The 49,738-nt window shown below is 62.2% G+C and carries 45 protein-coding genes; 20 read left to right on the top strand and 25 right to left on the bottom strand.

Going from position 1 to position 49,738, the window contains the following annotated elements; genetic code table 11:
* Positions 1–518, top strand: a 518-nt coding sequence (locus RWT78_RS08300; RefSeq protein ID WP_314675236.1) for an iron-containing alcohol dehydrogenase, incomplete at its 5' end; no start/stop codon positions are given.
* A gap of 9 nt (positions 519–527) precedes the next feature.
* Here the strand turns inward: RWT78_RS08300 and RWT78_RS08295 are convergent.
* Positions 528–1,256, bottom strand: a complete 729-nt coding sequence (locus RWT78_RS08295; RefSeq protein ID WP_314675234.1) for an SDR family oxidoreductase — start codon at positions 1,254–1,256, stop codon at positions 528–530.
* Between the two features lie 166 nt (positions 1,257–1,422).
* On the opposite strand from RWT78_RS08295, the gene RWT78_RS08290 reads away from it, so the two are divergent.
* From RWT78_RS08290 to RWT78_RS08280, 3 genes are all read left to right on the top strand, one after another.
* Entirely contained in the window at positions 1,423–1,821 is a 399-nt protein-coding gene (locus RWT78_RS08290; protein WP_314675232.1) for a cupin domain-containing protein, read from the top strand.
* A complete protein-coding gene (locus RWT78_RS08285; protein WP_314675230.1) occupies positions 1,818–2,630 on the top strand; it encodes an acyl-CoA thioesterase domain-containing protein in 813 nt (270 codons plus the stop codon). The genes RWT78_RS08290 and RWT78_RS08285 overlap by 4 nt, the downstream gene beginning before the upstream one ends.
* Positions 2,631–2,725: 95 nt before the next feature.
* Positions 2,726–3,439 (top strand): flavodoxin, encoded by a 714-nt coding sequence (locus tag RWT78_RS08280; RefSeq protein ID WP_314675228.1) that lies wholly within the window; start codon positions 2,726–2,728, stop codon positions 3,437–3,439.
* Positions 3,440–3,638: 199 nt separating this feature from the next.
* Here RWT78_RS08280 and RWT78_RS08275 read toward each other — a convergent pair whose 3' ends face one another.
* The 4 genes from RWT78_RS08275 to RWT78_RS08260 form a co-directional block, all read right to left on the bottom strand.
* Positions 3,639–4,721: an ABC transporter substrate-binding protein gene (locus RWT78_RS08275; protein ID WP_031332841.1), complete on the bottom strand. Its 1,083-nt coding sequence runs from the start codon at positions 4,719–4,721 to the stop codon at positions 3,639–3,641.
* Positions 4,722–4,799: 78 nt separating this feature from the next.
* Positions 4,800–5,597, bottom strand: coding sequence for an ABC transporter permease (locus RWT78_RS08270; protein ID WP_003945590.1), 798 nt, complete (start codon positions 5,595–5,597; stop codon positions 4,800–4,802).
* The gene (locus tag RWT78_RS08265; protein WP_314675225.1) at positions 5,594–6,424 is read right to left on the bottom strand and encodes an ABC transporter permease subunit; all 831 of its coding nucleotides are present in this window, start codon (positions 6,422–6,424) and stop codon (positions 5,594–5,596) included. The genes RWT78_RS08270 and RWT78_RS08265 overlap by 4 nt, the downstream gene beginning before the upstream one ends.
* Positions 6,421–7,254: an ABC transporter ATP-binding protein gene (locus RWT78_RS08260; protein WP_003945415.1), complete on the bottom strand. Its 834-nt coding sequence runs from the start codon at positions 7,252–7,254 to the stop codon at positions 6,421–6,423. Before RWT78_RS08260 ends, RWT78_RS08265 begins: the two co-directional genes overlap by 4 nt.
* A 97-nt stretch (positions 7,255–7,351) precedes the next feature.
* On the opposite strand from RWT78_RS08260, the gene recC reads away from it, so the two are divergent.
* From recC to recD, 3 genes are read left to right on the top strand one after another with little or no spacing between them, the layout of a single operon-like run.
* Positions 7,352–10,633 carry an exodeoxyribonuclease V subunit gamma gene (gene recC, locus RWT78_RS08255; protein ID WP_314675223.1) on the top strand — a complete coding sequence of 1,094 codons (3,282 nt, stop codon included), beginning with the start codon at positions 7,352–7,354 and terminating at the stop codon, positions 10,631–10,633.
* Between the two features lie 3 nt (positions 10,634–10,636).
* Entirely contained in the window at positions 10,637–13,954 is a 3,318-nt protein-coding gene (locus tag RWT78_RS08250; RefSeq protein WP_314675221.1) for a UvrD-helicase domain-containing protein, read from the top strand.
* Positions 13,951–15,819, top strand: coding sequence for an exodeoxyribonuclease V subunit alpha (gene recD, locus RWT78_RS08245; protein WP_314675219.1), 1,869 nt, complete (start codon positions 13,951–13,953; stop codon positions 15,817–15,819). Before RWT78_RS08250 ends, recD begins: the two co-directional genes overlap by 4 nt.
* Positions 15,820–15,845: 26 nt before the next feature.
* Here recD and RWT78_RS08240 read toward each other — a convergent pair whose 3' ends face one another.
* Positions 15,846–16,214 carry a cupin domain-containing protein gene (locus tag RWT78_RS08240; RefSeq protein ID WP_314675217.1) on the bottom strand — a complete coding sequence of 123 codons (369 nt, stop codon included), beginning with the start codon at positions 16,212–16,214 and terminating at the stop codon, positions 15,846–15,848.
* A 251-nt stretch (positions 16,215–16,465) separates the two neighbouring features.
* On the bottom strand, positions 16,466–17,029 hold the full coding sequence (locus RWT78_RS08235; RefSeq protein ID WP_314675215.1) for a TetR/AcrR family transcriptional regulator: 564 nt from the start codon (positions 17,027–17,029) through the stop codon (positions 16,466–16,468).
* Between the two features lie 98 nt (positions 17,030–17,127).
* Here RWT78_RS08235 and RWT78_RS08230 point away from each other — a divergent pair, with 98 nt between their 5' ends.
* Both RWT78_RS08230 and RWT78_RS08225 read left to right on the top strand, forming a co-directional pair.
* Positions 17,128–18,354: an amidohydrolase family protein gene (locus RWT78_RS08230; protein WP_314675214.1), complete on the top strand. Its 1,227-nt coding sequence runs from the start codon at positions 17,128–17,130 to the stop codon at positions 18,352–18,354.
* Positions 18,351–19,223 carry an alpha/beta hydrolase-fold protein gene (locus RWT78_RS08225; RefSeq protein ID WP_314675212.1) on the top strand — a complete coding sequence of 291 codons (873 nt, stop codon included), beginning with the start codon at positions 18,351–18,353 and terminating at the stop codon, positions 19,221–19,223. The genes RWT78_RS08230 and RWT78_RS08225 overlap by 4 nt, the downstream gene beginning before the upstream one ends.
* Positions 19,224–19,386: 163 nt before the next feature.
* Here RWT78_RS08225 and RWT78_RS08220 read toward each other — a convergent pair whose 3' ends face one another.
* The gene (locus tag RWT78_RS08220) at positions 19,387–20,697 is read right to left on the bottom strand and encodes an FAD-dependent oxidoreductase (RefSeq protein ID WP_314675210.1); all 1,311 of its coding nucleotides are present in this window, start codon (positions 20,695–20,697) and stop codon (positions 19,387–19,389) included.
* Positions 20,698–20,954: 257 nt separating this feature from the next.
* Positions 20,955–22,295: an MFS transporter gene (locus RWT78_RS08215; protein ID WP_314675209.1), complete on the bottom strand. Its 1,341-nt coding sequence runs from the start codon at positions 22,293–22,295 to the stop codon at positions 20,955–20,957.
* Between the two features lie 400 nt (positions 22,296–22,695).
* Between RWT78_RS08215 and RWT78_RS08210 the strand changes: the two genes are divergently transcribed.
* The gene (locus RWT78_RS08210; protein ID WP_314675207.1) at positions 22,696–23,913 is read left to right on the top strand and encodes a helix-turn-helix domain-containing protein; all 1,218 of its coding nucleotides are present in this window, start codon (positions 22,696–22,698) and stop codon (positions 23,911–23,913) included.
* Between the two features lie 642 nt (positions 23,914–24,555).
* Here the strand turns inward: RWT78_RS08210 and RWT78_RS08205 are convergent.
* The 3 genes from RWT78_RS08205 to RWT78_RS08195 all read right to left on the bottom strand — a co-directional run bounded on the left by RWT78_RS08205 (position 24,556) and on the right by RWT78_RS08195 (position 28,200).
* Entirely contained in the window at positions 24,556–25,980 is a 1,425-nt protein-coding gene (locus RWT78_RS08205; RefSeq protein WP_314675205.1) for a PQQ-binding-like beta-propeller repeat protein, read from the bottom strand.
* A gap of 142 nt (positions 25,981–26,122) precedes the next feature.
* Positions 26,123–27,424, bottom strand: a complete 1,302-nt coding sequence (locus RWT78_RS08200) for a TrpB-like pyridoxal phosphate-dependent enzyme (RefSeq protein WP_161120947.1) — start codon at positions 27,422–27,424, stop codon at positions 26,123–26,125.
* A gap of 317 nt (positions 27,425–27,741) precedes the next feature.
* Positions 27,742–28,200, bottom strand: coding sequence for a PaaI family thioesterase (locus tag RWT78_RS08195; protein ID WP_003945940.1), 459 nt, complete (start codon positions 28,198–28,200; stop codon positions 27,742–27,744).
* Positions 28,201–28,285: 85 nt separating this feature from the next.
* Between RWT78_RS08195 and RWT78_RS08190 the strand changes: the two genes are divergently transcribed.
* From RWT78_RS08190 to RWT78_RS08180, 3 genes are all read left to right on the top strand, one after another.
* Positions 28,286–28,861 carry a TetR/AcrR family transcriptional regulator gene (locus tag RWT78_RS08190; RefSeq protein WP_007734151.1) on the top strand — a complete coding sequence of 192 codons (576 nt, stop codon included), beginning with the start codon at positions 28,286–28,288 and terminating at the stop codon, positions 28,859–28,861.
* A 72-nt stretch (positions 28,862–28,933) separates the two neighbouring features.
* Positions 28,934–29,437 (top strand): SRPBCC family protein, encoded by a 504-nt coding sequence (locus RWT78_RS08185; protein WP_314675200.1) that lies wholly within the window; start codon positions 28,934–28,936, stop codon positions 29,435–29,437.
* A gap of 28 nt (positions 29,438–29,465) precedes the next feature.
* The gene (locus tag RWT78_RS08180) at positions 29,466–30,716 is read left to right on the top strand and encodes an NADH:flavin oxidoreductase/NADH oxidase family protein (RefSeq protein ID WP_003945637.1); all 1,251 of its coding nucleotides are present in this window, start codon (positions 29,466–29,468) and stop codon (positions 30,714–30,716) included.
* Here the strand turns inward: RWT78_RS08180 and RWT78_RS08175 are convergent, their stop codons facing one another.
* Both RWT78_RS08175 and ald read right to left on the bottom strand, forming a co-directional pair.
* Positions 30,717–31,592 carry an aldo/keto reductase gene (locus tag RWT78_RS08175; protein ID WP_007734162.1) on the bottom strand — a complete coding sequence of 292 codons (876 nt, stop codon included), beginning with the start codon at positions 31,590–31,592 and terminating at the stop codon, positions 30,717–30,719.
* 53 nt (positions 31,593–31,645) lie between these two features.
* On the bottom strand, positions 31,646–32,746 hold the full coding sequence (ald, locus tag RWT78_RS08170) for an alanine dehydrogenase (RefSeq protein WP_003945541.1): 1,101 nt from the start codon (positions 32,744–32,746) through the stop codon (positions 31,646–31,648).
* A gap of 109 nt (positions 32,747–32,855) precedes the next feature.
* Here ald and RWT78_RS08165 point away from each other — a divergent pair, with 109 nt between their 5' ends.
* Positions 32,856–33,377, top strand: coding sequence for an Lrp/AsnC family transcriptional regulator (locus RWT78_RS08165; protein WP_003945867.1), 522 nt, complete (start codon positions 32,856–32,858; stop codon positions 33,375–33,377).
* A 7-nt stretch (positions 33,378–33,384) separates the two neighbouring features.
* Here the strand turns inward: RWT78_RS08165 and RWT78_RS08160 are convergent, their stop codons facing one another.
* Genes RWT78_RS08160 through RWT78_RS08150 form a run of 3 tightly spaced genes read right to left on the bottom strand, consistent with a single transcriptional unit; the run spans position 33,385 to position 35,774 of the window.
* The gene (locus tag RWT78_RS08160; RefSeq protein WP_314675194.1) at positions 33,385–34,449 is read right to left on the bottom strand and encodes a maleylacetate reductase; all 1,065 of its coding nucleotides are present in this window, start codon (positions 34,447–34,449) and stop codon (positions 33,385–33,387) included.
* Position 34,450: 1 nt separating this feature from the next.
* Positions 34,451–35,239 carry a pirin-like bicupin family protein gene (locus tag RWT78_RS08155; protein WP_003945744.1) on the bottom strand — a complete coding sequence of 263 codons (789 nt, stop codon included), beginning with the start codon at positions 35,237–35,239 and terminating at the stop codon, positions 34,451–34,453.
* Between the two features lie 37 nt (positions 35,240–35,276).
* Complete coding sequence (locus tag RWT78_RS08150; RefSeq protein WP_054781329.1) at positions 35,277–35,774, bottom strand: VOC family protein; 498 nt, start codon at positions 35,772–35,774, stop codon at positions 35,277–35,279.
* Between the two features lie 111 nt (positions 35,775–35,885).
* On the opposite strand from RWT78_RS08150, the gene RWT78_RS08145 reads away from it, so the two are divergent.
* Together RWT78_RS08145 and RWT78_RS08140 are read left to right on the top strand one after the other, a co-directional pair.
* Entirely contained in the window at positions 35,886–36,356 is a 471-nt protein-coding gene (locus RWT78_RS08145) for a MarR family winged helix-turn-helix transcriptional regulator (RefSeq protein WP_007734171.1), read from the top strand.
* A 62-nt stretch (positions 36,357–36,418) separates the two neighbouring features.
* A complete protein-coding gene (locus RWT78_RS08140; RefSeq protein WP_003945542.1) occupies positions 36,419–37,237 on the top strand; it encodes an HAD family hydrolase in 819 nt (272 codons plus the stop codon).
* A gap of 1 nt (position 37,238) precedes the next feature.
* Here the strand turns inward: RWT78_RS08140 and RWT78_RS08135 are convergent, their stop codons facing one another.
* From RWT78_RS08135 to RWT78_RS08100, 8 genes are all read right to left on the bottom strand, one after another.
* The gene (locus RWT78_RS08135) at positions 37,239–38,126 is read right to left on the bottom strand and encodes an alpha/beta fold hydrolase (protein ID WP_003945464.1); all 888 of its coding nucleotides are present in this window, start codon (positions 38,124–38,126) and stop codon (positions 37,239–37,241) included.
* Between the two features lie 225 nt (positions 38,127–38,351).
* Positions 38,352–39,017: a hypothetical protein gene (locus RWT78_RS08130; RefSeq protein WP_314675189.1), complete on the bottom strand. Its 666-nt coding sequence runs from the start codon at positions 39,015–39,017 to the stop codon at positions 38,352–38,354.
* A 122-nt stretch (positions 39,018–39,139) separates the two neighbouring features.
* Complete coding sequence (locus tag RWT78_RS08125; protein ID WP_003945543.1) at positions 39,140–39,904, bottom strand: SDR family NAD(P)-dependent oxidoreductase; 765 nt, start codon at positions 39,902–39,904, stop codon at positions 39,140–39,142.
* 146 nt (positions 39,905–40,050) lie between these two features.
* Positions 40,051–41,103 (bottom strand): acyl-CoA dehydrogenase family protein, encoded by a 1,053-nt coding sequence (locus RWT78_RS08120; protein WP_136471303.1) that lies wholly within the window; start codon positions 41,101–41,103, stop codon positions 40,051–40,053.
* Positions 41,100–42,065: an acyl-CoA dehydrogenase family protein gene (locus RWT78_RS08115; RefSeq protein WP_007734178.1), complete on the bottom strand. Its 966-nt coding sequence runs from the start codon at positions 42,063–42,065 to the stop codon at positions 41,100–41,102. Before RWT78_RS08115 ends, RWT78_RS08120 begins: the two co-directional genes overlap by 4 nt.
* Positions 42,062–43,222, bottom strand: coding sequence for an acyl-CoA dehydrogenase family protein (locus RWT78_RS08110; RefSeq protein WP_007734181.1), 1,161 nt, complete (start codon positions 43,220–43,222; stop codon positions 42,062–42,064). The genes RWT78_RS08115 and RWT78_RS08110 overlap by 4 nt, the downstream gene beginning before the upstream one ends.
* Positions 43,222–44,094: an enoyl-CoA hydratase gene (locus RWT78_RS08105; RefSeq protein ID WP_007734183.1), complete on the bottom strand. Its 873-nt coding sequence runs from the start codon at positions 44,092–44,094 to the stop codon at positions 43,222–43,224. Before RWT78_RS08105 ends, RWT78_RS08110 begins: the two co-directional genes overlap by 1 nt.
* Positions 44,091–45,632, bottom strand: a complete 1,542-nt coding sequence (locus tag RWT78_RS08100) for a FadD3 family acyl-CoA ligase (protein WP_021332413.1) — start codon at positions 45,630–45,632, stop codon at positions 44,091–44,093. Before RWT78_RS08100 ends, RWT78_RS08105 begins: the two co-directional genes overlap by 4 nt.
* A 55-nt stretch (positions 45,633–45,687) precedes the next feature.
* Here RWT78_RS08100 and RWT78_RS08095 point away from each other — a divergent pair, with 55 nt between their 5' ends.
* The 4 genes from RWT78_RS08095 to RWT78_RS08080 all read left to right on the top strand — a co-directional run bounded on the left by RWT78_RS08095 (position 45,688) and on the right by RWT78_RS08080 (position 49,637).
* Positions 45,688–46,917: an acyl-CoA dehydrogenase family protein gene (locus RWT78_RS08095; protein ID WP_007734188.1), complete on the top strand. Its 1,230-nt coding sequence runs from the start codon at positions 45,688–45,690 to the stop codon at positions 46,915–46,917.
* On the top strand, positions 46,917–47,729 hold the full coding sequence (locus RWT78_RS08090; protein WP_003945582.1) for an SDR family oxidoreductase: 813 nt from the start codon (positions 46,917–46,919) through the stop codon (positions 47,727–47,729). Before RWT78_RS08095 ends, RWT78_RS08090 begins: the two co-directional genes overlap by 1 nt.
* A 76-nt stretch (positions 47,730–47,805) precedes the next feature.
* Positions 47,806–48,477, top strand: a complete 672-nt coding sequence (locus RWT78_RS08085; protein ID WP_003945807.1) for a TetR/AcrR family transcriptional regulator — start codon at positions 47,806–47,808, stop codon at positions 48,475–48,477.
* An 11-nt stretch (positions 48,478–48,488) separates the two neighbouring features.
* Complete coding sequence (locus RWT78_RS08080) at positions 48,489–49,637, top strand: acetyl-CoA C-acetyltransferase (RefSeq protein ID WP_007734192.1); 1,149 nt, start codon at positions 48,489–48,491, stop codon at positions 49,635–49,637.
* Positions 49,638–49,738 lie beyond the last annotated feature (101 nt).

Here is a 49,738-nt window from a genome sequence, read left to right as displayed (position 1 = left end):
GTACCGTCGACCCCCTCGCGGACGCCCTGCTGATGGGAGCGCTTCGTGGCGTCAACGAGTGGCTGCCCCGGCTTGCGTCCGACCCCAAGGGTGCGCAGCCGCGGCTGAACCTGATGCTGTCGTCGTTACTGAGCGGTCAAGGTAGTGATTTCACCGGTGGCGGACTGGCACAGGCGCTTTCGCACGCGATCGGACCGCGGTCCTCGGCATCCAACGGCGTCGTCGAAGCGCTGATGCTTCCACATGTCACGCGCTGGAATGTGCCCGTAGCCGCCGAACGTATCGCAGGCATGGGGGCAGGCCTCGGAATCGTCGACCGAAGTGTCGACGGTGTCATCGCTGAAATCGAGCGCCTGCTCGAGGTATTCGAGGTGCCCACCCGTCTGCGTGATATCGGCGTCGAGAACGACGACATCGCCGAGGTCGCGGACCACGCACTGGACGACTGGTCGATCACGACCGGACCCCGCGCCGTGGACCGTCAGCAACTCATCGAATTACTGACGGCCGCTTGGTAACTCGCAGGATCAGACCTGGGTGGACGGACGCAGGAGAATTTCGTTTATGGCCAGGTGACGAGGCCGACCGATGGCGAACGCAATGACCTCGGCGATGTCATCGGCAGTCACCTCGGCCTTGCTGTACATCTCGTTCACCGCAGTGTTGGTCGACTCGTGGGTGATATGGGTCGGAAGTTCGGTAGCGACGACGCCGGGCTCGATCAAGGTGACGCGCACAGTCGGAAGCAGCTCCTGCCGAAGAGCTTCCGACCAACCGTTTATCCCCCACTTGGTCGCCGCATAGACGCCGTTTCCGGACCGCGCGGTGCGGCCGGCCACGGACGAGATGTTGATGATGTCCGCGCGGCCGCTGGCGGTGAGCTGGTCGAGGAAGACTTCGGTGGTGGTTATGGCGCCCAGAAGGTTCACCTCGATCATCTGCCGATAGTCCCCACGCTGGTCCGCCGAGAACGGCCCGAGGAGCATGACGCCGGCGTTGTTGACGAGCACGTCGGCGCCGCCGAGTTCCTTCTTGACCTGCTCCGCCGCAGCAACGAGGGCATCGCGGTCGGTGACGTCAGCCTCGATGGCAAGCGCGCCGTCGCCGAGGTCTGCTGCGAGCGCGTCGATGCGATCGCGCCGACGTGCGAGGAGTGCAACCTTGTAACCGGCGGCGTGGAGATGGCGCGCCGTCGCCTCACCGATTCCGGACGACGCTCCGGTGATAACGGCTACACCTGCAATGGAAGAGGTCACGATGTTCCTTTCGTTCGGGTCTTCGGTGAGACCAGTCAACCTGGCCTCTCGTGCGGGTGGGAGGGCTTGCCGATACAGGTAACAGCAGTGCCTCCCTGGTTGGCACGACGGGTCGTACCGTCGGTGTGATCCGGGGACACACGCACAACGACTCGAAAGGCAGACGATGGAGATCGACCCGCAGAAGCCGACAGTCAAGAATCCCGCAGCACGATTCGCCGGGGACGTCTGGCTCGACCCGATCGCGTTTCCCCGCGAGGCCGGTCAGCGCATGACCGTCGCGAAGGTGCGATTCGCTCCTGGAGCGCGCACGGCGTGGCATTCGCACGCGGTGGGGCAGACGCTGCACATCACCCAGGGCGTGGCCTGGGTCGGCACTCGCGGTGGCACGAAAATGGAAGCACATCAGGGTCAGACGCTCTACTGCCCGCCGAACGAGGAGCATTGGCACGGAGCTTCCGCGGACGCGTTCATGGAACACCTTGCAATGCTCGACAACGCCGAAGACCCTTCGACCACCACCACCTGGTTCGAGCACGTCACCGATGACGAGTATCGCGCATGACAGGCGAACCAGCGTTCTTCTCGGTCGACAGGACGCCGCACGGCGATGTTCTAACTCCACTGCCCACTGCGGCGGGCAACTGGGGCCCGAACAGGATGCGAGGGCTGGCTGTCAGTGGTGCGCTCGCACGCGCCGTCGAGCATGCCGTGCAGGGCTCCGGATTCCGGCCGGTGCGTTGGACGCTGGAACTCTGCCGCGTTGCGACGATGGATAGATGTCACGCGGACGTCAGGATTATTCGCACCGGTAGACGGATCAGTCTTGTCGAGGCAGACCTGTTGCAAGGGGATACCAAGGTCGCCACCGCCAGGGCACTGTTCCTCAAACCCGACCCGGATGTAACTACAGCAGATGTGTGGTCACAGACTAGCCAGCTGCAGCCTCCACCGACTGATCTGAGCCCGGGTACTGAAGAGCCGCGGCTGCACTACAGCGACGACACAGGATGGGTGTCTACTCCGGCATCCGACCACAACGGCATGCGAAAAATTATGTGGGTGTTGGGAGTTCGGGTGGTGGAGGACGAAGCGCTCTCAGCCTTTCAATTCGCTGCCAGCGCAGCAGATGTGGCGAGCGTGGTCGGTAACTGGGGAACTGCAGGCATGCAGTTCATCAATGCCGACGTCACCCTCGCGCTCGCCCGACTACCGCAGGGACTCGAGATCGGCCTCGCCGCAACGGATCGCGTCGAAACAGACGGAATAAGTACGAGCACGGTCACCGTTTTCGATCGCAGCGGGACTCTGGGTGCCGCGGTAGTGTGCGCTCTCGCCAACGTGCGCGCTTCCGTCGACCCGCGCATGCGCTGAACGTGGCGGACAGCATCGAACCTCCGGGCAGGCACTGGCAGTACCTGGTACGCCAGTCACTCCCCACGGTCGCCGAATCACTCTTTACTGGACGTATGCAGCAGAGACCCCACAGCGAATCCCATCGTCCACGTCAAGTTTCGCGACGGTCCGCCGTCGGGGGCGCTCTCGCCCTCGGTGTGGCCGGGTTGGCCGGAATCGCAGCCGGATGCGCCCCGGATTCCGACGTGAATGTACCAACGAGTACTGCGCCGAGCGGGTCCACCGACCCGACCCGACGCGCAGCATCCGGGTCGGTGTTACTAGCCTACTTCTCACGATCCGGAGAGAACTATTACTACGGAGATCGGACCGAACTCGAGGTTGGCAACACCGAGGTTCTGGTCGGGATGATCCGTAGTCGCCTCTCATGCGAGGTGCACAAGATCGAACCGGCCGACCCGTACCCGTTCGACTACGAGGAAACGGTCGAGCGGAACAGGAACGAGCAGCGCGACGACGTGCGGCCCATCATTGCCAACCAGCTGTCCTCCATCGGGACACATTCGATCGTTCTACTGGCAAGCCCGGTGTGGAACAGCAGCGCACCGATGATCATGCACACGTTCGTCGAATCCCTGGATTTGGCTGGCGCGACCATCTATCCGATCACCACTCACGCGGTCAGTGGGCTGTCCGGAGTGCCGAGTGTCTACGAAGAACTGTGTCCCGACGCGACCATTGGCGCCGGATTCACAGCTCAGGGGGAGGAAGTGGCCGAGGCAGGGGGTGCACTCGACGACTGGCTGCGCCAGGTCGGACTCGTTTGACGCTGGGTCGAACGGTCTCGCCCCGCGGTGCCCCCCGAACTCCGTGGGCAACCGTCGACGACACCAGCACCGCCGAGGCCTGAGGTCAAAACCGATAGGCCTGAACTGATTATCTGGTGCTTAATGTCAGACGTTAGACGTCCGCGTCGGAGCTACTCGATAACTCGAGAAATCTCGGATCAACATTCGGCCACTGGTGTCAGATCAACTCTGGATTCTCGGCGTACACCTCTTCGAGGATCGACATGTCGAACAGTTGCTCCGCTGTAATCTCCAGCCCAGCTTTCGACAGTGCCGCGATGTTCTGTTCGATCAGTTGGGGTGTCATCGTGAACAACCCGTTTGCTTTGGTATCTGCCGACACCACAAGATCGTTCTGTGCGGTGGCTTCCTTGATCTGCTCTTCGAGTTCGAGGTTCTGGTCCTTGCCGTAGACCTCGACGGCAAGCCGTGCCGACTCTGCCGGATCGGCGACCGCATCCTTCCATCCTTGGATCTCGGCCTTCAGGAATGCCTTGAGTTTGTCCCTCTCGTTGTCGATGGTGGACTGGAGAACCGTGAACGATTCGGCGACCAACGGCAGGTTGTAGTCCGCGAAGAGGAAGTGGGCGTTGGGGAAACCTTTGGCGGCCAGTGTGATCGGCTCGTTGGTCACGTAGGAGACCCAGCCGTCCACCTCGCCGTTCGCCAAGGGGCTCGGATCGAACTGCGCGGGCACGATCGTCATCTGGCTTTCGGTCAGGCCGTTTGCTGCCAGGAGAGCTCCGAAGACGAGCTGATTGGAATCCTGGACGCCGATCTTCTTGCCGATCATGTCCTGTGGTGAGTTGATCGGTGCCGCAGCGGAACTGACAATCGCAAACGGATTCTTCTGGAACGTGGCCCCGACGATCTTCGCCTCCAGTCCGTCGAGCACAGCGGGGGCTGTGAGCTGCGGTGCGGACATTCCGATCCACACCTTGCCGGTGTCCAGGCCGGCTTCGACGCCGGTGCCGGCTGCGCCACCTGCCACCAGGTCTACATTCCCGAACCCTGCATCCTTGTAGTACCCCTTGTCGAGAGCGAAGTACTCACCGGCGAACTCGATGTTCTTGATCCAGGACAACTGCACTGCAACTGTTCCGAATTCGGAACCGTCGTCCGTGGTTCCGCCACTCGAACTGCTGGAGTCACTGCTACACGCGAGCAATGACGCACTACCGGCGACTGCGATGCCGGTCAGCGCGGAGTAGCGGAAGAAGGCCCTGCGGTCCAGCTGGCGGACGGGCTTGAATGGCGTCATGAATCGGAACACTAGGGCCAGTCGGTTTCGTTCAGTTTGCTTGGGAGAGAGAGTTTGTTGAGGTCGTGTTAACAGATGTCACGACTTGCCCGCCGAAGGACCGAAACGAGACAGAGCGATGCTTTCGAAGATCCCGACCACGGCGTAGAGGACGATCGACACCACGGTGATCACCACGATAGATGCCCACAATTCGTTGTACTGGTAGCGCGGAATGGCTTTGATCATGCTCGAACCCAAGCCTTGACCGCTACCGAGCCATTCGCCGATCAGTGCTCCGATCAAAGCGCCGGGCACTGACACCCTAGCGGCGGCGAACACAGCCGGAAGTGCGGACGGCACGGACACCATTCGCAATGCGGTCCAACGACTCCCGCCGTAGGCAGCGATGAGGTCTTGTGCCTGAGCCGGAGCGGCACGTAGACCGACCATGATCATGACGAGGGCTGGGAAGAACACCACTATCGCAACCATGACTGTCACACCCACGATTCCGCGGCCGAATATCAGGACGATGATCGGGGTCATCGCAACGAGAGGAACAGATCGTAGAAGCATTGCAACGGGCATGAAAGTCTGTTCGACAGTGCGGGAAACGACGAAGATCGATGCCACCACGAGCGCGGCAGTCATTCCGACGGCAAAGCCGACACCGGCGTCGCGCAGAGTGATGAACAGGTTGTCGATGATGCCCGAACGAGCGTCGGCGGATTTTGGGCCGGAGAACAGGTACTCCCAGACGTCGGCCGGCGTCTTTCCCACACGCGGGCCGACCTGGGGGAAGGCGTTGAGGAAGACCACCCAGATGACAAGCAACAGCGCCGAGGCGATGGCAATCGGGGCGAGGAATCTCAATGTTCCTCGTACCGCGGTCATTTCTGTGCTCCCGGAGCGCTGGTCCACGGCGTGACGAGCCGGGCGATCGCTGCGACTACGGCGTACCCCAGACCGGCGAGCAAGGCGGCGGCGATAGCCATTCCCCACGTTCGCGGGACGTTGTACGACGTCTGAGCGGCCGTTAGTGCGACGCCGATCCCGCTGTCCACCCCGCCGAGATACTCGCCGAGAATTGCACCCAGTACGGCCGATGGTGCAGCAATCTTGAGGGCAGCAAAGGTGCTCGGAAGTGCGCTCACAAGTTGAACTTTGGTGAACTTCTGCCAACGCCCACCGCCGTAGGCGGCGACGAGATCGAGGCTCGTCTTGTCTGCCGATCTCAGGCCTGCGAGTGTGCCGACCATCGTGGTGAAGAAGCAGTACATTGCGGCGAGAAAGATTGTGGGGGTCCGGCCGCCGAAGAGGACCAGGATGATTGGGCCAAGCGCCAACAGCGGTGTGCAGTAGCTCAGGATCGCCAGTTGTGTGGCCAATCCCTCGATGGGCGGAATGAGAACGACAAGCACGGCAAGCGTGATCGCCAGCAGGTTTCCCCAGAGAAAGCCCTGCAGCGCACCGGAAGCCGTGACGGTGAAATTGGGTCCGTACAGCGACCAACCGTCGTCGAACATCGTCGAGACAACTACCCACGGCGTCGGAATCGTGCCTCCCGCAACACCGGCCGCCGCCAGAATCCACCAGAGAGCGATCAGTCCGCAGATGCCGACTGCACCGCCGAACCACGTTGGACGCTTCAATCGGATCCGGCGCGGCACAGATGGCTGCGCCGCCGCGGTCGCGACGTTCTCGATATCGGTAATTGTCATGCGACGCCTGCTTTTCCGAAGAGCAGTCCGGAGAGGTAGTCGTGGATCTCGTGGAACTCGGGTGTACGCATCATCTCGGGTGTACGCGGGCGCGGCAGGTCGATCGGCACGACTTCGAGGACGCGTCCGGGCCGCGGCGTCATGACGGCGACGACGTCGGAGAGGAACACGGCTTCGGCGATTCCGTGAGTCACCATCAACGTGGTCGCCGGTTTCTCGGTCCAGATCCTGAGCAATTCGATGTTGAGCCGTTGACGGGTCATGTCGTCCAGCGCGCCGAAGGGTTCGTCGAGTAGGAGGACACTCGGCTTGACCACGAGCGATCGTGCGATCGACACACGCTGACGCATACCGCCGGACAATTGGGCGGGCTTGGCCTTCTCGAATCCTTCGAGGCCGACGAGCGCGATCAGGTCGGCTATCAGGTCGGGGTCGGGATCGATGCCGGCAACCTGAAGGGGCAGTTTGATGTTGGAGGCCACTGTTCGCCACGGCAGCAAAGCCGAATCCTGGAAGGCGATTCCGAGTTCGCGGCGCTTGCGTAACTCGGCGGGCGACTGCCCGTTGACAAGGGCCGTTCCCGACGTCGGACTATCGAGGCCCGCAAGGATACGGAGAACGGTGGACTTCCCGCATCCGGACGGCCCGAGCAGAGACAGGAAAGAGCCTTCGCTGGTTTGAAGGGACACGTCGGTCAGCGCGGTCACCGACCGACGACCCATCTCGAAGGTCTTGCCGAGGCCGGAGATGTCGAGACCGGTTCCAGCGGGGCGAGGTGTGGTGACGGGACTGGTCATTCCCGCACAGTACGAACGTCCGGTTGCGGTCATGTTGCCTGCGCGTCACCGCTGCGTGAGGCTGGTTCGGCGTCTCCTGTCACAGCGCCGTGGTGAGATGGACGTCTGGACGGAGTGAGGGGAGCGAAGATTGCTGAAGTTGTACCGGGCCGAGCGTTCGGACACCTTGGTCTCGGCGTTGGCCACGCTCCTCCGTACCCCGCTGTCGGATCCATTCGCCCGGGAAACTGTTGCGGTGCCGGCCAAGGGCGTCGAGCGTTGGCTCAATCAGCGGCTGTCCTCCCAGCTAGGCACGTCCGGACCGTCAGCAGTGGACGGAATTTCTGCGAACATCGCGTTTCCTTCACCCGCGCGCCTGGTCGCGGAGTCCGTGGCCGCGGTCAGTGGAATCACGGCTGACGACGACCCATGGTCGCCGACGCGATTGGTGTGGACGGTTCTCGACGTGATCGACGAGTCCCTCGGCGAGCCCTGGTGCGGAGTCCTGGCGAAACATCTCGAAGGCCATCGTGAAGGTCGACGGTTTGCCTCCGCCACACATGTCACCGAACTCTTCCGCAGTTATGCCGCGCAACGCCCGCAGATGCTGATCGACTGGGCCGCCGGGCGGTTGACCGACGGACACGGATTGGCGCTGTCGGAGGATTTCGAATGGCAGGCACGTCTGTGGTGCATCGTCGCGGACAAGATCGAGGTTCCGGGGCCCGCAGAGCGACTGGGGCAAGTGAGCCGCGCACTGGTCGAGGACCCGGCCTTGGTTGACCTACCGGAACGCTTGTCGGTCTTCGGGCCGACACGGCTGCCGGTCGATCAGCGAATGATCTTGAGCGCACTCAGTGCGAATCGGGACGTGCACATCTGGCTCCCGCATCCCAGCCCCGCGCTGTGGACCAAGATGAGCTCGCGCATGCAGCCTCGAAGCGAGAGCACGATCCGACGTTCGGAAGACGGGTCAGCGCTGATATCCGCCAATCCGTTGCTGTCGAGTCTTGCTCGCGACGTTCGTGAACTTCAGATCAGCCTCGGTGCCGCCGAGTTCGAGTCGGTGCATCTTCCCGAACCGGCCGGCCCGAAATCCCTCCTCGCGACGGTCAAAGCCGACGTCATCGCAGATCGTGCTCCCAGCGTTGCAGCGGAACCGGATGGGACAGTTCAGGTCCACGCTTGCCACGGGCCGGCACGGCAGGTCGAGGTGCTCCGCGAATGTCTGCTCCGATTGTTCGAGGACGACCCGTCATTGCAGCCACGCGACGTACTCGTGATGTGCCCGGACGTCGAAACGTACGCACCCTTGGTTCGTGCTGCATTCGGACAAGGCGTCCATGGCCACCCGGGGCATCTCCTTCGAGTAAGGCTGGCAGACCGCGGATTACGTCAGACCAATCCTGTCCTGGCCGTTCTCGGCTCTCTCCTCGAATTGGCCGACGGCCGGGCCACAGCCAGTGAGGTTCTCGACCTGGCCGCGACCGAGCCTGTCCGCACACGTTTTTCGTGGGGCGACGACGAGTTGGAAAGACTGCGGGAATGGACGACGGAAGCGGGTGCTTGCTGGGGAATCGGTAGTCGGCAGCGTGCCACGTTCGGCCTCGATGCATTTCCGCAGAACACCTTCAACACCGCCATGGACCGAATCTTGTTGGGGGTCAGCGCGGACGAATCGGAAAATGCCTGGTTGGATCTCGCGCTACCACTCGATGACGTGGACGGCACAGACATCGACCTGACTGGACGTTTCGCAGAGTTCGTCGATCGCCTGGCCGTCTCGCTTCGCGATCTTGCCGGCCCACATTCACCGGCCGAATGGCTTCGTGTGCTGATGCGGGCCCTGGATCTGCTGACCGACACAGCGCCCGCAGATTCCTGGCAGAGCGCGGGGGCCCATCGCGAACTGGTAGCTGCTGTCGAATTCGGCGGAGAGACGGTGTTACGTCTGGCCGATGTTCGCGCGATGCTCTCGCGCAGCCTCGCGGGCAGACCGACGCGTGCCAACTTCCGAACCGGCGAACTGACGGTGTGCACGATGGTTCCGATGCGTTCGGTACCGCATCGCGTGGTCGTGCTGATCGGACTCGACGACGAGGTGTTCCCTCGAACCGGTGGAGTCGACGGCGACGACATCTTGTCACGTGATCCCGTTGTGGGGGAGCGCGATCTGCGCAGTGAAGACCGGCAACTGCTTCTCGATGCCGTGATGTCTGCGGGCGAGCATCTGATTCTGTTGTATACCGGTGCCGATCCGGTCACCGGTGTCGTCAGACCACCGGCGATCCCCCTCAGTGGCCTTCTCGACGTACTCAGTGCGACGGTAGGTCCGGACGCTGTGAACGGGGTGCTGACACGGCATCCGTTGCAATCGTTCGACAATCGAAACTTCGCGCCGAACAAGCCGTTCAGCTTCGACACGGCAGCGCTGGCCGGTGCGAGGGCTGCTGCCGGAACACCGATCGAATTGCCGACAGTCTTGTCGGCCGAGCTACCCGAGGTGCATCCGAAGGAAGTCAACCTCGCCGACCTGGTGAACTTCCTCGTACACCCCGCCCGTGGTTTTCTGCGCCAACGCCTCGGCGTCCGGGTTCCGGAACTCGACGACGACATCGCGGATTCGCTGGCAACCGAGCTCGATCCACTGTCCACCTGGGCTCTGGGTGACCGAATGCTTCTCTCGCGCTTGGCTGGACGCAGCTCTGCGGATTTTCGTGCAGCCGAGTGGCGCCGCGGCACTCTGCCGCCCTACAACCTGGGCGCTACGGTTCTGGGCAACGTCGAATGGGTGGTAGATCAGATTGCCGGACTTGCCTTGCCGCACTTCGACGGAGACTCCGAAGCTGTCGACGTCGACATAGACCTCGGTGACGGGCATCGTCTCACCGGAACGGTAACCGGTGTGCACGGCAATTCAGTGGTGCGAGCGTCGTATTCCTCACTGGCGCCTAAACATCGGATGACGGCCTGGATCAACCTCCTCGCCTTGAAAGCACACGGACGACCCGGTCCGCTCGATGCAGTGTCGATCGGACGGGGTCGGGGAAAGACAGCAGCGGCACGATCAGTGCTCGATGCGCCGGGCAATGCGGTCGAGATACTGCAGCAATTGGTGGACCTACGGGAGCGGGGGCTGCAGCGCCCGTTGCCGATGTGGGCCGCGACTTCAGCCGAATATGCGCGCCGACGCTTTGGTGGGGAGTCGGTCGACGATGCGACAAACGGTGCGGACACCCAGTGGACCGGGCAGTACGGCGAGATGATCGATCCAAGCAACGCTTATGTTTTCGGAGAGGCTCGAACACTTGCGGAGTTGGCTGCGGATCCGCCATCGGACGACGAGTTCGTCTGGGCCGAGGAACCGACTCGATTCGGAGTTCTCGCCCGACGACTGTGGGATCCGTTGCTGACCAACGAAAGAGCGGAGTAACCCGTGGACTTCGATCTATTGGGGCCACTGCCTACCGGCACTACGGTGTTGGAAGCGAGCGCCGGAACCGGCAAGACCTACGCGATCGTCGGACTGGCGACCCGTTGTGTAGCCGAAGGTCTCGCCGACATATCGCAAGTTCTGCTGGTGACATTCAGCAGGGCCGCCACTCAGGAACTTCGTGAGCGTGCCAGGGAGAGGTTCGCGGGAGTGTCCGCCGCTCTGGTCGACCCGGAGTCGGCGAGGCGGTCGGACGATGATCTGGTGGCATACCTCGCCACAGTTGACGACGAGGAGATCGGCGTGCGGCGTCGCCGACTCCTGCGCGCTCTCGCGGAGTTCGACGCCGGCACCATCACGACCACCCACAGTTTCTGTCAGAGGATGCTCGACGGGCTGGGCATCGCCGGGGAACGTGAGCCGGACACAACTTTTGTGGAGTCGGTCGACGACCTGATCAGTGAAGTCGTCTCGGATTTGTACCTCAGCCGCTACAGCCGGACGGACTCGTCTCCGCCGTTCTCCACGAAGGACGCGCTGGCCATCGCCCGAAGCGCAGTCGGCGATGGTCAGGCAATTCTCGAACCCGACGGCGAGGAGGAGACCGCACCCGGTCAGCGCGTCCTCTTCGCGGCTGCTGCTCGTGTCGAGGTCGAACGACGTAAGCGGACCAAAGGAATTCGCGACTTCAACGATCTGCTGACGCTGTTGCACGGCGTATTGACCGATCCGGAATACGGTCCCGTCGCGTGTCGTCGGGTGCGCGAGAAGTTCAAGGTCGTGTTGATCGACGAGTTCCAGGACACCGATCCGTTGCAGTGGGACATTCTGCGTTTGGCCTTCCACGGTCACACCACCCTGGTCCTGGTCGGTGATCCCAAACAAGCCATCTATGCGTTCCGCGGGGCAGAAGTCTTGAGTTATCTCGATGCGGTCCATCAGGCGGATGCGCACCAGGAGTTGACCACCAATTGGCGTAGCGACCCAGGGTTGTTGGCGGCACTCGAACACCTCTACGGTGGTGCCGCACTCGGCAACGAAGGCATCGTCGCGCATCCGGTGGAGGCTTCGCACAAGAAGTCTCGGTTGTTCGGCCCGGTGCCGATGCGTGTACGCCATCTGCCCCGTACCGGAGCCGGACCGCTCAATCGTTCGGGATTTCCGGCCGTAGGCAGACTTCGCAGTCGCGTCGCGGACGACGTCGCAGCAGACGTGGTCGCGCTCCTGGGCGGCGATGCCCGCTTGGCAGTCGACGGTGATCCACGCCCGGTCGAACCGGGAGACGTCGCGGTGTTGGTGCGCACCCACAAGCACGTGGCGATGATCCGCGATGCTCTCGATGCCGTCGGTGTACCTTCCGTATTGACCGGAGGGTCCAGTGTTTTCGCGACACCCAGTGCGACCCAGTGGCTGTGGCTGTTGCAGGCGATCGAGCAGCCCCATCGCTCCGAACGTGTCCGGTTGACGGCCCTCTCGCCGATTTTCGGGCGCACCTCCGAAGAACTGGACGAGGACGGCGACAACGTCGTTGCAGAACTTGCAGGTCAACTGCGCTCCTATTCCGGGCTGTTCGCACGCGTCGGGTTTGCGGCTGTGTTCGAAAGAATCTCTGCCGAAACAAATCTGGAGAAGCGTGTACTCGCGGCCCCGTCCGGCGAACGAGATTTCACCGATCTGCGGCACGTCGCACAACTCCTCGGTCGCGTCGCGACCGAGGAAGCGTTCGGGTTGAGCGCACTGGTTCGCTGGCTTTCCGACCGGATCAAGGATCCGACGTCCGGGAGCGCGACCGACAGAAGCCGTCGCCTCGACAGTGACGCTGCCGCAGTGCAAATCGCTACGGTGCATGCCACCAAAGGACTCGAGTTCCCGATCGTCTACGTCCCGTTCAGTTGGGAGAGCGTTGGCGGCTTCAACTCGCCGACGCAGCTGTTGCACGACCCGGAGGGACGCCGCATCCTCGACGTCGGCGGGCAGGAAGGCCCGGGGTACAACGCCAGAAAGACTGTTGCGGAGGCCGAAGAAGCGGGCGAAGAACTGCGGCTGCTGTACGTGGCGCTGACCCGGGCGCAGTGCCAACTCGTGCTCTGGTGGGCACCCAGCTACGGGACCTCCCGCTCGCCGCTGCACCGGTTGATGCTCGGACGTACACCCGGCATCGCCGAACCTGCTCGGGTAGTGAAGGTGCTCGACGACGGTACAACCGCAGCACGGCTCGCAACCTGGCCGGCAGCAGCTTCCGACGTGATCTCGGTGGAACCTGTTGGTCCCCATCCGCCCTCGCCCGTCCACTGGTCCAGAGCGGCTGCGGACGTGACCGAACTGGCCGCGGCGCGTTTCGATCGAGACCTGGACACTCTGTGGCGTCGTACGTCGTACTCGGCACTCACCGCCGGAGCGCACCACGCGGTCACGACCACGGGCAGCGAGGTCGAGGATCCCGAAAAAGATGACGAGCCAGAGGATTCCGTAGACCTCGGGAGCATTACCCCCTCGCCCCTGGAGGCGTTCCCTTCACCCATGAACGGACTTCCCGCGGGCGCCGCATTCGGCACGCTGGTGCATGAGGTGCTCGAGGTGGTGGACACGGCTGTGGCAGATCTGAGAGTGGAACTCGGGATGCGTTGCGCCGAGGCGGTCTCGGTACGGGCGGCCGAGGTCGACTCCGAAGCACTCGCGGATGCGCTGTATCTGGTGATGCAGACTCCCTTGGGATTCGGAACCTTGGCCACGATCGCGCCGAAAGATCGTCTTCCCGAACTCGATTTCGAACTCCCACTGGCCGGTGGCGACGATCCGGTGTCGATGAGTGTCACACTCCGCGGAGTGTCGGAACTGTTGAGGCGCCACCTTTCCTCCGACGACATTCTGGCGTCGTACGCCGACTATCTGGACCGTGTCGAGACGTCACCGATGCGCGGATTCCTGACGGGCAGTATCGACGCAGTCTTGCGGATCCCGGGCCCGTCGTTCGTGATCGTCGATTACAAGACCAACCGGATCGGTCGCGGCGATCTGACGGCTGCCAACTACACGCGTGAACTCATGGCGACGGAGATGATGCGCTCGCACTATCCGCTGCAGGCACTGCTGTATTCGGTTGCACTGCATCGGTATCTGCGGTGGCGCCTGCCCGACTACGATCCGCACCGTCATCTCGGGGGCGCGCAGTATCAATTCGTGCGTGGGATGCTCGGCCCGGACAGCCCGCCGGAATGCGGTGTCTTCGAATGGAAACCGCCTGCTCAGCTGACGGTTGAACTATCGGATCTGCTGGCCGGTCTTGATGCGTCCCACACAGTAGGGGAGAAGATTCGATGACCGAGGCGCAATTGGCGCAGCGCGCCAAAGGGATCGTGCGAATTTTCAACGAAGCCGGGGTTCTGGTTGCCGCCGATGTTCATGTCGCGACGAGAGTGTGCAGCCTGGGCGGTGAAACTTCCGAAGAAGTGATGCTGGCCGCGGCGTTGGCAGTTCGGGCCGTGCGATCAGGTTCGGTGTGCCTCGATCTGCAACGGATGCGTGATGTGAGCGTCGACAATGCGACGGAGGAGGAACTTACGTCGTTGCCGTGGCCCGAACCGTCGGAGATCGTTGCCGCCCTTCGGCTGAGCCCTCTGGTGATCGGCGGAAACGCCGGACCTCTCAGACCGCTCCGGTTGGTCGACACGGACGACGGTGAACTCCTCTACCTCGATCGATATTTTCTGCAGGAGCAGACGATTCGGCGAGTGCTCGACGAGCGGGCGTCCACGTGGCCGCCCGCCGACCTGAAAGCGGTCCGAACGCGGCTGGATTCGCTGTTCGTCGACGAGAACGGGCCGACCATCGCGCCGGATCGTCAACGGATAGCAGCTGCTCTCGCCGCGACACAGTGGACCACCGTCATCGCCGGTGGGCCCGGAACCGGCAAAACCCATACGGTCGCACGTATTCTCGCTCTCCTGTCGGAGGAACTGGGTTCGAATGCTCGCATCGGGCTGGCCGCACCGACGGGCAAAGCCGCAGCACGTCTGCAAGAGTCCGTACGTGAGCAGACCGCGAGCCTTGGCCTTCCCGAAGAACTCGCGGCCATGACCCTGCACCGGCTACTCGGTTGGCAGCGGGGGAGTTCGAGCCGTTTCAAATACAATGCGACCAACAGACTTCCCTACGACGTGGTCGTCGTCGACGAGACGTCGATGGTCTCCCTCACCTTGATGGCGCGCCTGCTCGAGGCCGTTCGCCCCGATGCCCGTCTGCTGCTTGTCGGCGATCCTGATCAGTTGACCTCCGTCGACGCCGGCGCTGTTCTTGCTGACCTTGTCGCCCGCCCGGTAGAAGTCAGTGGAAATCCGGCGCTGACACAGTTGGTGGGTGACGATCTCACGGCCACCGGTTCCGAAGAGGCATTGAGTGCGGATGAGCAGGATCGTCTGCGGGGCGGGATCATTCAACTCTCACGCGGGCGCCGCTTCGACGGAACCATCGCGTCGTTGGCCAGGGCAGTTCGAGCGGGAGATTCCGCTGAGGTTCTGCGTATCCTGCGCAGCGGTGATCCCGCCGTCTCCTTCCATTCGCCCGAGGATGTTGACGCATTGCGCGCCGACATCGTTGCGAGTTCAGAGGTGGTGACTGCGTCGGCCGAGGTGGGTGATGCGATCGGCGCACTGAAAGGCCTGGAATCGCACCGCCTTCTGTGCGCCCACCGTGACGGACCGTACGGTGTCGGGAGGTGGGCGCAACAGGCGATGGAGTGGGTCGGCACGGCATCAGGGCAGTTTCTTGACCCGACGCGGTGGTATCCGGGCCAACCGCTGCTCGTGACGGCCAACGACTACGAGGCGAAGATCTACAACGGGGACGCCGGGGTGATTGTGCAGCGTGAGGATGGCGTGCCTATTGCCGCATTCCAGCGGGGCAGTGATGCGTTTCTGATTCACCCGAGCCAACTCTCGTCGGTGCAGACGGTTTACGCGATGACGATTCACCGGAGCCAGGGCAGCCAGTACGACACCGTATCGGTGATGTTGCCGGCCGAGGCGTCGTCACTGCTGACTCGGGAGTTGTTGTACACGGCGATCACTCGCGCCAGAAATCATGTGAGAGTGATCGGCACGGAGGATTCCGTGAGGGCGGGAGTGCAGCGACAGGTGCTCAGGGCAAGTGGGCTGCGTCGTGAGATCCGTCCGTATGACGGGCCGTGAAAGTCGGATGTTGCGGTTTCTCTCGGTCATACGTTGTATACGACGAACACCTTGCGTACGGTCTCGGTGACCGTCCACGTACCCTTCCATCCGATGGGGAAGATTGCACTCGTACCGGCAACGAGATGTACGGGATCGCCGTCGTCCTCCTCGACGGTCATGGCGCCGGAGACGATGGTGATGATCTCGCCGCGGGTGAGGAACTCCCACCGCGACTTTCCCGGTTCGCTCTCCCAGACTCCGGATTGAATGCGTCCGTCGTCACTGGTGAACTCGACGTATGCACGAGTGATGATGTCTCCGCCGAGTGGCTCTGCACTGGGTTGGCCGAGCAGTGCTTGTTGGAAGATCCCACTTGCGCTGTTCAACTCTGCGGCGCGGAAGGTAACGGTCACAATTCGATCCTGACTTTCGAAACTCGTGTGAATCATCGGACTTGTCGATGATGTCGTGTGTTTGCTGAGCCGGGATACATTCACTTGTCGCATCTTTCGGCGTTTCGCTCGTACAGATGTCGAAAGGGCGATCGACCACCATTCAACCGGGGCTCAGGGAACCGTCTCACGCCGAAACATGCCCGAGCCCAGGGGAAAACGCCCCCGCGCCGGTGATCTCGAACGGGGGTGATCGGTTGTGTATGAGAGGTTTACGTGGTGGACGCTGTCAACGAGGTGATGAAGCGCTCGGCTGCCGCGTCGACCTCGGCGTCGGGGGTGAGCAACCTCTGTAGCAACAGTCCTCGCAGACATGCGGTTGCGATGATGCTCTGCTGCTTTGCGTCCACCATTGTGAATCCTTCGCGGAGGGCCGCCGCTTCGAGGAGGTGTGCCAAATCGTCGAGGTCGGCGGCGAAATCTTGAAATGCTTTGTGCTCGTACACCGCAAGTCCGGCCAGGTGAAAAAAGGTGCGGCTTCGATCTTCGTGCTCGGCGTTCGAGTAGAAGGTCCAGATCGCCGTGCACAGGGCTGCGAACCCGAGATCTTTGCCCATCGCGGCGATGACGAGGTTGTCACGGCGGCGAGCTTCCGACAGTACGGCGCTGAGGAGACCCGGTCGTGATCCGAAGTGATAGGTCAGCAGCGTGTGGTGCACTCCGAGTCGCTCCGCTACTTGGCGCATCGACAGCTTCGGGCTTGGGCCGGTTTCACCGAACTCGTCGAACAGTGCCTGCAACAGTCGCTCTCGACCCTCCCCAACCGGCGATCTCACGCTACCTCCATTGACGGGTTCACCACTGTTGAGTACGGTACCGCATATCGAATTCACCAGTGTTTAGGAGAGTGGTTTCCAATGCTCGGGAGGTCCCTTTGACTGACGTATGGTTTGCCGGCGGCATGGTCGCGGATGGATCGGGTACCGACCCGGTCGAAGTCGACGTGTGCGTGAGCGACGGCATTGTCACCGCGATCGGACAGGCGCCGTCGGGTTCGACCACGGTTGACTTGGACGGCATGCTTCTGACTCCGGGGCTCATCGATGCCCATGTCCACCTGGGCATTTCGAGTCCGATCCGAAGGCAATTCGGGTTTGAGCTCTCGGCAGCCGAACTGGCTGCGGGCATCTTCGCCACCGCGGGCCATGCCCTCGACGCGGGCTTCACCACGGTGAGAGACGTCGGTGGCATCGACGGCGGAGTGGTCGACGTTATCGCGAGCGGCAGGGTGCGTGGTCCGCGTGTCCTCTCGTGTGGTCCTGTGCAGTGCCAGACCGGTGGACACGGCTACTACGGGGCCGCGTGGGAGCCGACCGAGCTGTGGAACATGCACCACATTCCCGGGCTCTGCGCCCTGTCCTTGATGTCGGGCAATGCCGACGAGCTACGACGCAATGTGCGCGAGTCGTTCCGCCGAGGTGCAACATTCTTGAAACTGTGCGTCACCGGCGGTGTCGTCGGAGGCCATGACCACCTCACCGACACACAGTTCACCGTCGAGGAAATCTCCGTGGCAGTGGAAGAAGCAGCGTCGCGCGGCACCTACGTCACGGTCCACGCGCACAACAATGCGGGCATTCGCAACGCGGTGCGGGCCGGCGTCCGGTGCGTGGAACACGGCACCGACATCGATGCGGAGACGGCCCAGCTGATGCGGGAACATGACGTGGCACTTGTCCCCACCTTCGCCGTGGTCGAGCAGTTGGCGGACACCGAAAGCATGGACCTGGACCCGGCAATACGAGAGCGTGCAGCCGGAGTGCGTCAACGCATGGCCAGAGCGCTCGAGGCCTCTCGCGCAGCAGGCCTGAGGATCGGCCTGGGCTCGGACCTCATCGGGCCGCACCAAAAGCGCCGAGGTGAGGAGTTGCACTTGCGCGCGGAGTTGGAGTCGCCGATGCATGCACTCGTTTCGGCCACCAGCGTCAATGCCGACATTCTCGGTATCGGGGAAAGCGTCGGGACGATCCGCGTCGGTATGCAGGCGGACATGGTTGCCTGGCAGCAAGACCCACTCCGAGACGCAAAGGTGTTCGCCGATCCGGACATGGCTGTTCTCGTCGTGAAGTCCGGAAATATCGTCAAGGGAGACGTTCGATGAGCGCAATGCTGCACGGATGCTTTGCAGACACGGAGTACTTCGAAATCACGGCGAAGTCGGGACACAGCTACGGCGTCTGGGTGACCACACCCCCCGGCTACGCGGACTCCATGGATCCCTTACCGCTGATCTACGTGATGGACGGCAACTGGGCTGTAGGTCTTACCGCCCCGCTCATCGTCACGCAGGCAGACCCGTACCTGACGGTCGCCCCGTACATCCAGGTCAGCGTCGGATATGCCGGTGAGGAAGCCGCCAACTGGGCACGGCTCCGCAACCGCGATCTCGTGCCGCCTGGGGAACCGGTAGGCGAAGAAATGATGGCTACTCTTGCCGCTGCTCGCGACTCGGGTGCAATGACCCAGGAGTACGTGGACGCCTACCTCGAGGAGCTGGCAGACACCCACGCGGACGTCTTCCTCGACTTCCTGACCAACGAACTCCACCCTCGCCTGTGCTCGTCGGAGCTACGTGTCAGCGAGTCCGGGCACGGGCTCTTCGGGTACTCGTACGGAGGACTTTTCGCCCTCTACGCATGGCTGCGCGACGCGCCCCCATTCGCGACCTTCGGTGCGGGTAGTCCCGGAGTTGTGAACGCCGACAGCCAGATCCACACACTGGTCGAGGCACTGCCCGAGCGTGGCGTGGGCTCAGTCGTGCCGGAATTGCACGTCACGCTGAACGAAGCCGAACTGACAGGGCCCATTCCGATCTATCGCGGACTGGCACGTAACGTTCTTGCTGTCGTGGAGCAGTTGCACGGCAATGGGTGGTCGCAGGATGTTTCGACCGCGTTGTTGCACGAGACGCACGTCACCGGGCTGCAGGCATCGTTCCTGAGCTACTTGAAAAAATGCCATGCACGGTAGCTGTTCGTCCCGGAGGCGATGTGCCGCTGACACGTTCTAGGGCGATTTTCCGTAGACGCCGTTGAAGGAGAAGTCGGCTGTGGGTGTCCACCACGTGGTGGACACCCACAGCCGTGTCTATTCAGTTGTCGCGGCTATCGATTCTCCAAGCCGGACAACACTTCTAACCCATGACGGTCCCGGTCGACTCGGCATTGGGTGCCCGAAGGCGGGAGAATGCGCCGAGGTCGATTTCGAGCCCGGTGTGCATCCCGACATAGGTCAGGGGATCAGCGTCGTGATCGTGTCCAGCTTCCACCTGGTCGATGATCCTGGACATGAGGCGCCCAGCGATAGGGGCATTCTTGAATTGGTTCCCGCTGGTGCCCATGGCGACGTAGAAACCTTGCCTGTCTGTCTTGTCATAGATCGGGGTCCAGTCGGATGCTGCGTCGTACACGCCGGCAATACCTTTCGGTTGTGACGGGACCTCCAGGGTGGGGAAACGCCTGGCGGCGCGGAAAACCTGCGCTTCGAACCGGGCAACAGTGCGATTCGGGTTGGCGGTATCAGGATCGTCGATCCACTCGAGCGGATCGCAATCCGGTTCGGTTCCGCCGACAAGGAAACCGTTTCCAGGTTCGGCTCGCATGTAGGTTCCGAGATCCAAATCGGCGATCATCGGGCCGAGGATCTCGTCGTCGTTGTACCCAGTGGGTGCGGTGACGTGATGGACCTCCTGACGCAAGGGCCGAACCGAAACCTTGAAGTCGGACCCGACATTCGACAGCTTGTTGAACTCTCCCGACCAGGGGCCGGCAGCGTTGACGACAATCTTGGATTTCACACTTTCCCCGTCGTGGAGCCCTAACTGCCAGATGCCGTCAGGCAACTGCTCGACTGCCACCACACGCGTGTTGTACGCGAAACCCGCACCGTGCGAACGTGCTGCCGCAGCAAGATTCGCGGCGGCCAGTTGCGGGTCGTCGACGAACCCCGCCTGAGGTGTGTACAGCGCTCCGAGCGTGGTTTCCGCATCTGCGAAGAAGGACTCCGAGTCGACTGGCTTGGGTGGATAGTATTTACCTGCGTCGATACCGGGAATCTTCTCGACGAGTGTCGTTGCGTCCCAAAGCTGGTAATCGATTCCGATCTTCTCGAATAATCCAATCGTGCGCGCGTGGGGTGCGACGTCGACGTCGAGCAGTGCCATTCCGCATTGCCGAAACTTCGCAAGCGCGCCGTCGACTGTCGCGTTGAGATGCTCGTTCCAGTTTTGCCAGCAATGCAGCGACTCCCAAGCCGCAGCCATACCGTCGAATGTGGAGTAGTTGAACCGGATAACCGCACTGGATGCACTGGTCGAGCCGTAGCCCGGACCACCAGACTTGTCGATGACCAGGACTTCGTAACCTCGAGCGGCCAGTTCGTAGGCGATGGAGCTGCCGATCACTCCAGCTCCGACCACAACTGCATCGGTCTTGTCGGTAGGCACTTTCGGCCTCTCTTTCTACTGATGGCTTCGCCGGATCGAAAGCACAGCTGTTCGATCCGGCAAGCTTGGGTTCTGGTAATTCCGACGCCGTCGACTTCCTCTGGAGAGCTTCATCCCGACTTCTCGGATTCGGCTCTGTCTTAATGAATTTGGCACCTGAAAGTCCAGAGGTGTTCGTCGTCCTCAACTCTCTCGTGGCGGCCATCGGAACGCTATCGACAGCTGCGCAAAAAATCACAGCCGTGGCGCGTCCGTTGTCAGAAATGTTTCGTCGGGCTGCCCTGCGTGGCAGACCAGTTTTTCGTTTCCGGAATCCCTCGCCACAGAATGGGAAGCGCGATCAAAGCGATGGCGGTCGCATAGAAGGCAGGCGACAGATCGCTTCCAGTGGCGTTGACCAGTGTTGCGCACACCAGAGGAGCGGTCCCTGCAAAAAGTGCATATGCGATGTTGTAGGGGATTGCCGTGCCGGTGAATCGCGCATGCGTCGGCATCATTTCGAGAATTACGAGCAAAGCGGACGCGAGTAAGGAAAGCGCGAGGACCAGAGAAGCCAGTGCAACGGCAATCGCGAAAATGTTTCCGGTACCGATGAGCATGTAGCTGGGCACCGAGACGAAAACTGACATCACCCTGCCGATTCTGACGAGTGGCCTCCGGCCGATTCGGTCGACTGTGGCGCCGAAGAAGATGAACAGCGGTACTGCGAGAACCAAAGCGCCGGTTGTCATCAGCAGTGCAACCGTGCTCGGAACATCGGCTGAGAGAACCAGAAATGTCGGCATGTAGCCGAGCAGCATATGAGTAACGACACCGAGCGAGGCGAAGTACACGAAGGACGTGAGCAGAGTCCGCCAGTGATTGCGGAACAGATCTGCGAGTGGGCGGGTTGGAAGGGAATCGTTTTCTTGCATTTCCTTGAACGCCGGAGTCTCCTCGACGGCAAGCCTCATGAACAGGCCCACCATGGCGACAACGCCTCCGATGATGAACGGCCAACGCCATCCTCCGTCGGCGAAGTGCTCAGCGCCGACCGAGCTGAATGACAAGACTGTGACCGTGGCCAAGATGCTGCCGACAAATGACGAAGAGCTGATTATCCCTGCGTACAAGCCTCGGCGGTGGGACGGCGCATGCTCGACGACGAAGGTGGCAGCTCCGGTGTATTCGCCCCCGGCCGAAAATCCTTGAACCAATCGGCACAGCAGCAGCAACAGCGGTGCGGCAACACCGATCGAAGCGTACGTCGGTAGGAGACCGATTGCCGCCGTCGAGCAGCCCATGAGCGTAATTGCCAGGGACAGTGACCTCCGTCGGCCGAGGCGGTCACCAAGCCGTCCGAAGAATATGCCGCCGGCAGGTCTGGCCAAGAAGGCGACTCCGTAAAGAGCGAAGGTGGCAAGCAGTGCGCCACTGCCGAACTCCGGAGGGAAGAACACTGTCGCGAGAACTGCGGCAGTGAAACCGTAGATCGTGAAATCGAACCATTCGACGATGTTGCCTGTCGCCCCGGCGATCAGGGCCCTACGGCGCGCCGATCGACGTCCAGGTGGAGTCTCGGTTTGATGCCCTGCAGGAGCATTTGCTGTGCCGGTCATGATGATTCCTCTCGGGATATGCTGAATGGCAACGGCTTTGCGACATCACGGTCACCGATGTCATTCGAGGTATTCGACATTGAAAGAGGTCGGTGGGATTCGATGTTGAACTGGCGAACGAAGGTCCTTGTCGATTTCGGGTCGGAGGCGACTTCGTCTGAGGGAGATCGTGCCGGCCGGCCTCGCGCCCCACTATGCAAATCCCACGGCTGCAACAGATCTCGTCGCTGCCACGTCTGACGGGTTGCGAACCGAGTGAAGACGTCACGGGTCTCGAGTGCTTGGCATGAAGCGAGCCTATGGTGCAAAAGTTAGTTGCATCACTGTCATGTGTTCAGATTTCGGCGTAGAAATTTGGGCATATGTTGCAAACCAGAGAGGGGGCTCGTACAGTTCGACCATGGTCGGAGAACTACAGCATTTGGTGGACACTACCGGGCGCCGACTGGACCGTTCCGTTGCGATCGATGATGCACAGATTCGTCTGCTCGCGTACAACTCGCATGACAGTGCCGTCGATTCAGTCAGAATGAATTCCGTTCTACAGCGGATTGTTTCACGCGAGATCGTAGACTTCATCTACGCGAGTGGAGGCCGTGAAGCCCTCGATCTCTTCACTGTTCCCGTCAACGAGGAACTAGGGCTGACCCTTGGCCGGGTCGGGATGCCGATCCGGTACCGCAATGCGCTGCTGGGCTTCGTCTGGCTGTTGACTTCGGAGGGCGAAGTTGACGAGGATCAAGCCGAGGTCTTGAGGCGCACGGCTGATGCGGCAGCGATGATCCTCCACCGCGAACAGTTGCTGGACGAGTTGTCCCGAAGTCGGGAGCGGGAACTTACTCGAGACGTCCTGTCGGGCGAGCGGTCGCTGCGCGAGGACGCGGCAAACAGGTTGGCCGAGGAGGGCTTGTTGGCTGCGGGTCCAGCAGTCGTGGTCACTGTGTTGCTCCGTCCTGGCGACCAGTCGACATTGACCGAAAGAGATCGTCTGAGTGTTGCCGTCGGCGTCGATCAGCTTCGACGGAGGCTCCCGCGGAACAGTGCAATCCAACTCGACCGCCCCGACCACAGTCTGTTGATCGTATCGGTGGCCGAACGCTCGACTCAAACCCAACTGGACTCGCTGATCGTGGCAGCCCGGGAGCGAGTCTTGTCTGAAAGTGGGCGCCAGAACATCGAATGTTTGGTCGGTATCGGTGAACCGCGAACCTCGGTTGCACACGTGCGCGAATCCTACGAAGAGTCCAGACGTTCCGCAGATGTGGCCCAGGTGGTCAAGGTGCTCGGAAATGTTGTGCGTTATCGGGATCTCGGCGTCTACGGACTTCTGGCCGAACTGTCGGAGGATCGACTCGAGAACAGTATTCACTCAGGTTTGCAGTCCTTGCTCAGCCATGAGGACTCGAAAAGTGAGGCTCTTCTCGCGACGCTGGAGAGCTTTTTGGACAATGCCGGTGACGTAAAGCGAACGTCAGAGGCGCTCTGTGTGCATCGAGGGAGCTTGTACTATCGCTTGCGGCGAATTCAGGAGATAACACGAGCAGACTTGGCGAACGGCGACGACCGATTGGCCTTGCATTTGAGCCTGAAAGTCGCGCGGCTGTTGGATCTCCGATGATCCCGATCCGAGAAGAGGGGACTGCGGAAGAATCCAGCGGCTCAACGTAGTTGGCGGCTTTCGATCGTCAAGCGGGATGATTCCGGGGTGGGAAAGGAAGCGCGTCGTACATCGGCCGGGGTGGGTTGGCTTGACCTGCTGAGACGTTCATACGTTTGATCGGGCATCTTCTATTTTCTTGTCGGCAGATGCGGCGGAGCGCAACTTTTTCGGGCATTGAAAGTGCAGAATCGTCGAGATGGGTGTCGAGCTGTGTGAAGAAGGCGCGTTTTTGCAAACCGAAATGACGACGAATTTGGTCTGAGTTCGGTCCCCCGGTACGCAGATGTTCGCGCGCGAACTGGACTATTTGTTGCCGACTGCAAACAGGGGATCTAGCGTCCATTCCCGTTGGCTCCCTTTATGGTTGGATTGGATCAGATACCTGAGTCGGTGCGATTCGTATGCACCCCTTCGCCGCAGGTCTGGTCTGATCTTTCCGAAGTCGGAGTCGCGGAGATACATGCAGTTGTTCGAGATCGTTCCCCCGAAATTGAACAAACGCGCCAGACTGGATTGTGGCCATCGAGGCTGTACGTCTATCCATTTGCTGGTTGCTGAGCCGGCTGGTCAGTACGACACTGAATCGGTGATGTTGCCGGCCTATCGCCAAACGGTGAAGTGATTTTGCCAGGAGAACGACACGTTTTTGCCGGCATTCGAGACGACGACTCCGCGCGGATCGACCTCCGGCGGAAGGGGGACCGACCACATCATCTTTCCGTCGCGAGCCCTGATCGAATGCATGCCGGTGTAGTCGCTGAAGACGAAGTGATCGCCATCAGTCGCACCGCTTCGAACCCAGTACGCGTCTTGCCAGTGTGTTTGCCACAGTTGTCGGCCACTCTCGACGTCGAGACCCGAGATTGTGCGGGTCTCCGGCGACGTGACGAGGATTGTTTTTCCTACCACTGCGGCGATGGCGCTTCCTGTCCCGGCCGTCGCGGTGTTGACGATTTGTGAACTGCGCCAGAGTTCGTCACCCGACTCCGGATCGTAGGCGCCGTCGCCGAGAAACATCGGGACCGCCGTCGAGGGCTTACTCGGGTAGGACGACGATGAGTACGAGGGAATCGGTATCGCACGAATCGTGGATCCGTCGGAAGCCAAGAGGTTTTGGGTTCCGGCATATCCCGACCGGCCGCCGACACTGGTGAGGAACAATCCGTTCCCGGTCGGGACAAGCGAATCGCCCTCGAATCGGAATCGTTCGGCGCCGGACTGCAGATCGTAGATTCGATAGCGGTACTGCGGGTCCCCGCCGTCGCCCTGTTCCATCGCAATGACAGTGTCGGTGTGAGGGACCGAGTAGACGGCTCCGAACTTCTCACTTGGTTCGAAGGTACGCACGAAGTTGGCCGTCAAATTGGTTGTGGTGCCGCTGGCAAGAATTCGTGTTCGAACCGTTCCGTCCATCCTTTCGCCGGACGTGTACACGGTGTCTCCGGCGATGGTGGCGCCATTGAGATCGAAGTCGGTTCCGAGGTCGGACATCAGAGTTCCGGTCGCGGTATCGACAAAGATCATCCGTCGATCGCCCCAGCACGCGATGATTGTGGATTCGTTCTGCTGACTGCACTGGCCGATGACTCCGCCGATTCGCGTTTTCCACAGCGGACTTCCGTCGTCGGGATTCACCCCGACGAGTGTGACGGCACCGACTCCCTGACTCGACGAAGACTCGTCGGTCTTGGGAAGCGGATAAGCAGTCGCGGCCACCAGCACGTCACCGACTTGGTACGTGTTGCCGTAGCCGTAGTAGCTATCGAGCGTGGAAGGCATCGACAGCAGCACGTCCCCGGGGTTGTCCGTGAGCGCTCGGACATCGAGTTCCCAGGCTTGTTGCGGAGGATCGGAGAGGTCTACGTCGACAACGCCTTGCTCGACGATCGGACCGCCTGTCTTCTGCTTCGGCGATGCCGCATCACTGGAGTCGGAGATTACCGATACGACGATGAACGCGATCGCCACGAGCAATGCCAGTCCGAGTGCGACCAGTTTCCAATGTTCCTTCAACCGAAGCTGCATCGAAAGACCGTAACCGATCGATCAAACTGATCGGTTCGTTTCGCGGACGGCCGGCACGATGTCGATCGCGAGATCGAGCCCACGTGCTCGGTGTGACGAAGTGTGGTGGCCTCGTACGCACGAGACCACCACACCGACGGCGTCAGACGTAAGGCGAGTACGCCGGAAGATCCAACTGACCGTTGCCGGACAGCCCGATCACGATCACCTCGGGTTCGGTGACGGCACGGGCGTGAGCGATAGCGCCGGCAACCGCGTGGGTTGATTCCGGAGCCGGGATGATTCCTTCGGCGCGGGCGAAAATCAGACCTGCCTGGAGTGCGTCGTCCTGATCGACGGCAATTGCATCCATGAGTCCGAGGTTGACCGCGTGCGAGACCATCGGCGACATGCCGTGGTAGCGGAGGCCACCGGCATGGATGGCCGGCGGTACGAAATCCTTACCCAGAGTGTGCATCTTGAGCAGCGGCGTCAGGCCGGCGACGTCACCGAAGTCGTAGCGGTACTCGCCCTGAGTGAGGGACGGGCATGCCGACGGCTCGCAGGCGACCAGACGAGTCTTGGTGCCTTCGCGAAGGTTTCGTCCCAGGAACGGGAAGGTGAGTCCGGCGAGGTTGGAACCGCCGCCGGCGCAACCGAACACGGTGTCGGGGACTTCGTCGCCGGCTTCTTCGAGCTGGACCATTGCTTCCTGACCGATCACGGTCTGGTGCAGCATGACGTGGTTCAGCACGCTACCGAGGGAGTAGTGCGTGTTCGGATCCTGCGCAGCGACCTCGACGGCCTCACTGATGGCCATACCGAGCGAGCCGGTGGTGTCGGGATGCGACTTCAACAGTGCGCGTCCGGCTTCCGTCAGGTCCGAAGGCGACGGGTGACAGATTCCGCCGTACGCCTCCATCTGGATGCGTCGGTACGGCTTCGAATCGAAGGACGAGCGAACCTGCCATACCTCGACGTCGAGTCCGAGCAGCGCGCCCGCGAACGACAGCGACGCACCCCACTGTCCCGCACCGGTTTCGGTGGTGAGCTTGGTGGTTCCCTCGATTGCGTTGTAGTAAGCCTGCGCGACAGCAGTATTCGGCTTGTGTGAACCGACCGGGCTCACGCCTTCGTACTTGTAGTAGATGCGGGCAGGTGTGCCCAGAGCGCGCTCGAGTCGGTGCGCGCGGAACAAGGGAGAGGGCCTCCACATGCCGTAGATCTCGCGAACCGTCTCCGGGATCTCGATGTAGCGCTCGGTTGCGACTTCCTGCGCGATGAGGTTCATCGGGAACAGCGGCGCCAAGTCCTCGGGGCCGAGCGGCTCACGAGTGCCCGGATGCAGGTGCGGGGGAACAGGCTCGGGGAGGTCAGCCGCCAGGTTGTACCAGTGCGTCGGCACTTTCGACGGGATGGAGACGCCCAAAGGCTCGAGCGAACGGTTGAGTGGGGTGGTGGTCAACTAACTCTCCTTCGTGGATTCGGTACCTGATCTTGGCGGTCGTAGCGACGACGCGTACGGCATTTGCCGGATCGGGGATCCTGAGAGGAGCCTGCTGGACCACCCGATATCGGTCCGGGCAGCACGCAGTTGCGGCTGACCGTCAGCGGTCGGGCCACCAGAGGTGCGCAGTGAGCAGGGTCACGAGCCGATCGTACATCGGCACTCGCACCCTGCTCACGTCGGGCGCGGCTACATTCTCGCCATCCTTCGTCGGCGCGGCTACATTCTCGCCATCCTTCGTCGGCTCAGCTACATTCTCGCCATCCTTCGTCGGCTCAGCGGAAAATCATGCACGTCGTGGTTCCATGCGCCACCAACTTGCCGTTCTTGTCGAGGACCTTGCCCTCTGCGGTCGCGGTGCGCCCGCCCACGTGAATGACACTGCCGTGGGCTGTCAGCTCGTCACCGTCGAGAGGCACAGTGCGGATGTAGTTGAGCTTGAGTTCGAGGGTCGTGTAGCCGACGCCCGCGGGAAGCATCGTGTGTACCGCGCAGCCCATGACCGAATCGAGCAGCGTTGCGCAGATGCCGCCGTGAACAGTGCCGAGCGGGTTGCTGAAATCGGCACGCGGGGTCAGGGCGAAGCTCACCGATCCCTCGTTGACCTCGCGCATCTCCATGCCGAGGAGACGTCCGATGCTGGGTCGGTCGTTGACCTGTGTTCCCATCCAGCGGAGAAGTTCGAGGCCTGTCATCTGCGCCGGATCGACGGTTGCGGTTGTCTCGTCACTCATTGTTTCATCCCATCACTATGTAGGTCGTCATACATAACGTAGCGTATGAGTCGACAGGTGTACCGACGGCCGAAGGATCTGTGACATGGCAGAGCTGAGCTCACGTGATCGCATGATTCGTAGTGCGGTCGAACTGATCAGCCGCAACGGCGTCGATGCGACATCCTTCAGCGACGTCATCAAGCACAGCGGCGCGCCCCGTGGGTCGATCTACCATCACTTTCCAGGCGGCAAGACCGAGTTGATGGTCGAAGCTGTGCGCGCGGCCGGTGCGATCATCACCAGACGAATCAGCTCGGCTGCGGCTACCGGTTCCACGGCCGACGTGATCGAAGCGGTCGGAGACATCTGGCGACTCAATCTCACACGCTCGGACTTCGCGATCGGCTGCCCGGTGATTGCCGGCGGGTTGGCGCGTGCCAGTGAGCCAGAAGTCGCGGAAGTGTCGGCTGAGGTCATGCTGGGATGGCAGAAGTTGATCGAATCGCAACTCGAAACTGCGGGTTATCCTGCAGTGCAGGCAAAATCGATGGCAAACCTGACGATCACGTCGGTCGAAGGTGCAGTGGCGGTGTGCCAGACGACTCGAAGTATCGAGCCGCTCGAACAGGTCATCGCTTCACTGCAGGGGCTCTCTCGTTCTGAGGCTTGGTCCCGCTGAGCCTTCGGGGGTTGACTTCGGTCGTCAAGTATCCGTAACTTCATGTAACGGCTAATTGGGCAGGAGTAGGCGATGACACATTGGTTCGACCTCGAACCGGTCGGTGTCGATTTCTTCGACACGGCACCGCATATCTTCACGTACTCGATCGATCTCGCCGCCGAACCTGACGCCGTCTGGGCCGGTCTGACCGCCGACGAGCCTTTGTCGTGGTGCCGACTGCTCACAAAAGTGCACTACACCTCGCCGCGCCCCTACGGCGTCGGCGCGCGCCGAATCGCGGAGGTGGGCGGGGGTGCGATGCAGATGCGCGAAAAGTTCATCACCTGGGACGACGAAACGCGTCGGCACTCGTTTTACGTCGAACAGTCCAATGTTCCGCTGTTCCAATCCTTCGCTGAGGACTACCGCGTCGACGAGCTCGCAGTGGGTTCGAGACTGCAGTGGAATTTTGCATTCTCACCGCGTCCGAAGCTGTCGCTCGCGGTACGCGGTGGCCTACCGGTCAACTCACTGGTCTTCTCGAGCTTCGTGCGCGATACCAAGCGGCACTTCGGTTCTGCGCCACGCCATTGACTTTCTTCCCTTCATACGAGAGGCATCCATGACCACGCTCGGAGAATCGTTGACTTTGCCCTGCGGGCAGATCCTGCGGAATCGCACGATGAAAGCTGCGCTCAGCGAGGCCCTGGGTGACCGCACTCATGGACCGTCCACTCGCTTGGAAACGCTGTACGGTCGTTGGGGCAGTGGCGGGTTCGGTTTGCTGATCACCGGCAATGTCATGGTCGACCGATCGCAGATCGCCGAACCGGGCAATGTCGTCGTCGACGACGATCGTGATGCCGAAGCACTGACTGCCTGGGCCAAGACCGCCAAGAACGGCGGCGCCGAGATCTGGATGCAACTGAACCACCCAGGGCGGCAATCCAACCCGATTGCCAGCAGAGGTAGACCGGTCGCCCCGAGCGCGATCGCGCTGAAGATTCCGGGAATGGCGACGCCGCGAGAACTCTCGACCGCTGAGATCGACGAGATCATCGACAAGTTCGCGGAAACTGCTCGCGTCGCCGAGTCCTCCGGATTCGGTGGCGTGCAGATACACGCAGCGCACGGTTATCTTGTTGCGCAGTTTCTTTCGCCGTTGTCCAATCAGCGGACGGACGAGTGGGGTGGAGATCCTGAGCGTCGACGACGCTTTCTGATCGAAATCGTTCGGCGCATACGCTCTGCCGTTGCTCCGGGATTCGCAGTGTCGGTCAAACTCAACTCGGCTGATTTCCAGCGAGGTGGATTCTCGGAAGACGAGTCGCGAGAAGTAGTGCGCGCGTTGACCGAAGAGTCCGTCGATCTCATCGAGATCAGCGGTGGCAGTTATGAATCGCCGGCCATGATGGGTAAAGCGCAGAAGCAGAGCACTCGCGATCGAGAGGCATATTTCCTCGAGTACGCCGAGACAGTCCGAGCGATTGCCGGCGACATTCCCCTGGCGGTCACCGGCGGCTTCCGCTCGCGATCGGCGATGGTCGAGGCACTGGCTTCCGGCGCGTGCGACGTGATCGGCCTCGGCCGGCCGACGATCACGATCCCCGACGCGGCAACCGTTCTCCTGGAATCGGATCGGGAACGATTGACCGTGCCGACTGTTGAGTTCGGAGCGCGGAAGTTGCTGGGGAAGGTTGCCGACATCTCGATGCTCGACGGTGCACTCGACCTGCAGTGGCACACCGATCAGTTGCACCGGATGGGCGACGGAAGTGAGCCGGATCCGGCTCGGCCGTGGTGGAAGACCCTCGGAACGATGGTGAGGCGAAACGGAATCGATGCGCTTCGCCCCACCAAACGAGCGGCTTGATCAGTTCGGTGCACCGATGTTGAGTTCATCGGGATGCGCGCCGACGCGGGTACCGTCGTCGAGCGTATCGATTTCGCTCAGGTCGAGATCGGTGAGTTCGAAGTCGAATACGTCGATGTTCTGAGCGATTCGAGCATCGTGTACGGATTTCGGGATGACGATCAGGCCGTTCTGAAGGTGCCAGCGGATCAGGACCTGCGCGGCAGTCTTGCTGTGGCGGTCACCGATTCGAGTGATGATCGGGTCGGTAAGCAGGGTGTTGGGCTTGGACGCCTTACCCCAACCTGCGTTACTGGTACCGCCGAGTGGGCTCCACGATTCGACCTTGATCCCGTGCTCGGCGGCCTTGTCGCGAATGGCGTGCTGCGTGAGGTGCGGGTGCAGTTCCACCTGATCGACTGCGGGCAACAATCCACCGCGTTCGACGAGAAGCTGCAGATGATGCGGCTCGAAGTTGCACACCCCGATTGCCTTGGCGCGGCCCGATTCCGCGATCTTTTCGAGTGCGTCCCACGTGCGGAGGAGTCGGTCGTTGTCCTGCAGAGGCCAGTGGATGAGGTAGAGATCGACGTAGTCGACGCCGAGCTTGTCGATGCTGGTGTCGAAAGCCTTCAACGCCGGCTCGTAGCCCTGATCTGCATTCCACAGCTTCGTGGTGAGGAAGATGTCCTCTCGCGCGACGGACGAGTTGGCGATACCTCGTCCGACGCCTTCTTCGTTTCCGTAGGCGGCAGCGGTGTCGATGTGCCGGTAGCCGGCCTCGTCGAGTGCGAACCGTACTGCATGCTCGGTTTCGTCGTTGGTGGCCTGCCAGACTCCGAGGCCGAGTTGCGGGATCGTGGTTCCGGAATTCAGCGTGATGTCAGGAATGCTCATGGATCAAGGCTAGCGATCTCGAGCTGTCCTTGCCTGGGTCAGAGCTGCCTGGGTCAGAGAGTGGTAGCCGAGTACCCATGCGCCGCTGCAACACTGTCGGACAGGAGCAGGCCGTCGTGTGTGCTCAGACCTGACCCCAGGCCGGGAACTGTCGCGACCGCGTCCTTCCACCCCTTGTCTGCCAATGCGACGACGTACGGAAGCGTCGCGTTGGTGAGTGCGTAGGTGGACGTACGGGGGACGGCTCCGGGCATGTTCGCAACGCAGTAGAAGACCGAACCGTGTACCTGGTACGTCGGATCGGCGTGCGTGGTCGCGTGTGAATCCTCGAAGCAGCCTCCCTGGTCGATGGCGATGTCGACCAGGACAGAACCCGGTTTCATGCGCGCCACCAGACTGTTGGACACGAGAGTGGGAGCCTTCGCCCCTGGGACCAGCACTGCGCCGATGACCAGGTCGGCGTCGAGTACAGCCTGTTCGAGTTCGAGGCTGTTGGACGTGATGGTCTTGACCTGGCCGTGGTACAGCTCGTCGATCTCCCGCAGGCGAGCGATCGACAGATCGAGAACGGTGACGTCGGCCTGCATGCCGTAGGCCACGGCGATGGCGTTCTTGCCGGAGACTCCCGCACCGATCACCACGACCTTGGCGGGGCGCACTCCGGGTACGCCGCCCATCAGAACTCCGCGTCCGCCGCCGTGACGCATCAAGTGGTAGGCGCCGGCCTGCGGCGCAAGGCGTCCGGCTACTTCGCTCATCGGTGCGAGAAGGGGCAGTGAACCGTCGGAACCGACAACGGTTTCGTAGGCGATGGAGGTGGTCTTCGACGTCAGGAGCGCGTCGGTGCATTCTTTCGACGCCGCCAGGTGCAGGTAGGTGAAGAGCACCTGATCCTTACGGAGTCGCGAATACTCTTCTGCAATAGGTTCTTTGACCTTCAGGAGTAGATCTGCGTCCGTCCAGACCTGATCGGCAGATCCGAGGATCTGCGCGCCCGCGGCCTTGAAATCCTCGTCACTGAACGAGGAGCCGACGCCTGCACCCGTTTCGATGACGACCTCGTGCCCTCGGCCGACCAGTTCGTGGACGCCTGCTGGGCTGATGGCCACGCGGTACTCGTGGTTTTTGATCTCGCGGGGGATTCCGACCTTCATGACACGGCTCCGAACTGAGTCTGTTGTTTCTTCGAATGGCAGGTGCCAAGCATGAAGTTTCGTCGCCAAATAGTGAAGAGAAGTGAAGATAATTCTCTACGCTGTATGCATGGTGCGTGAAAGTTCAAAAATCGGTATTCAGACGGCTGCCTCGCCGAAGCATGTTCGGGCAGCAATGAAGTTGGACGAGATCGACCGGGTTCTGCTCGAAGAGCTGGCGAAGGACGCGAGGATTCCGAACAATGCGCTGGCTGCGATCGCGGGAATTGCGCCGTCGACATGCCTCGGACGTGTGCGCGCCTTGGTGGACAACGGTGTGATCAGGGGATTCCATGCGGACATCGACCCCGCCGCTCTCGGAATGGATCTGCAGGCGATGATCGCAGTTCGACTGCAGGCCAACGCGCGGTCGCATCTCAACCGGCTCGGTGACGACTTCGCCAAGCTGGACTCCGTGCTCAACGTGTATTTCGTGGCCGGTGTCGACGACTACATGCTGCACGTCGCTACGACGGATTCGGCGCAGTTGCGTGACTTCGTCGTCAACAATCTCTCGGCGCATCCGGCGGTTGCTGCGACCGAGACGATTCTGATCTTCGAACATGTCAGGCCTCGAGGCGGTACTGCCTGATTCGTTCTCACCTGATGGCGGGTCGACGCCCGGACCAGGCGTTCTCGAGGAGTTCGCTCAGGCCTGGCGGGGTGATCTCACGCGGGTTCGGATAAGCGGCGGCGGTCGCGAGTTCGACTGCACGGCCGATCTGATCGTGACTCATTCCCACCTCTCGCAGAGAGGTCGGTCCGCCGCACGAGGTGACGAGGTCGAAAACGCCGGTGGCGGCGTCGGATACACCCAAGGCAGTCGCTATTCGAGACATGACTTCCGGGACGGCAGGCGCGTTGAACGCCATTGCCTGGGGAAGGACAACGGCGTGGGTGGGAGCGTGCGGCAATCCGAAGCTGCCACCGAGGGTGTGGCACAACTTGTGATGAAGCCCCATACCGACTGTGCCCAAGCAGGTTCCGGCCAACCAGGCCGATTGCAGCAGATCTGCCCGGCCTTCCACATTTCTCGGATCGCCGACGATGATCGGCAATGCCCGGGCGATTCCGGAGAGTGCCTCGATTGCCATCGAGTCGGTGATCGGATTGGACTCGGCGGAATACAACGCTTCAACCGCGTGCGCCATCGCGTTGACAGCACTGGTGACCGTGGTGTTCAGCGGCAGATCGAGAGTGAGGTCGACATCGTATACGACGGTTTCGGGTCTGATGTCGGGCGACGAGCGAGTTGTCTTGCGTCCGTTGTCTGTTTCACCCAACACCGGAGTGACTTCTGAACCCGCATACGTCGTCGGAACGATGATCTGATCGACCCCCGCTCGTAGTGCCAGTGCCTTGGACAACCCGGTTGCCGAACCGCCGCCGATCGCGACGACGATGTCCACGTGATGGGTCTCGGCAAGCTTCAGCGCGGCTGTCGTGACTTCGGTCGGAGTATGCATCACAGCGCCGTCGAAGCGGACGACGGCCATGTCGCCGAGAGATTCGGTGACGTCGGCGGCAAGCGCGTCCAGTCGACGGCTTGCCAGCACCATCACTCGGCTACGGCCGAGCCGCCGCACTTCTTCGGCGATCTCGCGGATCGTCCCTTGGCCGAAGACAATTCGTGCCGGTGAAGCGTCGTACGAGAAGGACTTCATGTCATCCCTGCGAAACGGTGGCGTGCATTTCCCAGACGATGACCTCGGCACCGGTATCGGAACTGACCTGCTGGCCTCCGCCGCCGGACACGCGCACCGCGTCACCTTGTTCGAGCACGCCGACGCCTTCCATGGCCGCCTGACCGTCGGCGACAAAAACGTGCAGGAACGGTGCGTCGGGCAGGGTCACGGGCTGTCCGGGTTGCAGACGCGCGACGTGCATCGCGGCGTACTTGTTCTTGATCCGGATTGCCGAGTGATCGGCGTACGCGTCCATGCCGGAGGCGACGGGAACCAGACCACCGGCAAGCAATTCGGCGTCGATCTCCAACTGCTCGTAGCCGGGGGTGATTCCGGCTTCGTCGGGGATGACCCACATCTGGATGAAGTGAACCGGGTCGCTGTGCTTGTCGGAATGCGCACCCGCCACGTCACCGAGTCGCCACGAATCGTTCTTCTCCGAATGCAGGATGCCCGTTCCGGCGCTCATCCGCTGGGCTAGACCGGGGTAGATGACACCCGAATGACCCATCGAATCCTGATGTACGAGAGAACCTCTCAGTACCCAGGTGACGATCTCCATGTCCTGGTGGGGATGGGTGTCGAATCCCATTCCGGGCGTGACGATGTCGTCGTTGTTCACCAGAAGAAGACCGTGGTGAGTGTTCTTCGGGTCGTAGTGATTGCTGAACGAGAACGAGTGCTTCGAGTCCAGCCAGCCGGCATTGGACTTGAAGCGATCCCCGGATCGACGGATATCGAGGTTCGGCTGCGACAGAGTGGAGGTCATGGTGTGCCTTCCGAATGGTGTGGGGGAGAGCAAGTTTTCAGAGGACGTGATTGCCGTACATCTCGCCGAGAGGGTCTGCGATCAGCTCGAGTCGAGCGCCGTCGGGATCGCGGAAGTACAACGAGACCTCGCTGTGCTCGATCAGTTCGACGCCGGCCTCGGTCAGTTGGGTGCGCAGCTTCGCCCACTTGGCAGGTTCGACGCTGATCGCGATGTGGTGGAGGCCGCCGAGTACTTCTTGGTACGGGCCCACGTCGAGACCCGGGAAGTCGAAGAAGGCCAGAAGGTTGCCATTGCCGATGTCGAAGAAGAAGTGCGACGACCCGGGATAGTCACGGTTCTCGATCAACTCGGTGAGTGGGAATCCGAGGAGATCCTGGTAGAACTTCACGGTTCGTTCGACGTCACTGCTGATCAGGGCCGTATGGTGCAGGCCGCGTGCGGTCGATGCGGGTCGTTTGTCGGCGGGGAGCAGATGTCGATCCCTGATCTCGGCCCGGCGTTCCTCGAACTGCACTGCGTTGTTGTCGCTCATGGCGCCCGCCTCTCGGTTGAACCTTCTCTTCGAACAGGTAGTTGACTGATCAACTACATTGAGAATAGATCATTTGATTTCGTTGTCAACTACTTCGGATATGCTGGTGTCATGGAATCGACGCGGTGGTTGAGCGACTCGGAGCAAACGGCCTGGCGGGCTTACCTGGACTCGACCCGACTGCTCCAGCGTGTTCTCGATCAGCAGTTGGTGCGAGACTCCGACATTTCCTTCACCGATTTCGAACTGCTGGTCGCTCTCGCCGAAGCGCCCGGCCGGCAACTGCGCATGAGTGAGCTCGCCGACGCTGTGATGGCTACCCGAAGTGGTGTGACCAGGGCCGTAAATCGATTGGTCGGTGCCGGGTGGGTGCGCCGGGTCGAGTGTGTCGACGACAAGAGGGGCGCTAATGCGGAGCTGACCGACTCGGGTGCCGAGAAATTGGCGTCGGCAAGCCCGGCGCATGTAGCCGCAGTACGGGAGAGCATGTTCGATCTGCTGAGCCCGCGGGATGTCGAGCGGCTGGGTGTGGTCTTCGGTGAGATGCGTCGGCACCTTCTCGAGGCCCAAGCAAGTAATTGACAGAGCAACGGCCCATGTCACGTAGTTGGTGAGGGCTGCGAACGGACTGCCATCATTGTCTGGTGACCCGTATTCGTATGTTCGCAACCGACCTCGACGGCACCCTGCTGCGCTCCGACCGAACGATTTCGGCGCGCACCGCGCAGGCCATGGAGAACGCGCGGCTCGCGGGGATCGAAGTTGTGTGGGCGACGGCCCGGGCCAGGCATTCGGTACACACGTTGGCGAGCTCGTGCGGATTTCGCGGTAAAGCTGTGTGTGCCAACGGAGCTGTCATTCTCGACCTGGCGGACGGGACTCCGGAGATCGTCGACACCGTTTCGATCGAAACATCTTTGGCTGCAACAGCTATGGAGCAGGTTCGTGCTCTGATTCCTGGCGTAGTGTTCGCGAACGTCGGACCCACGCAGTTCTTTGCCGAGCCGGAGTATGCCGCTCTGTGCGAGTTCGCGGACCATCACCGGCACCTGCACGAGATGGTGCTCGCCGATACGCTGCCGCTGGACGTGGAGCCGATGGTCAAGATCGTGGCCCGGCATGCCGAGGTTCCCAGCGCCGACCTGTACCGAACAGCGGTCGCTGCGGGTATCGAGGGTGTGGAGTTGACCCACTCCGGGGCCCCGTACATGGAAATGGCAGCGGCGGGCGTCTCGAAGGCCAGCGCTCTCGCGCAGTTGTGCGCGATCGACGGCATCGACGCGTCGGAAGTGGCCGCGGCCGGTGACGCCTTCAACGACGTTGCGATGCTGACCTGGGCCGGAACGGCTCTGGCGCCCGCCAACGCCAGAGCCGAGGTCATCGAGCTCGCCGACCGAATTTTGCCCACGAACGACGAGGACGGGGTGGCGAGCTACCTCGAAGAGCTGGTTGCGGGGAGCTAGTTCAGCTGCTGACGGCCTTGGGTCCGGTGCCGATACCGACTCCGCAGTCCGTCATGAATTCGGAGAAGACGCGGTCGAAGCGATCCGGGTAGTCAAGGTGCGGGAAATGTCCGGCGCGCTTGAAGATCTCCACCCGCCCCAGCGGTAGTTCGGCGCGAGCGTTCTCGGTGTGGGCGTTGGGGATGATGGTGTCTTCCTCACCCCATACCAGTAGTGCCTGCAGATTCTTGAAGTTGGCGAAATGCGGAGTGGCATTGACGGTTTGGCCGTTGTAGTTGATGACCGATCGCGCGGTCGCCAGAAATGCCTGACGCGTCGACGCGTCCGACACCGAAGCAAAGCTCTTACGGGCCTCGCTCGCGCTGGCGCCGAGCTTGAACAGGCCGATCTTGTTGAAAAGTCCGAGCGCTTTGTCGGTCACGTCGGTCAGCGTCCTCGACGCGAGGACGGGAAGTACCAGTTCGCTGCCGGGCAGAGTTGCTGCGCGCAGGAGTGGGCTCACCTCGGGGCCGAGTCCGCCGCTGGCCACCAGGCACAGCCGCTCCACCCGGTCGGGGAAGAGATACAGCGTCTGCATCGCGATCCCACCACCGAGGGAGTGACCGACGAGGGTGGCCGACGGAATGTCGAGGGCCTCGAGGAGGTCACGCACAGTGGCGGCGTGAGCGCTGAGTGAGTAGTCGCCGGCAGGCTTGTCCGACGCACCGTGTCCGAAGAGGTCGGGAGCGATGACACGGTAGTGGCGCGAGAGCGTCTCGATCTGCGGCTCCCAATTGGAGTGCGCGCCCAGTAGGCCGTGAATGAGCACCACAACGGGGCCACTGCCTTGGTCGACGTATTTGAGCTGGTCGCCGTGCAATACAACCGTCTGTAATTGGTCGGTTGCCATGATTGAACCTTTCGGAGCCGCCAGTGTCTGTGGCTGCTCGCGTGTTGTCGGACCGCACCCGCCCCGACGCGGATCCACGGGTATTTGTGACCGGGAGTAACCCCAGTTCCCTCAGTATGCCCACCGAGGGGCCCGATGTCGTCGCCATTGGGCGTGTTGTGACGAACCGTGAGCCGTCGGCTGAGGGGAGACGTACAACTCACCGCCGCGTGTCGGCGCCGCGGATCAGGCGAAATCGACCAGTTTGCCGAAAGTGAGGTTGATGTCCCACGGCGTGACGCCCCAGGTCTCGATGGCTGACACCGCGAAGATTCCGGCAGCCTCGATGGTGTCCTGTGAGGCTGGTGCCGAAACGGAAACGCCGGTTTGTCCGCTCGGAACCTCCGGCCAGACGCCGGTTCCGGCGGGCGCGGGGGTGGCCTCCATGACCGCGTTGGCCAGTCCCGATTCGTCGACGGTCGTGAAGAGGCAGTTCGGCTCGTGCGGAGCATCCCACCCGCCGAGTTCCGCGAGCCAGAATTCGCCACGTCCAGCAGCGGAGATCGCGACCGACGCGAGTACCGATTCGAGATCTTCCCAAGCGTCGGACGTCGGGGACGACGCCTCGGTGAGCTTGAACGGTGCGGCAAGTGCAGTGCTGTCAGGGGAAGCGAAGCGCGGCTGCACAGTGAGGGCCTGGGTCTGGGTATCCAGAAACGCAACCTCTCGGAACTTGTTGTCCGGCAGGGTCGTACGGGCTACGAGACCGCGTCCCAACAGTGCGCCGAGCGCCGCGGGATCGTCGACGCTCCACAAGCGGGTCTCGTCCTCGGACCAGGTGCGGATCTTTCCGCCGACGACGGGACTGATCAGCACGGGCTCGAGGTTCGTAGTGCCTGTTGACTCGCTCACCGCTGGCTCCCCACCGCACGTCGTACCGCCGGACCGGTTCCGGGCGACGAGATAAGTATGCCGCCTCGCTGCTGTGCGCCTTTATTAACCGCCGGGGGTTAAAAAAGGCGCACAGCAAGTGGTCACATATGCGTGCCGCCGTCGATGCGGATTTCCGTTCCGGTGACAAACGAGCCGTCCTCGGAAGCGAGCATCGCGATCACGCCGGCGACCGCGGACGGGGGAGCGAAACCCTCACCGATTGCCGGGGCCAGCTTGCCGAGCAGCGTGAAGTCGATGTCGGCCGGGAATCCAGGATCGGAGGTCATGCCCGAAGCGATGCTGCCGGGTGCGACGGCCACGGCGCGAAGGCCCTGCTTGCTGTACTCGAGTGCAAGAGCGTGCGTGAAGGATTGGATTCCGCCCTTCGACGCGGCATATGCCGTCATATACGGGTGGGCGAAGGTGGCCGACGTGGAACTGAAGTTGACCACGACGCCTGCCCCGCTTTCGAGCAGTGCCGGCAGGGACTCCCTCGTCATTAGGAAAGTTCCGGTCAGATTGACCCCGATGACGGTGTTCCAGAAATCGAGTGTCATCTCGTGGGTGTGCGCGGAGCGCAGAATGCCCGCCGCGTTGACCAGCACGTCGAGCCCGCCCAGAGCCTTGATCGCAGCGCCGACCTGTTCGCGAACAGACTCTTCGCTGGAGATGTCGACCTTCACCGTGGTCAGGCGATCGGAGTGGCCTGCGTCCTTCGCGGCGTTCAACGTCTGTTCGAGGCCGGTCTCGGAAATGTCGGCGGCGACGACGGTGCCACCTTCTGCCAGGATGCGGGCAACGGTGGCCTGGCCGATTCCGGATCCTGCGCCGCTGATGAGGACGCGCTTGTCGTCGAATCGATTCACGAGAAAACTCCGGTCTGTGGGATGGACAGCTGTCTGGTGACCGATTCTGCGCGATCCAGAGCTATTAATCTGCTGGGCATTCCACTGACTGGGCACCAGTGGTGCTTGTTCGCTCGCAATCCCGAGCGAACAAGCACCGACGTCTCCTAGAGGCCCGCTGCCTGCGCGAGGCTCGGCAGGTAGGTGCTCGGCTGACCGAAAAGCTGAGTGCTGCCGTGTGCACGCTTGAAGTACAGCTGAGCGTCGTGCTCCCAGGTGATTGCGATTCCGCCGTGCAACTGAACCGCTTCGGAGGTGATCTGCTGCAAGGCTTCCGAGCAGTAGACCTTCGCCACTGCCGCGTCGTCGGCCGACTGCGTCGCCACGGCGGCGTACGTCATCGACCTCGCCGTCTCGACCAACGTGTACATGTCGGCCATCCGGTGCTTGAGGGCCTGGAAAGAACCGATCGCGCGACCGAACTGCTTGCGCGACTTGGTGTATTCGACGGTCTGCTCGACGATCGCTGCGGCCGCTCCGACCTGTTCCGCGGACAAGGCGATCAGAACGACGGTTCGGATCCGATCGACCAGATCTTCGGACCACTCCAGTGGCCGACCACGAACACCGGAGAACGTGACCTCCGCCAGCGTTCGCGTCGGATCCATGGTGGGGACGCGTCGGCGGGAGACGCCTTCGGCCGCTGGATCCACTTCGTAGAACCCGTCGGCCGTGAGAACGAGCAGGGTGTCTGCGACGTGTCCGTCGAGGACGTACGACGCCGTGCCGGTCAACGCGTCTTCGGTTGCCTCGACGCCGAAGGTGCTCCAACCCGCGGCACCTGCCCAGCACAGAGCGAGCGTGCTCTCGCCGGACGCGACACCGGGCAGCAGTCGCGAGCATGCGTCGTTGTCACCGGAAAGCAGCAGTGCCTGTGCGGCAAGAATCGCCGAACCCAGCATCGGTGACGGGGTCAGCGTGCGGCCCAATTCCTCCTGGACCACGTGTACCTCGCCCAAACCTGCTCCGACGCCGTCGAACTCCTCCGGAATCGCCAACGCGGCGACGCCGATCTGCTCGCACAGCTTGCTCCACAAAGCGGCGTCGTAGCCGATCTCTGTGGTGATGGCGGCGCGGACGGCAGCGGAGTCGGAATGCTTGCTCAGGAGATCGCGTACCGATGCGCGCAGTGCTGCCTGGTCTTCGGTGTCGATGCTCATGATGCAACCAGCGCTTCGACGACGCGTGCGCGATGCTCGGACGGTGTGCCCCACGCGGTGAGCAGCGCCCGTACCTTGGTGAGCCACAAGGAGAGATCGTGTTCCATCGTGTAGCCGATGGCGCCGTGAACCTGGAGTCCGACGCGAGCGGCCTTGTACGCAGCATCCCCGCACGCGACCTTGGCCGCAGAGATGTCACGTGAGGCGTCGGCCGACTGATCGCGAACCGACAGGGCGGCGCCGTGCAGCAGCGGGCGAGCCATCTCGAGGGAGACGGCAACCTCGGCCAGGTGGTGCTTCATGGCCTGGAACTGTCCGATGACCTTGCCGAACTGCTTGCGCTGCTTCGCGTATTCGGTGGTGACCTCGAGCAGTGTCTGGCCCAGGCCCTGCAACTGCGCGGCAGTGGCAAGAGCGCCCATGTCGAAGGCGGCCGAGAAGTCGGCGGAGCCCAGCGATTCGCCGGCGGAAACCTCGTAGAGCTTGCGGGAGAGATCCACCGATGCCTTGGCTTCGCCAGGGACACCGAGTGATACGGCACCGTCCTGCGCGAGCAGAACCAGATCCACCGCATCGGCGTCGAGCGCGAACGGTGTGCGCGGGGGAGCTGCGACAGTTGCCAGCGAACCCTCGGCGAGAGCAGAGAGACGTTCCGGTGCAACGGAGGCCAGGAGCGTCGGCGCCACGGCGATGGTCTCGACGACCGGTCCGGGTACTGCGTGCCGACCGAGCTGTTCGAGCGCAACGACCAGGTCGACGGCGTCGGCGCCGAGTCCGTCGTGCTCTTCGGAGATGACGAGACCGTTGACGCCGGTCTCGGCGAGGCGCTGCCAGAGCTTCTTGCCCGGCTCGGTGTCACCGTCGTTCCACGAACGGATGACGGCGGGCATGTCGGACTTGGTCAGCAGTGCATCGATGCTTGCAGCGAAGTCCTGGTGGGAGGAGTCGAGCGCGAATCTCATCGGTCCGCCTTCGGTAGGCCGAGCAGACGCTCAGCGATGACGTTTTTCTGAATCTCGTTGGTGCCTGCGTAGATCGGGCCGGACAGGGAGAACAGGTATCCGTCCATCCAGTTGTCGGCCAACTCGGCTTCAGGGCCCTGAAGTTCGAGAGCAGTCTCGTGGGTGGCGATATCCCACTCGGACCAGAAGACCTTGTTGATCGAGGACTCGGCGCCGAGCTGTCCACCGTCGGCCAGACGGGTGACGGTGCCGAATGTGTTGAGTTGGTAAGCGCGAGCGCCGATCCAGGCGTCGGCGACCTGGTTGCGCAGAGCGCTGTCGTCGGTGCGTCCGCTGGACTTGTACAGCTCGAGCAGGCGGTCGACGGTGGCGAGAAAGCGGCCGGGGCTGCGCAGCGAGAGACCACGCTCGTTGCTCGCGGTGCTCATCGCGACCCGCCAACCTTCGTTGACGTTTCCGATCACACCCGACTCACCTGGGTTGGCCGGGTCGTCCGGAACGAAGACGTCTTCGAGGAAGATCTCGGCGAAGCCGGGCTCACCGTCGAGCTGATCGATCGGGCGAACGGTGACACCCTTCGACCGGAGGTCGAACATGAAATACGTGATGCCCTTGTGGCGCTGCGCATCCGGATCGGAGCGGAACAAGCCGAAGCCCCAGTCGGCGTAACTCGCGCGTGAGCTCCACGTCTTCTGACCGTTGAGCAGCCAGCCGCCGTCGACCTTCTTCGCACTCGAACGCAGGCTTGCGAGGTCGGAACCGGACTCGGGCTCGGACCAGGCCTGGGCCCAGATGTCGTCGGCACGAGCCATGCGCGGCATGATGCGAGCCAACTGCTCGGCATTTGCATGCTCGAACAGTGTGGGAGCCAACAAGAAGATGCCGTTCTGGCTTACGCGGCCGGGCGCGCCCGAGCGGTAGTACTCCTCCTCGAAGATGACCCATTCGAGCAGGGACGCATCGCGTCCGCCGAGTTCCTTGGGCCAGGAGACGACGGCGTAGCCGGCATCGGCGAGCGTGTGCTCCCACTGACGGTGCTCTTCGAAGCCTTCGGCGGTATCCATCGACTTCAGGGGAGTCGCGGGCACATTCGCTTCCAGGAACGAGCGAACCTCGTCACGGAATGCGGTTGTGGCGTCGTCGAATACGAGATCCACTAGTTTGTTCCTTCCTGCGGTGCGCGAGCACTGGCAGCCATAGCTTTGGCGTCGAGACCACCAAGCGAGTCTTTGCCGACTTCGGCGTTGTGAGCGTGAGCGAAGTGATGCAGACCGAAGACGGAGTCGATGCCGTTGCGCATCCCCATCTGATCCTCGCACTGATTGACGGCCTTCTTGGTCAAAGCCAGTCCGAAGCGCGGCATCTCGGCGATACGTCCGGCGAGCTCGAACGTCTCCTTCTCGAGATGCTTGCGGGCGACGACGCGGTTCACCATGCCGATTTCGTATGCACGTTGCGCGGTGAACCGATCGCCGGTGAAGAGCATTTCCTTGGCGAATCGTGAACCGACCATCCACGGGTGCGCGAAGTATTCGACGCCGGGGATGCCCATGCGGACAACGGGATCGGAGAAGAAGGCGTCGTCGGCCGCAACGATCATGTCGCAGACCCAGGCGAGCATGAGCCCGCCGGCAATGCAGGCGCCTTGCACCATCGCGATGGTGGGCTTGGGGATCTCCCGCCAACGGCGGCACATGCCCAGGTAGACCTCCATCTCGCGGGCGAAACGCTGGTCACCGCCTGGCTTGTCGACGTGATCCCACCACATGGTGGCCTTGTTCTCGTACTCGACGTGATGGTCGCGTCCCGGAGTTCCCAGGTCGTGACCGGCACTGAAGTGAGGTCCGTTGCCTGCCAGGACGATCACCTTCACCTCGTCGTCTTCGACGGCGCGCTGGAATGCCGCGTCGAGGGCGTACGTGACCACCGAGTTCTGGGCGTTGCGGTAGTCGGGTCGATTCAAGGTCACGACGGCGACCGAGTCACGAACCTCGTAGGTCACGACGTCGGCTTCGAAGGGAACGGTCATGATTGTTCCTCGCGCAGAACCGTTTTGAGGACCTTGCCCGAAGGGTTACGAGGCAGGTGATCGACGAAGCGCACCTCGCGAGGCACCTTGAAGCCTGCGATCTTCTCCTTGAGGAAAGCGATCACCGACTCTTCGGTGAGGCCGGCACCGTCGAGTTGGGCGATGTAGACGCGGCCCACCTCTCCCATCCGGTGATCGGGGATGCCGATGGCAGCAGACTCGTGGACGCCGGGCAGGCGAGCCAACATGCCCTCGATCTCGGCGGGGTAGACGTTGAATCCGCCGCTGACGTACATGTCTTTCAGACGGTCGGTGATGTCGAGATATCCGCGCTCGTCGAGGGTTCCGACGTCTCCGGTGTGCAGCCAGCCGTCGACGTCGATTGCCTTGGCGGTGGATTCCGGGTCGTCGAGGTACCCGAGCATGACGTTCGGTCCGCGAAGCAGGATCTCGCCTTGGTCGCCGATCTTGACCTCGAAATCGGCTGTCGCGCGGCCGGAACTGGTGGAGACGGTGACCGGGTCGTCGTCGGTGCGGCACATGGTCGCAACCACTGCCTCGGTCAAACCGTATGCCGTGAGGACGGCGTCGAAAAGCTCTGCTTGCATGCGCTCGACGAGAGCAACCGGCACGGGTGCTGCGCCCGTGATCGCGATGCGGAGCGAGGACAGGTCGTATTCGCTGCGGCGGGGATGATCGAGGATGGTCTGGTAGATCGTCGGGGCGCCGGGCAGGATGCTGATCTTCTCGCTGCTGACCAATGCGAGGGTGTCGTCGATGTTGAAGACGGACACCGGCACGATCGTCGCACCGTTCAACAGGCAGACCAGGATTCCGGCCTTGTACCCGAAGGTGTGGAAGAACGGGCTGATGATGAGGAAGTTGTCGTCGGCGGTGACCTCGGCGCATTCACCCCACGACTTGGCGACAGCGATGGACTGACGATGCGCGGTGATCGCACCCTTGCTGCGCCCCGTGGTGCCGGAGGTGAAGAGGATGTCGCTGACGTCGTCTGGCTGCACCTTCGCAGCACGCGCGTCGGCTTCGGTGCGGGCGGCGTCGGTGGCGAGCGCGAGGAAGTCCTCGAACTCGATGACGCCGTCACGGTCGTCGTCCCCGTCGATCGGTACCTGGATGACGGTGGGGATCCTCAGGTCCGGATTGGCGTCGAGCAACTGCTGGTACCGGTCGGCCTTGAGGAACGTGCCGACGACCACCAGGGCAGCTGCGTCGACGCGCTCGATGATGTCGAGTGCTTCGGTGCCGGTGTAGCGCGTGTTGATCGGGATGATGGCTGCGCCGGCGTACTGAGCGCCGAGCAGGGCGATCACCCAGTGGTACGTGTTGGGCGCCCAGATGACGACGCGGTCGCCTGCCTTCACCCCACGGTTGATCAGTGCGCCGGCGAAATCGCGGACGCGCTGATGCAGCTGTGCGAAGGTCAGTCGGGTGTCGCCATCGGCGATAGCCGCGCGCTCACCGAACTCCTCGGCGGCCCGGATGAGGGCTGATGGGATGGTTCTCGGTTGTTCGGTCACTGGACTCCTACCTGACACGCTACCTAGCAAGTGCTTGGTAGGTTATCTTACATATGTGGACCAGAGCGAGAGCCCGGACGGGCAGATGACGGACGACGAGTTTGCGGCCACGGTCGCGCAGTGGTTGGCCGAGAACTTGACGGGCAAATTCGCCCAGCTCAAGGGTAAGGGCGGCCCCGGCAGTGAGCACGAGTTCTTCGAGCAACGACTCGAGTGGGACAAACACCTCGCAGCGTCGGGGTGGACGTGCCTCGGGTGGCCGAAGGAGTTCGGCGGGCGGGGAGCAAGCATCTCCCAGCAGGTCATCTTCCATCAGGAGTACGCGAAGGCCGGTGCGCCCGCTCGCGTCAGCCACATCGGTGAAGAGCTGCTCGGCCCGACGCTGATCGCGTACGGCACCGACGAGCAGAAGCGCCGATTCCTTCCTGGCATCAACACGGTCAGTGAACTGTGGTCGCAGGGCTACTCCGAGCCCGGCGCCGGTTCCGACCTCGCGAACGTCTCCACGACCGCACGCCTCGAAGACGGCAAGTGGATCATCAACGGCCAGAAGGTGTGGACCTCACTGGCTCACGTCGCGCAGTGGTGCTTCGTGGTCTGCCGCACCGAGGTGGGCTCCAAGCGTCACCAGGGGTTGAGCTTCCTGCTTGTCCCGTTGGATCAGCCCGGTGTGACAGTTCGGCCCATTCAGCAGCTCACCGGCACATCGGAGTTCAACGAGGTCTTCTTCGACGACGCCGTCACCGATGCCGATCTGGTGGTCGGGGAACCCGGCGAGGGCTGGAAGATCGCGATGGGGCTGCTCACCTTCGAGCGCGGTGTATCGACGCTCGGACAGCAGATCGGATTTGCCCGCGAGCTCCAAGGCGTCGTCGACTTGGCGAAAGCCAATGGCAGTGACCAGGATCCGCACATTCGCGAAAAGATCGCCCGCGCGTGGGTCGGACTGCGCGTGATGCGCGCCCACGCGATGCGCACTCTCGACGCGGTCGACGCCGGAACCGGTGGCGGAGAAGCGTCCGTCGCAAAACTGTTGTGGGCCAACTGGCATCGTGATCTGGGACAGCTGGCGATGGACGTGCAGGGTGCGTCGTCGTTGGTTGCACCGTGGGCGGATTCCGAAGGCAATGCCTCGGACATCACCGATCCCGAGCACCTCGAGCTCGACGAATGGCAACGCCTCTTCCTCTTCACCCGCGCCGACACGATTTACGGCGGCTCCAACGAAATTCAGCGCAACATCATTTCCGAGCGCGTGCTCGGTCTTCCCCGAGAGGCCCGTTAATGTCTGACACCAAAGCCGCGTCCCCGCTTTCCGTTGCGCCGGAGGAAACCCCGGGCCACGGACTGCTCGCGGGCAAGAAGGCGATCATCACCGCCGCAGCCGGAACCGGCATCGGTTTCTCCACTGCGCGCAGGGTGCTTCTCGAGGGCGGCGACGTTCTCGTCTCCGACTTCCACGAGCGTCGACTCGGCGAGACGGTGGAGAAGCTGAAGGCCGAATTCCCCGGTCAGCAGGTCGAATCGATCATCTGCGATGTATCGAGCACCGAGCAGGTCGACGCGTTGTTCGTCGGAGCGGCCGAGAAGTTGGGACGTATCGACATCGTCGTCAACAACGCGGGCCTTGGCGGCGAAACTCCCGTCGTCGACATGACGGACGATCAGTGGGATCGCGTTCTCGACATCACCCTCAACAGCACCTTCCGTTCGACGCGCGCAGCCCTGCGGTACTTCAAGAGCGTTCCCCACGGCGGTGTTCTGGTGAACAACGCGTCCGTTCTCGGTTGGCGCGCGCAGCATTCCCAGGCGCACTACGCCGCAGCCAAGGCCGGCGTCATGGCGCTGACTCGGTGCAGCGCCATCGAAGCAGCGGAGTACGGAGTCCGTATCAACGCGGTCTCGCCTTCCATTGCGCGTCACGCGTTCCTGGCGAAGGTCACCAGTGAGGAACTGCTCGACCAGTTGGCTTCCGGTGAGGCCTACGGCCGCGCCGCGGAGGTCTGGGAGATCGCAACGGTCATCGCGATGCTCGCCAGCGATTACTCCACCTACATGACCGGCGAGATCGTCTCCGTTTCTTCGCAGAGGGCCTAGCGTCCCCGTGCGCGGTTACGGAGTCCCTGGACTCGCTGACCGCGCACAGGGGAAGGCCCTGGATAGGATTGAATACATGACGCCACCTCGAAATTCCGACGAATCAAACGGCAAGTCCGGGCGCCGCGACGAGCTGCTCGAGATCGCGGCGGGGCTCTTCGCCGATCGCGGAGTGCGCGCGACGACCGTCCGCGACATCGCCGACGCCGCAGGGATCCTGTCCGGCAGCCTGTATCACCATTTCGATTCCAAGGAGTCGATGGTCGACGAGATCCTGCACCAATTCCTCGACGAACTCTTCGGAAAATACCGCGAGATCGTCGCGGCGGGGTTGGACAGTCGCGCGACGCTCGAAGCACTGGTCGTGACGTCGTACGAGGCCATCGACGCCTCACATTCGGCTGTGGCGATCTACCAGGACGAGGTCAAGCACCTCGTCGGGAACGAGCGCTTCGCTTACCTGGCCGAGCGCAACACCGAATTCCGGGACCTGTGGGTCGGCGTCCTCGAAGCCGGCGTCGCGGACGGGACCTTCCGCTCCGACATCGACGTCGAATTGGTCTTCCGCTTCATGCGCGACACCGTGTGGGTCGCGGTTCGCTGGTACCGCCCGGGTGGATCCCTCTCGGCGCACGCCGTCGCGGCTCAATATCTCGCGATCGTGCTCGACGGGCTCTCCGATCCGGCCACAACTTCAGACGCTATTGCTGAATCAACTTCAAGAACTATTGCTGCACAACGAAACTAGGAGCTAACGCTATGTCCGAGGTTTACATCGTCGACGCCATTCGCACACCGATCGGCAAGAGGGGCGGCGCGCTGTCCGGCGTGCACCCCATCGATCTCGGTGCGCACGTCGTCAAGGCACTGGTCGAGCGCACCGGTATCGACCCCAGTGACGTCGACGACGTGATCTTCGGTTGCGTCGACGCCATCGGCGGCCAGGCCGGCAACATCGCCCGTATGTCCTGGCTCGCAGCGGGATTCCCGGAGCACGTTCCCGGGGTGACCGTTGACCGTCAGTGCGGTTCGAGCCAGCAGGCAGTGCACTTCGGCGCTCAGGCCATCCTGTCGGGCACCGCGGATCTGATCGTTGCCGGCGGCGTTCAGAACATGAGCCAGATTCCGATCTCGGCAGCGATGATCGTCGGTCAGCAGTACGGATTCGACACGCCGACTTCGGGTTCGGTCGGTTGGACCGAGCGCTACGGTGACCAGGAAGTCTCGCAGTTCAAGGGCGCCGAAATGATCGCCGAGAAGTGGGACATCAGCCGCGAAGAGCTCGAGAAGTGGGCCCTGCAGAGCCATGAGCGCGCCAAGGCTGCAATCGCCGCGGGTCGCTTCGACAACGAGATCGTTGCCATGGGCGACGCGACCGTCGACGAAGGACCCCGCGAGACCAGCCTCGAAAAGATGGCGACGCTCAAGGTTCTCGTCGAAGACGGACGCATGACCGCGGCAGTGGCCAGCCAGATCTCCGACGGTGCGAGTGCGCTGCTGCTGGCGTCAGCGGAAGCGGTGGAGAAGTACAACCTCAAGCCCCGCGCCCGGATTCATCACCTCAGCGCACGCGGCGACGACCCGATCTTCATGCTCAGTGCGCCGATCCCGGCCACGAAGCATGCTCTCGCGAAGGCCGGCCTGAGCATCGACGACATCGACATCGTCGAGATCAACGAAGCTTTTGCCCCGGTCGTCCTGGCCTGGATCAAGGAAATCGGCGCAGATCCGGCCAAGGTCAACGTCAACGGCGGCGCGATCGCACTCGGTCACCCGCTCGGCGCGACCGGCACCAAGCTGATGGCAACCCTGCTCAACGAACTCGAGCGCACCGGCGGTCGTTACGGCCTGCTGACCATCTGTGAAGGTGGCGGCACCGCGAACGCGACGATTATCGAGCGTCTCTGACGCCTTGCTGTGCGCCGTTAATAAAACCCGCCGGTTAATAAAGGCCCAAACCACTTAAATTTTGGGCACATACACAACCATGATGTCGAATTTAGCACAAT

It is taken from the genome of uncultured Rhodococcus sp. (assembly GCF_963525155.1).
Lineage (GTDB): Bacteria > Actinomycetota > Actinomycetes > Mycobacteriales > Mycobacteriaceae > Rhodococcus_F > Rhodococcus_F qingshengii.
The sequence above is the reverse complement of the archived record's forward strand: the minus strand, read 5'-3'. Positions and strand labels throughout refer to the sequence as shown.

What these genes read in the sequence shown, in the direction of transcription:
- RWT78_RS08290 (WP_314675232.1), top strand. Translation starts at nt 1,423, where the DNA reads ATGGAGATCGACCCGCAGAAGCCGACAGTCAAGAATCCCGCAGCACGA.
- RWT78_RS08285 (WP_314675230.1), top strand. Translation starts at nt 1,818, where the DNA reads ATGACAGGCGAACCAGCGTTCTTCTCGGTCGACAGGACGCCGCACGGC.
- RWT78_RS08280 (WP_314675228.1), top strand. Translation starts at nt 2,726, where the DNA reads ATGCAGCAGAGACCCCACAGCGAATCCCATCGTCCACGTCAAGTTTCG.
- RWT78_RS08275 (WP_031332841.1), bottom strand. Translation starts at nt 4,721, where the DNA reads ATGACGCCATTCAAGCCCGTCCGCCAGCTGGACCGCAGGGCCTTCTTC.
- RWT78_RS08270 (WP_003945590.1), bottom strand. Translation starts at nt 5,597, where the DNA reads ATGACCGCGGTACGAGGAACATTGAGATTCCTCGCCCCGATTGCCATC.
- RWT78_RS08265 (WP_314675225.1), bottom strand. Translation starts at nt 6,424, where the DNA reads ATGACAATTACCGATATCGAGAACGTCGCGACCGCGGCGGCGCAGCCA.
- RWT78_RS08260 (WP_003945415.1), bottom strand. Translation starts at nt 7,254, where the DNA reads ATGACCGCAACCGGACGTTCGTACTGTGCGGGAATGACCAGTCCCGTC.
- recD (WP_314675219.1), top strand. Translation starts at nt 13,951, where the DNA reads ATGACCGAGGCGCAATTGGCGCAGCGCGCCAAAGGGATCGTGCGAATT.
- RWT78_RS08225 (WP_314675212.1), top strand. Translation starts at nt 18,351, where the DNA reads ATGAGCGCAATGCTGCACGGATGCTTTGCAGACACGGAGTACTTCGAA.
- RWT78_RS08215 (WP_314675209.1), bottom strand. Translation starts at nt 22,295, where the DNA reads ATGACCGGCACAGCAAATGCTCCTGCAGGGCATCAAACCGAGACTCCA.
- RWT78_RS08210 (WP_314675207.1), top strand. Translation starts at nt 22,696, where the DNA reads ATGGTCGGAGAACTACAGCATTTGGTGGACACTACCGGGCGCCGACTG.
- RWT78_RS08205 (WP_314675205.1), bottom strand. Translation starts at nt 25,980, where the DNA reads ATGCAGCTTCGGTTGAAGGAACATTGGAAACTGGTCGCACTCGGACTG.
- RWT78_RS08195 (WP_003945940.1), bottom strand. Translation starts at nt 28,200, where the DNA reads ATGAGTGACGAGACAACCGCAACCGTCGATCCGGCGCAGATGACAGGC.
- RWT78_RS08190 (WP_007734151.1), top strand. Translation starts at nt 28,286, where the DNA reads ATGGCAGAGCTGAGCTCACGTGATCGCATGATTCGTAGTGCGGTCGAA.
- RWT78_RS08185 (WP_314675200.1), top strand. Translation starts at nt 28,934, where the DNA reads ATGACACATTGGTTCGACCTCGAACCGGTCGGTGTCGATTTCTTCGAC.
- RWT78_RS08180 (WP_003945637.1), top strand. Translation starts at nt 29,466, where the DNA reads ATGACCACGCTCGGAGAATCGTTGACTTTGCCCTGCGGGCAGATCCTG.
- RWT78_RS08175 (WP_007734162.1), bottom strand. Translation starts at nt 31,592, where the DNA reads ATGAGCATTCCTGACATCACGCTGAATTCCGGAACCACGATCCCGCAA.
- ald (WP_003945541.1), bottom strand. Translation starts at nt 32,746, where the DNA reads ATGAAGGTCGGAATCCCCCGCGAGATCAAAAACCACGAGTACCGCGTG.
- RWT78_RS08165 (WP_003945867.1), top strand. Translation starts at nt 32,856, where the DNA reads ATGGTGCGTGAAAGTTCAAAAATCGGTATTCAGACGGCTGCCTCGCCG.
- RWT78_RS08160 (WP_314675194.1), bottom strand. Translation starts at nt 34,449, where the DNA reads ATGAAGTCCTTCTCGTACGACGCTTCACCGGCACGAATTGTCTTCGGC.
- RWT78_RS08155 (WP_003945744.1), bottom strand. Translation starts at nt 35,239, where the DNA reads ATGACCTCCACTCTGTCGCAGCCGAACCTCGATATCCGTCGATCCGGG.
- RWT78_RS08150 (WP_054781329.1), bottom strand. Translation starts at nt 35,774, where the DNA reads ATGAGCGACAACAACGCAGTGCAGTTCGAGGAACGCCGGGCCGAGATC.
- RWT78_RS08145 (WP_007734171.1), top strand. Translation starts at nt 35,886, where the DNA reads ATGGAATCGACGCGGTGGTTGAGCGACTCGGAGCAAACGGCCTGGCGG.
- RWT78_RS08135 (WP_003945464.1), bottom strand. Translation starts at nt 38,126, where the DNA reads ATGGCAACCGACCAATTACAGACGGTTGTATTGCACGGCGACCAGCTC.
- RWT78_RS08120 (WP_136471303.1), bottom strand. Translation starts at nt 41,103, where the DNA reads ATGAGCATCGACACCGAAGACCAGGCAGCACTGCGCGCATCGGTACGC.
- RWT78_RS08115 (WP_007734178.1), bottom strand. Translation starts at nt 42,065, where the DNA reads ATGAGATTCGCGCTCGACTCCTCCCACCAGGACTTCGCTGCAAGCATC.
- RWT78_RS08105 (WP_007734183.1), bottom strand. Translation starts at nt 44,094, where the DNA reads ATGACCGTTCCCTTCGAAGCCGACGTCGTGACCTACGAGGTTCGTGAC.
- RWT78_RS08090 (WP_003945582.1), top strand. Translation starts at nt 46,917, where the DNA reads ATGTCTGACACCAAAGCCGCGTCCCCGCTTTCCGTTGCGCCGGAGGAA.
- RWT78_RS08085 (WP_003945807.1), top strand. Translation starts at nt 47,806, where the DNA reads ATGACGCCACCTCGAAATTCCGACGAATCAAACGGCAAGTCCGGGCGC.
- RWT78_RS08080 (WP_007734192.1), top strand. Translation starts at nt 48,489, where the DNA reads ATGTCCGAGGTTTACATCGTCGACGCCATTCGCACACCGATCGGCAAG.